Origin of the sequence: Flavobacterium aquaticum (assembly GCF_003259835.1) — a bacterium.
Taxonomy (GTDB): Bacteria; Bacteroidota; Bacteroidia; order Flavobacteriales; family Flavobacteriaceae; genus Flavobacterium; species Flavobacterium aquaticum.
In genome coordinates this window covers 1-57671 of record NZ_QLMI01000003.1, presented here as the reverse complement: position 1 = coordinate 57671, position 57671 = coordinate 1, and the positions used below count along the sequence as shown (strand labels likewise).

Annotated in this window: 58 protein-coding genes (1 of these 58 running past the window's edge); 29 read left to right on the top strand and 29 right to left on the bottom strand. The window is 32.9% G+C overall.

Annotated elements, in window-relative coordinates; translation table 11 throughout:
- Nucleotides 1-839: the 3' portion of a helix-turn-helix transcriptional regulator gene (locus B0I03_RS05335; RefSeq protein WP_111566433.1), read on the top strand. The gene continues 34 nt to the left of window position 1, outside the view; only the last 839 of its 873 coding nucleotides appear in the window; the start codon falls outside the window, past its left edge; its stop codon occupies nucleotides 837-839.
- Nucleotides 840-863: 24 nt separating this feature from the next.
- Here B0I03_RS05335 and B0I03_RS05330 read toward each other — a convergent pair whose 3' ends face one another.
- From B0I03_RS05330 to B0I03_RS05305, 6 genes are all read right to left on the bottom strand, one after another.
- A complete protein-coding gene (locus tag B0I03_RS05330; RefSeq protein WP_111566432.1) occupies nucleotides 864-1685 on the bottom strand; it encodes a hypothetical protein in 822 nt (273 codons plus the stop codon).
- 10 nt (nucleotides 1686-1695) lie between these two features.
- Entirely contained in the window at nucleotides 1696-2466 is a 771-nt protein-coding gene (locus tag B0I03_RS05325; RefSeq protein ID WP_111566431.1) for a hypothetical protein, read from the bottom strand.
- Between the two features lie 15 nt (nucleotides 2467-2481).
- Nucleotides 2482-3237 (bottom strand): hypothetical protein, encoded by a 756-nt coding sequence (locus B0I03_RS05320; RefSeq protein ID WP_111566430.1) that lies wholly within the window; start codon nucleotides 3235-3237, stop codon nucleotides 2482-2484.
- Nucleotides 3238-3348: 111 nt separating this feature from the next.
- The gene (locus B0I03_RS05315) at nucleotides 3349-4173 is read right to left on the bottom strand and encodes a hypothetical protein (RefSeq protein ID WP_111566429.1); all 825 of its coding nucleotides are present in this window, start codon (nucleotides 4171-4173) and stop codon (nucleotides 3349-3351) included.
- 12 nt (nucleotides 4174-4185) lie between these two features.
- A complete protein-coding gene (locus tag B0I03_RS05310; RefSeq protein ID WP_111566428.1) occupies nucleotides 4186-4968 on the bottom strand; it encodes a hypothetical protein in 783 nt (260 codons plus the stop codon).
- Nucleotides 4969-5009: 41 nt separating this feature from the next.
- Nucleotides 5010-5738: a hypothetical protein gene (locus B0I03_RS05305; protein WP_111566427.1), complete on the bottom strand. Its 729-nt coding sequence runs from the start codon at nucleotides 5736-5738 to the stop codon at nucleotides 5010-5012.
- A 216-nt stretch (nucleotides 5739-5954) separates the two neighbouring features.
- Here B0I03_RS05305 and hemH point away from each other — a divergent pair, with 216 nt between their 5' ends.
- Genes hemH through B0I03_RS05285 form a run of 4 tightly spaced genes read left to right on the top strand, consistent with a single transcriptional unit; the run spans nucleotide 5955 to nucleotide 9802 of the window.
- Nucleotides 5955-6980 carry a ferrochelatase gene (gene hemH / locus B0I03_RS05300; RefSeq protein WP_111566426.1) on the top strand — a complete coding sequence of 342 codons (1026 nt, stop codon included), beginning with the start codon at nucleotides 5955-5957 and terminating at the stop codon, nucleotides 6978-6980.
- Between the two features lie 3 nt (nucleotides 6981-6983).
- Complete coding sequence (locus B0I03_RS05295; RefSeq protein WP_111566425.1) at nucleotides 6984-7541, top strand: CopD family protein; 558 nt, start codon at nucleotides 6984-6986, stop codon at nucleotides 7539-7541.
- A 56-nt stretch (nucleotides 7542-7597) separates the two neighbouring features.
- Entirely contained in the window at nucleotides 7598-9010 is a 1413-nt protein-coding gene (locus tag B0I03_RS05290; protein ID WP_111566424.1) for a sensor histidine kinase, read from the top strand.
- Between the two features lie 15 nt (nucleotides 9011-9025).
- A complete protein-coding gene (locus B0I03_RS05285; protein ID WP_111566423.1) occupies nucleotides 9026-9802 on the top strand; it encodes an enoyl-CoA hydratase/isomerase family protein in 777 nt (258 codons plus the stop codon).
- A gap of 64 nt (nucleotides 9803-9866) precedes the next feature.
- Here B0I03_RS05285 and B0I03_RS05280 read toward each other — a convergent pair whose 3' ends face one another.
- The 8 genes from B0I03_RS05280 to B0I03_RS05245 all read right to left on the bottom strand — a co-directional run bounded on the left by B0I03_RS05280 (nucleotide 9867) and on the right by B0I03_RS05245 (nucleotide 17663).
- On the bottom strand, nucleotides 9867-10511 hold the full coding sequence (locus B0I03_RS05280; RefSeq protein WP_111566422.1) for an HD domain-containing protein: 645 nt from the start codon (nucleotides 10509-10511) through the stop codon (nucleotides 9867-9869).
- A gap of 70 nt (nucleotides 10512-10581) precedes the next feature.
- On the bottom strand, nucleotides 10582-11580 hold the full coding sequence (locus B0I03_RS05275) for an acyl-ACP desaturase (protein ID WP_111566421.1): 999 nt from the start codon (nucleotides 11578-11580) through the stop codon (nucleotides 10582-10584).
- A gap of 22 nt (nucleotides 11581-11602) precedes the next feature.
- Nucleotides 11603-12337 (bottom strand): lysophospholipid acyltransferase family protein, encoded by a 735-nt coding sequence (locus B0I03_RS05270; protein ID WP_181452348.1) that lies wholly within the window; start codon nucleotides 12335-12337, stop codon nucleotides 11603-11605.
- 99 nt (nucleotides 12338-12436) lie between these two features.
- Nucleotides 12437-12823 (bottom strand): hypothetical protein, encoded by a 387-nt coding sequence (locus tag B0I03_RS05265; protein ID WP_111566419.1) that lies wholly within the window; start codon nucleotides 12821-12823, stop codon nucleotides 12437-12439.
- A 52-nt stretch (nucleotides 12824-12875) separates the two neighbouring features.
- On the bottom strand, nucleotides 12876-13286 hold the full coding sequence (locus B0I03_RS05260; protein WP_111566418.1) for a BrxA/BrxB family bacilliredoxin: 411 nt from the start codon (nucleotides 13284-13286) through the stop codon (nucleotides 12876-12878).
- Between the two features lie 119 nt (nucleotides 13287-13405).
- Nucleotides 13406-14308: a hypothetical protein gene (locus B0I03_RS05255; protein ID WP_111566417.1), complete on the bottom strand. Its 903-nt coding sequence runs from the start codon at nucleotides 14306-14308 to the stop codon at nucleotides 13406-13408.
- Complete coding sequence (locus B0I03_RS05250; RefSeq protein WP_111566416.1) at nucleotides 14305-15468, bottom strand: lycopene cyclase family protein; 1164 nt, start codon at nucleotides 15466-15468, stop codon at nucleotides 14305-14307. The genes B0I03_RS05255 and B0I03_RS05250 overlap by 4 nt, the downstream gene beginning before the upstream one ends.
- Nucleotides 15468-17663 (bottom strand): TonB-dependent receptor, encoded by a 2196-nt coding sequence (locus tag B0I03_RS05245; RefSeq protein ID WP_111566415.1) that lies wholly within the window; start codon nucleotides 17661-17663, stop codon nucleotides 15468-15470. The genes B0I03_RS05250 and B0I03_RS05245 overlap by 1 nt, the downstream gene beginning before the upstream one ends.
- 84 nt (nucleotides 17664-17747) lie before the next feature.
- On the opposite strand from B0I03_RS05245, the gene B0I03_RS05240 reads away from it, so the two are divergent.
- From B0I03_RS05240 to B0I03_RS05225, 4 genes are all read left to right on the top strand, one after another.
- Entirely contained in the window at nucleotides 17748-18395 is a 648-nt protein-coding gene (locus tag B0I03_RS05240; protein WP_026725513.1) for a metal-dependent transcriptional regulator, read from the top strand.
- Nucleotides 18396-18397: 2 nt separating this feature from the next.
- On the top strand, nucleotides 18398-19216 hold the full coding sequence (locus tag B0I03_RS05235; protein WP_111566414.1) for a ZIP family metal transporter: 819 nt from the start codon (nucleotides 18398-18400) through the stop codon (nucleotides 19214-19216).
- 57 nt (nucleotides 19217-19273) lie between these two features.
- Complete coding sequence (locus B0I03_RS05230; RefSeq protein WP_111566413.1) at nucleotides 19274-19663, top strand: hypothetical protein; 390 nt, start codon at nucleotides 19274-19276, stop codon at nucleotides 19661-19663.
- A gap of 107 nt (nucleotides 19664-19770) precedes the next feature.
- On the top strand, nucleotides 19771-20604 hold the full coding sequence (locus tag B0I03_RS05225; RefSeq protein ID WP_220084601.1) for an HAEPLYID family protein: 834 nt from the start codon (nucleotides 19771-19773) through the stop codon (nucleotides 20602-20604).
- Between the two features lie 203 nt (nucleotides 20605-20807).
- Here B0I03_RS05225 and B0I03_RS05215 read toward each other — a convergent pair whose 3' ends face one another.
- The 5 genes from B0I03_RS05215 to B0I03_RS05195 all read right to left on the bottom strand — a co-directional run bounded on the left by B0I03_RS05215 (nucleotide 20808) and on the right by B0I03_RS05195 (nucleotide 27207).
- Nucleotides 20808-23027, bottom strand: a complete 2220-nt coding sequence (locus B0I03_RS05215; RefSeq protein ID WP_111566410.1) for a TonB-dependent receptor family protein — start codon at nucleotides 23025-23027, stop codon at nucleotides 20808-20810.
- Between the two features lie 182 nt (nucleotides 23028-23209).
- On the bottom strand, nucleotides 23210-24040 hold the full coding sequence (locus B0I03_RS05210; protein WP_111566409.1) for a hypothetical protein: 831 nt from the start codon (nucleotides 24038-24040) through the stop codon (nucleotides 23210-23212).
- Between the two features lie 38 nt (nucleotides 24041-24078).
- A complete protein-coding gene (gene feoB / locus B0I03_RS05205; RefSeq protein WP_111566408.1) occupies nucleotides 24079-26181 on the bottom strand; it encodes a ferrous iron transport protein B in 2103 nt (700 codons plus the stop codon).
- A 5-nt stretch (nucleotides 26182-26186) separates the two neighbouring features.
- Nucleotides 26187-26414 (bottom strand): FeoA family protein, encoded by a 228-nt coding sequence (locus B0I03_RS05200; protein ID WP_111566407.1) that lies wholly within the window; start codon nucleotides 26412-26414, stop codon nucleotides 26187-26189.
- 97 nt (nucleotides 26415-26511) lie between these two features.
- Nucleotides 26512-27207, bottom strand: a complete 696-nt coding sequence (locus B0I03_RS05195; protein WP_111566406.1) for an SCO family protein — start codon at nucleotides 27205-27207, stop codon at nucleotides 26512-26514.
- Nucleotides 27208-27336: 129 nt separating this feature from the next.
- Between B0I03_RS05195 and B0I03_RS05190 the strand changes: the two genes are divergently transcribed.
- On the top strand, nucleotides 27337-28950 hold the full coding sequence (locus B0I03_RS05190; protein ID WP_181452347.1) for a S8/S53 family peptidase: 1614 nt from the start codon (nucleotides 27337-27339) through the stop codon (nucleotides 28948-28950).
- Between the two features lie 3 nt (nucleotides 28951-28953).
- A complete protein-coding gene (locus B0I03_RS05185; protein WP_111566404.1) occupies nucleotides 28954-31023 on the top strand; it encodes a M13 family metallopeptidase in 2070 nt (689 codons plus the stop codon).
- A 209-nt stretch (nucleotides 31024-31232) separates the two neighbouring features.
- On the opposite strand, the gene B0I03_RS05180 is transcribed toward B0I03_RS05185, so the two are convergent.
- The 5 genes from B0I03_RS05180 to B0I03_RS05160 all read right to left on the bottom strand — a co-directional run bounded on the left by B0I03_RS05180 (nucleotide 31233) and on the right by B0I03_RS05160 (nucleotide 34392).
- Nucleotides 31233-32156 (bottom strand): DMT family transporter, encoded by a 924-nt coding sequence (locus B0I03_RS05180; protein ID WP_111566403.1) that lies wholly within the window; start codon nucleotides 32154-32156, stop codon nucleotides 31233-31235.
- Nucleotides 32157-32158: 2 nt separating this feature from the next.
- Nucleotides 32159-32995: an SDR family oxidoreductase gene (locus B0I03_RS05175; protein WP_111566402.1), complete on the bottom strand. Its 837-nt coding sequence runs from the start codon at nucleotides 32993-32995 to the stop codon at nucleotides 32159-32161.
- The gene (locus B0I03_RS05170) at nucleotides 32986-33447 is read right to left on the bottom strand and encodes a hypothetical protein (RefSeq protein WP_111566401.1); all 462 of its coding nucleotides are present in this window, start codon (nucleotides 33445-33447) and stop codon (nucleotides 32986-32988) included. Before B0I03_RS05170 ends, B0I03_RS05175 begins: the two co-directional genes overlap by 10 nt.
- Before the next feature lie 8 nt (nucleotides 33448-33455).
- Nucleotides 33456-33806, bottom strand: coding sequence for a hypothetical protein (locus B0I03_RS05165; protein ID WP_111566400.1), 351 nt, complete (start codon nucleotides 33804-33806; stop codon nucleotides 33456-33458).
- Nucleotides 33807-33894: 88 nt separating this feature from the next.
- A complete protein-coding gene (locus B0I03_RS05160) occupies nucleotides 33895-34392 on the bottom strand; it encodes a DUF6265 family protein (RefSeq protein WP_245902951.1) in 498 nt (165 codons plus the stop codon).
- A 211-nt stretch (nucleotides 34393-34603) separates the two neighbouring features.
- Between B0I03_RS05160 and B0I03_RS05155 the strand changes: the two genes are divergently transcribed.
- The 3 genes from B0I03_RS05155 (at nucleotide 34604) to B0I03_RS05145 (ending at nucleotide 35826) form a co-directional block, all read left to right on the top strand.
- Complete coding sequence (locus B0I03_RS05155; protein WP_111566399.1) at nucleotides 34604-34924, top strand: single-stranded DNA-binding protein; 321 nt, start codon at nucleotides 34604-34606, stop codon at nucleotides 34922-34924.
- 133 nt (nucleotides 34925-35057) lie between these two features.
- On the top strand, nucleotides 35058-35381 hold the full coding sequence (locus tag B0I03_RS05150) for a single-stranded DNA-binding protein (protein ID WP_111566398.1): 324 nt from the start codon (nucleotides 35058-35060) through the stop codon (nucleotides 35379-35381).
- 7 nt (nucleotides 35382-35388) lie between these two features.
- Nucleotides 35389-35826: an HRDC domain-containing protein gene (locus B0I03_RS05145; RefSeq protein WP_111566397.1), complete on the top strand. Its 438-nt coding sequence runs from the start codon at nucleotides 35389-35391 to the stop codon at nucleotides 35824-35826.
- 28 nt (nucleotides 35827-35854) lie between these two features.
- Here the strand turns inward: B0I03_RS05145 and B0I03_RS05140 are convergent, their stop codons facing one another.
- Genes B0I03_RS05140 through metG form a run of 5 tightly spaced genes read right to left on the bottom strand, consistent with a single transcriptional unit; the run spans nucleotide 35855 to nucleotide 40096 of the window.
- A complete protein-coding gene (locus B0I03_RS05140) occupies nucleotides 35855-36478 on the bottom strand; it encodes a chloramphenicol acetyltransferase (RefSeq protein ID WP_111566396.1) in 624 nt (207 codons plus the stop codon).
- A 49-nt stretch (nucleotides 36479-36527) separates the two neighbouring features.
- On the bottom strand, nucleotides 36528-36710 hold the full coding sequence (locus B0I03_RS05135; protein WP_111566395.1) for a hypothetical protein: 183 nt from the start codon (nucleotides 36708-36710) through the stop codon (nucleotides 36528-36530).
- Between the two features lie 57 nt (nucleotides 36711-36767).
- Nucleotides 36768-37286: a ferritin gene (locus B0I03_RS05130; RefSeq protein WP_111566394.1), complete on the bottom strand. Its 519-nt coding sequence runs from the start codon at nucleotides 37284-37286 to the stop codon at nucleotides 36768-36770.
- A gap of 59 nt (nucleotides 37287-37345) precedes the next feature.
- Nucleotides 37346-38029, bottom strand: coding sequence for an HAD family hydrolase (locus B0I03_RS05125; RefSeq protein ID WP_111566393.1), 684 nt, complete (start codon nucleotides 38027-38029; stop codon nucleotides 37346-37348).
- 9 nt (nucleotides 38030-38038) lie between these two features.
- A complete protein-coding gene (gene metG / locus B0I03_RS05120) occupies nucleotides 38039-40096 on the bottom strand; it encodes a methionine--tRNA ligase (protein WP_111566392.1) in 2058 nt (685 codons plus the stop codon).
- A gap of 155 nt (nucleotides 40097-40251) precedes the next feature.
- On the opposite strand from metG, the gene B0I03_RS05115 reads away from it, so the two are divergent.
- The 15 genes from B0I03_RS05115 to B0I03_RS05045 all read left to right on the top strand — a co-directional run.
- On the top strand, nucleotides 40252-41148 hold the full coding sequence (locus B0I03_RS05115; protein ID WP_245902948.1) for a S66 peptidase family protein: 897 nt from the start codon (nucleotides 40252-40254) through the stop codon (nucleotides 41146-41148).
- Nucleotides 41149-41165: 17 nt separating this feature from the next.
- Nucleotides 41166-41525 carry a YraN family protein gene (locus B0I03_RS05110; RefSeq protein ID WP_111566390.1) on the top strand — a complete coding sequence of 120 codons (360 nt, stop codon included), beginning with the start codon at nucleotides 41166-41168 and terminating at the stop codon, nucleotides 41523-41525.
- 62 nt (nucleotides 41526-41587) lie between these two features.
- Entirely contained in the window at nucleotides 41588-42253 is a 666-nt protein-coding gene (locus tag B0I03_RS05105) for an aspartate kinase (protein WP_111566389.1), read from the top strand.
- 107 nt (nucleotides 42254-42360) lie between these two features.
- The gene (porW, locus tag B0I03_RS05100; protein ID WP_111566388.1) at nucleotides 42361-44985 is read left to right on the top strand and encodes a type IX secretion system periplasmic lipoprotein PorW/SprE; all 2625 of its coding nucleotides are present in this window, start codon (nucleotides 42361-42363) and stop codon (nucleotides 44983-44985) included.
- Between the two features lie 20 nt (nucleotides 44986-45005).
- Entirely contained in the window at nucleotides 45006-45365 is a 360-nt protein-coding gene (locus B0I03_RS05095; protein ID WP_111566387.1) for a bactofilin family protein, read from the top strand.
- Nucleotides 45365-45586, top strand: a complete 222-nt coding sequence (locus B0I03_RS05090) for an AtpZ/AtpI family protein (protein WP_111566386.1) — start codon at nucleotides 45365-45367, stop codon at nucleotides 45584-45586. The genes B0I03_RS05095 and B0I03_RS05090 overlap by 1 nt, the downstream gene beginning before the upstream one ends.
- 2 nt (nucleotides 45587-45588) lie before the next feature.
- On the top strand, nucleotides 45589-45966 hold the full coding sequence (locus B0I03_RS05085; protein WP_111566385.1) for a hypothetical protein: 378 nt from the start codon (nucleotides 45589-45591) through the stop codon (nucleotides 45964-45966).
- Nucleotides 45967-46083: 117 nt separating this feature from the next.
- Nucleotides 46084-47226 (top strand): F0F1 ATP synthase subunit A, encoded by a 1143-nt coding sequence (atpB, locus tag B0I03_RS05080; protein ID WP_111566384.1) that lies wholly within the window; start codon nucleotides 46084-46086, stop codon nucleotides 47224-47226.
- 36 nt (nucleotides 47227-47262) lie between these two features.
- Complete coding sequence (gene atpE / locus B0I03_RS05075) at nucleotides 47263-47451, top strand: ATP synthase F0 subunit C (RefSeq protein WP_111566383.1); 189 nt, start codon at nucleotides 47263-47265, stop codon at nucleotides 47449-47451.
- 90 nt (nucleotides 47452-47541) lie between these two features.
- Nucleotides 47542-48042 (top strand): F0F1 ATP synthase subunit B, encoded by a 501-nt coding sequence (locus B0I03_RS05070; protein WP_111566382.1) that lies wholly within the window; start codon nucleotides 47542-47544, stop codon nucleotides 48040-48042.
- 4 nt (nucleotides 48043-48046) lie between these two features.
- Complete coding sequence (gene atpH / locus B0I03_RS05065) at nucleotides 48047-48580, top strand: ATP synthase F1 subunit delta (protein WP_111566381.1); 534 nt, start codon at nucleotides 48047-48049, stop codon at nucleotides 48578-48580.
- Nucleotides 48581-48603: 23 nt separating this feature from the next.
- Complete coding sequence (atpA, locus tag B0I03_RS05060; RefSeq protein ID WP_111566380.1) at nucleotides 48604-50181, top strand: F0F1 ATP synthase subunit alpha; 1578 nt, start codon at nucleotides 48604-48606, stop codon at nucleotides 50179-50181.
- A 73-nt stretch (nucleotides 50182-50254) separates the two neighbouring features.
- On the top strand, nucleotides 50255-51112 hold the full coding sequence (gene atpG, locus B0I03_RS05055; protein WP_026725480.1) for an ATP synthase F1 subunit gamma: 858 nt from the start codon (nucleotides 50255-50257) through the stop codon (nucleotides 51110-51112).
- Nucleotides 51113-51493: 381 nt separating this feature from the next.
- Nucleotides 51494-56395: a PKD domain-containing protein gene (locus B0I03_RS05050; protein WP_181452346.1), complete on the top strand. Its 4902-nt coding sequence runs from the start codon at nucleotides 51494-51496 to the stop codon at nucleotides 56393-56395.
- Between the two features lie 53 nt (nucleotides 56396-56448).
- On the top strand, nucleotides 56449-57671 hold a 1223-nt coding region (locus tag B0I03_RS05045), incomplete at its 3' end, for an RCC1 domain-containing protein (RefSeq protein ID WP_394338062.1).

Here is a 57671-nt window from a genome sequence, read left to right as displayed (position 1 = left end):
AGTTTATTTTATTGCGTTTTCAAAATGATAGTAACGAAACAATTAAAATAGAACGACCAGTAAGCCAAGGTCTTATTCAGTTTCATTTTGGTATTAAAGGAAAGGGAAAATTTATTTTTAATCAAGGGAGTTACGCTTTGGATTTAAAAGAAGAAAAATCGCTTTTGTTTTACAATCCACAAAAAGAATTGCCAATACATTTAGAATTAGCACCTAATACTTGGATAATTTCTGTAATTGTATCCATAAAAAAATTTCATGGACTATTTTCTTCAGAGGCAGAAAATATCCCTTTTTTAAGCGATGAGAATAAGGATAAGAAATACTATAAAGAGAACGACATTAGTCCATCTATGTCAATTGTTTTAAGTCAAATTTTCCATTATAATTTAAACTCGTTTATTAAAAATTTATACTATAAAGGTAAGGGTTACGAATTGTTGAGTTTATATTTCAATCGTTCTGAAGATCCAAATGCAGAACAATGTCCGTTTTTAATTGATGAAGAAAACGTTTTAAAAATAAAAAAGGCAAAGGAAATCATCATTGCTAATATGGCTGAACCTCCAACATTAGAAGTTTTATCAGATCAAGTAGGATTGAGTCTAAAAAAATTAAAAATAGGTTTTAAACAAATTTATGGTGATACCGTTTATGGATTTTTGTTTGATTATAAAATGGATTATGCACGTCAGTTACTAGATAGTGGTTCCTATAATGTAAATGAAGTTGGATTAAAAATTGGATATAGTACAGGAAGTCATTTTATAGCTGCTTTTAAAAAGAAATTTGGAACAACGCCAAAAAAATATTTGATGTCGATTAATTCTAACGTATAAAAAAAGAGCCCTAAGGCTCTTTTTTTAATTATAATAGTGTGCGATAATCACAACTTCATCATCTCCACCACCCATTTGCATTTTAACAGCTCCAGTTCCTCCTGTGTCGGCAACAAACAATATCCCTGCAAACATTGGGCAATAAGTTCCTGGGCCTAATTTTATGTAATCATGTCCAGTTGCGTAGAACTTTTTATCAAATCCTTCGCCTCCACCAGCTCCTAAGGTACTTCCGTTAGTATAAAAGTTACCGCTATATCCCATGGCTCCTGGGTTTCCTGCAAAATCAATTGGATTTCCATCATAATCTGTTGTAACTATAGCTCCTGCAGGGCCAGTTTGTCTTAAATAAACATAAAATTGAGCAGTACGTGCATGGTAATCATCTATAGGATTTCCAGATTTATATATTTCGTATGAAATGGCATAATTAATTTCTACAATTGCAGGCCTTGTTAATGTAAAAGTTGATAAACCTGCACCTGTTTGGCGTGGCCACCCTGCTTGTGAATATCCAGAACCAACTCCAGTTTGATTTACTTGGTTTGAATCTGCTCCTCCTGTATCTAAAGGATCATTTAGGTAATTTGCGGGATTAAATAGTACTTCAATATTTGTTGGAGCATTGTTTAAAACCAAGTCTCCATTTGAGTTGGCGTAAACACGAGTATTTTCTTTATCGCCTAAATTTAATGGATTATTAGTTGAATTTAAGCCTTCGATACGAATAGTTGAATTAGTGCCCGAGATGTGTAATTCTTCTTGTGGGTTTGTATTGTTTACGCCTACTTGAGCCAATCCAAGTAGTGAAGAAAATGTAAATAAGAATAAAAATATTTTTTTCATAACTAATTCTTTAGTTGTAAATACGAATTTTTAAATAATCTGATGAACCTCCAAAACCTACGTAGGTGTCTCTGTTGTTACCGTCTGCAGTTTCTCCATAAAAAACTAATGAATGATTGCCAGCAGGGATGTTTCCATATCCAACACCGTGAATAAAAGCGTATCCAACAGAGCCTTGTGCATAAGAAGTATAGGCTTCTCCGTGTAAACCATATCTTTTAGAGAGTTCTGTAGCATCTAAACCATCACTATTTAAATCGATATAGAAATAACAACGTACAGTTCTTGCAGAAACATCACTGAAAGTAGAAGCAGCTGCAGCGGGTAAAAACTGGTCAGAAAGGTCAATTGTCATAGCATAGCGAACTTCTATTAATGCTTCTTGAGGACTTGAAAAAGGTACTGAAACTATTTGATTTACGGCAGTAGTTACACCAACTGGGTTCGCAACAACAGTTCCATCTCCAAAAGGGCCATTTGGAACAAAATTTGGGATACTAATTAAAAAATTTAAAGGTTCGTTTGTGCCAACACCACCTCCAGTTGTAAAGCCAGGAGGGTTTAAGGTTAAGTCTCCATCGCCAGTTACATAAACAGGGGCTAATTTTGGAGCTACATTTAAAACGGGTTCATTTGTAGAATTTAAACTTTCTATACGAATAGTAGAATTTGTACCTGCAACATGTAAATCTTTTTGTGGATTATCTGTTCCAATTCCTACTTGAGAAAAAGAAAAATTACAAGACAAAATGAATGCTATATAAAATATTGTTTTCTTCATAATTACAGTAGGGGATTAGTATAAACGAATAAAAATAGAGTCTGGTCCACCAGCAAATCTAACAAATGTATTTCTGTTAGCTGACCCCGAACATACTGTTCCGTAAAATCTTACGGTGTGTGTGCCTGGAGTTAAATACATGTAAGTTGTTCCGCTATTATAAATGTATCCCGTAGCAGCATCTGGAGCAGCTGCAGGGTTTGTTGCAATATCATTTCTGTTAAAATAGCATTTTGAACTTGGAGCGTATCTTCTTGTTGTTGAGGTTAATGTAGGTGTGTTTAGTGTAAAAAAATTAGTTATGTTTCTGGCGTATGGGTCTTTAACAATAGTTAGTAGATTGTCTTGAAAAACTTCCACACTCAAAGAGTATTTTATTTCTAGTGTAGTGTTTCTGGCAACTGTAAAAGTGTAAGAAGTTATTTCAACAGTTTCATAACCATCATTTGGTAATTGAGCTGTAGTAATAGACACTGTTCCATTGACAGCGGCAGTTGTGTAGGCATCTGAACCATCACTGTTTTGATAAGCAGAAACTTTTAACGTTAAATCGCCATTGTGGTCTACATATAAAGGATATGTTTTATCAACACCTCCACCGTTAAATGAATTGTTTGTAGAATTCAATCCGTCAACTCGAATTGTACCTGTTTGTGAGCCTAAATGAAGTGTTTGCTGAGGATTGTCTTTGTTGATTCCTACACCGCTAACTTGTGCGTTTGAGGTTATTCCAATAAAAAAAAATATCAGAAAAATAATTTTTGATTTCATGCTCTACCTTTTCCTCAAAAATCTAAATATTTTTCTGATATTCAATATTTTGCATTAAATAATCGACAAAACACATTATTTACCGATAAAAAGCAAATTATTTTTAAAAATTTAGTTAAAATAGTACGCAATTATTTGAACCTCATCCATTCCTACTCCTAAATATAATTTTACAGCACCTGTTCCACCAGTATCTCCAACGGCAAGTTGTGCAGCAAACATAGGAGTGTAAGTACCTGGTCCTAAAACCACATAATCAGATGCTGTATTTCTGTAGTTTCTCCATTCACCTTGATTTCCTGCAATATTATTGTAAAATTGACCATTAATAGCTAATAAACCTCCAAGTTCCATACAGTTACTTGTAATACACCAAGGTCCGCCATTTATAGGATTACCATAATAATCGTTAATTACAGCTGGTCCTAAATAATTATTTTGTCTAAAATACATTGCTGTTTGAACAATTCTAGCTCTAAAATCATCAATACGAGAGGTTGCAGTAACATTTTTTCCAACATTCCAGCTTACTGAGTAATTAACTTCAACAATAGCGGGTTTAGTTAATGTGAATGATATTGCAGCACCTCCAATTGGTATTCCGCCTTGACTAAAACCAGCACCGCTACCTACTTGGTTTATTAATGAAGTTGGGTCTTGAACGTCAACTAAATAATTTTCTGAGTCAAACAGAATTTCAACATTGTCGGTTAAAGTTCCTAAAACTAAATCTCCATCTGCATCAACATAAACGGGTGTTGAAGAAGCTATTCCTAAATTATTAATATTGTTAGGGGTGTTTAATCCATCAATTCTAATAGTAGAATTTGAACCTCCTACGTGTAATTCTTCTTGTGGATTTGTCGTATTTACACCTACTTGTCCATTAACTGAAATGCAAAATGTAAAAATAATTGGGGTAAAATATTTTCTCATGATTGTAGGGGTTTAATTATATACACGTAGTTTTAAATAATCTGTTGCACCACCAAATCCAACACTTGTAAATGTGCTTGGTGGGTCTTGAACTTTTCCGAAGAAATGGATTGAATGCGTTCCGGGTGGTAATGTAGCATATCCTTGGCTATTCATATAAGGATAACCTAAAGAGCCTCCTGCAACTGAGCAATAAAATTGTCCTTTATTTCCATATTCAATAGCTTTTTCTGCAGGACTTAAACCGTCGTTGTTGATGTCAAAACAAAAGAATGTTTCAATGGTTCTAGTCTTGCTATCATTGATGTAAGCTAAACTTGGTGTCAGCATATTTGAGCCAGAAATAACTAAAGTAACTCCATGCTTAACTTCTACAGTACAAGCAGCAGGAACTGTAAATGTTACACTGTAAATAAATCCTTCAACGCCTTCTTGTGTTAAGTCGCTATTAATTATTCTTCCCAAACTGTTATAAGGTGCTGGTAACCCATCAATATTATCAGGAATAAAATTAGGAACATCAATTAAAAAGTTAATGGGTAAATTGCCATTACCACTTCCTCCCGCTGTGTAATTTGGAGGGGTTAATGTTAAATTTCCATTAGAATTTACATAAACACGAGCATTTTTTATTCCATCATTTAACACATTGTTTGTGCTACTTAATCCTTCTATTCTAATAGTTGATGTATTTCCGGAAACGTGAAGTTCTTCTTGTGGGTTTGTAGTTCCTATACCAACTTGACTAAAGCTTATAGAAGTACAAAACAATAAACATAAGTATTGATTTTTCATAATTTTGGGGATTAAAGAATTATAATACTGTTATAAAGTATTTAGTGAAGCCTGAATAGTAATGAGTCGTTACCTCTTGCAAATTTTACGCAAGTAGCCAAACCTGTATTTGCAGTGGAGTTTGTAATTCCAGATGAAACCTCACCATAAAAACGAATTACATAAGATCCTGCAGCGGGTAATGAAATGTAAGAAGTACTAGTGTTAAACAGTTTTCCTGTTTCTCCATCGGTGCTTCCACCTGTGTAACATTTTCCAGATTGTCCATATTTTCTGCCTGCTCCATTCACCTGAAAATAGGTGTTTACTCGTCTAGCTCTTCTGTCTGAAATAGCTGTTTCGGCAGGATTTAAAAAAACATCCATACTAACATTGTATTTTACTTCAAGAATGGATGCTCTATTAACAGCAATGGTAAAATTAAAAAGTTCACCCACAATTAAACCGTCATTATCACCTGCGGGAAGTGTTACAACAGACCCTGGTAAAATAGCATGATCTAAAGCATCAGAGCCATCGCTATTATATAAAGGCTTGAATTCTAATGTTAAATTTCCATTTCCATCTACATAAAGAGGGTATGTAGCTGTTCCGCCACCATTATATGTAGAATTTGTTGCGTTTAATCCATCAACACGTATAGTTCCGTTTGTAGAACCTAAATGAAGAGCTTGTTGTGGGTTGTCTTCGTTGATGCCTACTCCTTGCACTTGAGAAAATGCTGAAGTTGAAACAAACCAAATTAGTAATTTAATGTAATGTTTCTCCATAATTCAACGATTTTAATTATTAATAATGCAATAATTCTTCCACTAAATTAAATATTATTTAATTTAAAAAAAATTTTATTGTTAATAATATTGTAATTTTAACAAAAATTCGATAAAATGTATATTTTTTCCGATAAGTAGTTGAATTTGCTTTAAGATTAATCCTACGGCATTATTTTTTTGATAATTAAATAGTATTTTTGAAAAAAAAAGAAAATGAAAAAAGGAGTACTATTAATTAACTTAGGTTCGCCAGATAGTCCTGAACCAAAAGATGTTAGAAAATATTTAGATGAATTTTTAATGGATGAACGCGTTATAGATGTTCCTTATTTACTTAGAGCGCTTTTGGTAAAAGGAATTATTTTGAATACTCGTCCAAAAAAATCGGCTAAAGCGTATAAAAAAATTTGGTGGGAAGAAGGTTCTCCATTAATTGTTTTATCAAAACGTTTACAAGATAAAGTTAAAGAGCAAGTTAGTATTCCTGTTTCTTTAGCTATGCGTTACGGAAATCCAAGTATTGAATTTGGTTTAAAAGAATTACACAATCAAGGTGTAGATGAGGTTTTATTAATTCCATTATATCCTCAGTTTGCTATGGCAACTACTGAAACTATTTTGGTGTTAGCCGAAGAAATTCGAAAAAAACAATTTCCAAATATGGAATTTACGGTTCTTCCTGCTTTTTACAACCAACCTGATTATGTTCGTGATTTGTCTAATTCTATTAAATCGGCTTTAGATAATTTTAAATCAGATTATTTATTGTTTTCTTATCATGGAGTTCCAGAGCGACACATTAAAAAATCGGATGTAACAAAATCGCATTGTAAAATAGATGGAAGTTGTTGCAATACGCCATCAAAAGCACACGAGTTTTGCTACCGTCATCAATGTTATGAAACAACTAAGCAAGTAGCCGAATTTTTAGGTTTGGAAGAAGGAAAATACAGTACCTCTTTTCAATCTCGTTTAGGTCGCGATCCTTGGTTACAACCTTATACCGATGCTACCATTGATGGATTAGCTCAAAAAGGCATTAAAAATTTAGCTGTTGTAACTCCTGCGTTCGTTTCGGATTGTTTAGAAACTTTAGAAGAAATTGGAATGGAGGCTGCTCATAGTTTTAAAGAAAATGGAGGAGAAAATTTTTTATCAGTGCCTTGTTTGAACGATAGTGAAGATTGGGTTAAAACCATGAGCCGATGGATTGACCAATGGGCTTTTCAAAATCAATAAAAAATGGAACTTTACAACTACATAAAATCACTACATTTAATCTTTGTAATCACTTGGTTTGCTGGGTTGTTTTACATTGTTCGTTTATTTGTATATCATGCAGAAGCCAAACAAAAAGCGCAACCAGAGCAAGATATTTTAATAAAACAATACCAATTAATGCAATACCGTTTGTGGTACATTATTACTTGGCCAAGTGCTGTTTTAGCTAGTGTTTTCGCTTTTTGGATGTTGTTTTTTACCGAAGTTGGAAATGTTTGGTTAACCCAACCATGGATGCATGTAAAATTGGCATTTGTGTTTTTATTGTATTTGTATCATTTAAAGTGTCATCAAATTTTTAAACAATTACAAAATAACGAAGTAAAACATTCGGGTAATTTTTTTAGAATTTGGAATGAAGGCGCCACGATAATATTATTTGCAGTTGTTTTTTTAGTAATTTTAAAGAATGCAATCAACTGGATTTATGGGGTTATTGGAATTTTTGTTTTTTCGATTTTAATAATGATGGGATTCAAATTGTATAAAAAAATAAGAGAGAAGAACCAAAATAGGTAATGGATAGAATTTTTAACATCAAAAATCTTTCACTACGAATAAGAATATTTCTATCCATGATATTCTTAACACTTATTGCGTCTATACTTATTGCTACAGTTTCCATTTATCAATTTAGAAAAGAGGCTCGTGAATACCATCAAGACCGTTTAGAACGAAAAGAAACTGCAATTGCTGAACACATAAATTATGTTTTACAAACAACCACTTATCCACTAAACACAAAGAATATTCCGCTAATTTTTAAAGATAAAATTTTCGAGTTAGCAGATATTCATAGTATGGAAATTAATTTTTTCGATTTAAAAGGAAACTTGTTAATTTCATCAAAAGCCATTTTTAAATTAGACAAAGACAAACCAAAAATAAATCCTTCGACTTTAAAAATTATTCAATCTTCTTTAGATAAAAGATATATAGAATTTTCAAAAATTGAGGATAGGACCTTTAGGTCATCCTATTCTTATTTAAAAGATAATAAATTTAAGCCTCTCGCTATTTTAAATTTACCTTATGAAGAAGATGCGGAATTTTACGATAATGAAGTTCAAAATTTCTTAATTCGTTTTGGACAGGTTTATACTTTTATGTTTTTCATTGCCATTGTTCTTTCTTATTTTTTATCGAGCTACATTACAAAATCATTAAAAATTATTAGTGATAAAATTCAGGAAACTCAATTAAATCAACGTAACGAAAAAATTGTAATCGAAGATGGAAGTAAAGAAATTAATCTTTTAATTGACTCTTACAATAACATGGTGGATAAATTAGAAGAAAGTGCTACCATTTTAGCTCAAAGCGAAAGAGAACAAGCTTGGCGCGAAATGGCAAAGCAAGTAGCACATGAAATTAAAAATCCGCTTACGCCAATGCGATTAACCGTGCAAAGTTTTCAACGAAAATTTGACCCAAGCGACCCAAATATTACAAAAAAACTAGACGATTACACTAAAACTATTTTACAGCAAATTGATACGATGACAGCTGTTGCGGGTGCTTTTTCAAACTTTGCAACCATGCCAGCACAGCAAAACGAAACTTTAAATGTAGTTCGAATTGTAAAAATGGCTTTGGAAATTTTTAATGAAGATTTTATTCAGTTTTCAGCATTAGAAGACGAAATTATTGCCAAGTTAGATAGAACACAATTAATCCGTGTGATTACAAATTTGGTTAAAAATGCAATTCAAGCAATTCCCGAAGAACAGGAAAACAAGTTGGTTTTTGTGACGGTTTTTAGACAAGATAACGAAGTTAAAATCGCAGTAAAAGATAACGGAAAAGGAATTTCAACAGAAAATCAGGAACGTGTTTTTGAACCAAAATTCACCACAAAATCAAGCGGAATGGGACTTGGTTTAGCTATTATTAAAAATATCATAGAAAATTATAACGGAACGATTACCTTTGAAACAGAACCAAATGTAGGAACCGAATTTTTGGTTTCTTTCCCAATAAATAAATAATCAAAACAAACAAAAATGGAAAATATTCTTATTGAAAAACAAGATGCTATTGCAATTGTAACGATTAACAGACCTACTAAATTAAATGCTTTAAATAAGGCAACTATTCAAGAATTACACGATGGATTTAAATCGTTAAACGAAGATAAATCAGTAAAAGCAATTATTGTAACGGGTAGTGGTGAAAAAGCTTTTGTAGCTGGAGCCGATATTTCAGAATTCGCCAATTTTTCAGTAGAAGAAGGTGGAAAATTAGCCGCTGAAGGTCAAGCCCTATTGTTTGATTTTGTGCAAAATTTAAGCACTCCAGTAATTGCAGCAGTTAATGGTTTTGCTCTTGGTGGCGGATTAGAATTGGCAATGGCTTGTCATTTTAGAGCAGCTTCAACAAATGCAAAAATGGGATTACCAGAAGTGACTTTAGGAGTTATTCCAGGTTATGGAGGAACACAACGTTTAGCGCAATTAGTAGGAAAAGGTCGTGCTATGGAAATGATTATGACAGCAGGAATGATTGACGCTGAAACCGCTAAAAACTACGGATTAGTAAACCATGTTGTAGCTCAAGAGGAATTATTAGATTTCACAAAAGGAATCGCAACTAAAATCACTAAAAATTCAAGTGTAGCTATCGCAAAAGCTATCGAAGCAATAAATTCTAATTTTGAAGATGGAACAAACGGTTATGAAGTAGAAATTAAAAACTTTGGTCTTTCTTTTGGAACTGAAGATTTTAAAGAAGGAACAACGGCATTTTTAGAGAAACGTAAAGCGGAATTTCCTGGGAGATAATTAAGTATTCAGTGTTCAGTTTTAAGTTATCTGATTTTAGCAACTTGTAACTGAACACTGTTTTCTATTCTTGCCCATCCCATTCAGCATAAAACTGACTTAAAAATGTCACCATAAAATCGTGGCGTTTTTGAGCAATTTTTTTACCTGTTTCGGTGTTCATTTTGTCTTTAAGAAGTAGAAGTTTTTCGTAAAAATGATTTAATGTTGGCGATTCACTATTCTTATACTCTTCCTTACTCATGTTCAAGTTTGGTTGAATATTCGGATTGTACAACGGACGATTTTTAAAACCTCCATAATTAAAAGTACGAGCAATTCCAATCGCGCCAAGCGCATCTAATCTATCAGCATCTTGAACAATTTCTAATTCTTTGGAATTGAATTTCTTTTCGAAATTTCCGCCTTTAAACGAAATATTTTCAATAATAGCAATTACGTGTAAAATGATGTCTTCTGAAACATTTTGCGATTCTAAAAAAGTTCTTGCTGTTTTTGGGCCAACCGTTTCATCACCACCATGAAATTTAGAATCGGCAATATCGTGTAAAAGCGCTCCAAGTTTTACTACGGTTACATCACATTCCTCTTCTTCGGCAATTAATAAAGCATTTTTATAAACACGTTCAATGTGAAACCAATCGTGACCGCCCTCAGCATGAGCTAGTTGATTCTTTACAAAAAGGATAGTATTATTGATAATTTGCATGGTTCTAATTTACAAAAAAAATTCCAAACTCATAATTGAATTTGGAATCTGAAATTTTATTTTTCGAATGTTATTTTATCAAAGCAGGTTGTACCCATTTAAAAAGTTCTCCTTCAGCAGGAACGACTAATCGTTCTGAAATTTTTGTCATTCTAGCAGGTAATTTCATTAAATAGTCACGTGCTTTTTCAGCTTCATCGGTAAGATTACAAATTTTATCAATCTCCCATTTTTCATTTAATTTTTGAAGAATATCTACATAATCCATTGCAGTATAAACTCCTAAACGTTGCGCTGATTCTGAGAATTTTTCGAATGCAGTTCCAATACTTTCACCTGATTCTCTAATTAAATGCGCTGGCATGGTAATTTTTTTCTTCATCATGTATTGAAACGATAACATCATTTCGCTTGGGTCAATTTCAAAAATACGTTTCACAAATTCGCTATACGCTAAGTGATGACGCATTTCGTCTCCAGCAATTAAATTACACATTTTGTGTAGTTTTTTATCGCCAAATTTCTTTGCCATTTGTGCTACACGATTGTGCGAAACATACGTAGCTAATTCTTGAAAACTGGTAAAAACAAAGTTTTTGTATGGGTCTCTATCAGTTCCTGGGTCAAAACCATCGTTGATTAAATGCTGTGTTGTAATTTCAACCTCACGCATATTGACTCTTCCCGAAAGGTATAAGTATTTGTTTAAAACATCACCATGACGGTTTTCTTCTCCTGTCCATTGGCGTAACCATTTAGCCCAACCGTTATCGCCCTTTTCTCCTTTTTGCGAAACGCCTTCAACATCCATTAACCAAGTTTCGTATGTAGGTAAAGCCTCTTCAGTAATAGTGTCTCCAACTAAAACTACCCAAAAATCATAAGGTAAATCTTTAGCAATTTCGCGTAGTTCTTTTACTTCCTCTAAAAAATTTTCTTTAGAAGAATCAGGTAATAAATCAGTTGGTTGCCAAATTTTTTCGACAGGGATTAAGAATTCTTCCATGAAATGATCCACTTTTTTTTCTAAAAATTGCATCACTTCTAAACGGACGTTTTGTATAGACATGGGGGTTGTATTTTAAATGGGGTTATTTTTTAATATGTTTTGTAATTATGGTTTCGGTTTTTTCAAAAATTTCTTCGAAAGGATGTTCGGATATTTTTAATGGCTCATGAATAGTAAATTCTAAACGAGTTCCTAGTCCGAGAGGAAAAGTACCAAATTTAGTCATTTTCCATGAGTTATTTATAGTTATTGGTAAAAAGTAGGCATCTGGTGCAAATTTGTATAACATTTTTAATCCATTAACCGCGAAAGGTTTAGGTGTTCCAGTTTTGCTTCTTGTTCCTTCTGGGAATATGACAACCGAGTAGTTATTATTGTTAATTAATTCGGCTACTTTTTTAATTTCTGGTAAAGCTTGTTTTGGATCTTTTCTGTCAATTAAAGCCGAACCGCCATGTTTTAAATTATAAGAAACACTAGGAATCCCTTTTCCTAATTCAATTTTACTGATGAATTTTGGATGTACTTTTCTTAAAAACCAAATAATAGTTGTGATATCGTGTAAACTTTGGTGATTGGCAACAATAATTAAAGGTTTGTTTTCAGGAACATTTTCCATGCCTTTAATATGATATGTTGTACCAAGTAAATGCGCGGTTCTAACTAAGCAAAGATTCAAATATGCAACACTAATGCGATGTGCATTGTATCCAAATAAATTAAAACAAACCCATTGAATTGGATGAAAGATCAACAACCAAATAAAAAAAACTATTGTATATAGAATTGAAAGTGGGTATGAAAGAATTTTTTCCATGTAAAAAACCAATTTAGGCAAAAGTAAGCTATAAAATAAAAATCCACCAATGTTTTGATGGATTTTATTGTATGCCAGCATAGTATAATGCTTGTATTTTTATTCTATAATTACACAAGAACCATTTACACAATCAGTATTATTAGGAGGACTTACTACCATACAATCTGAAACAGCTCCTGTTTGTATATTGTATTGATAATCCATTTCATAATATTCATTTACCAAGTTTTCCAATGTAGTTTGATTAACAGTACTAGGAAAAACTAAAAACTCTCTTGGTCCACCACAAGGTTTAGCGCCAAATGCGATGTAGTTACAATTTGATGTGTTAGTACACGAAAAACTGTTTATATAATCAAGAATCTCTTGTTTTTTCTCAATCAATTGTTCAGGTGTTATTTCTGAAACATTTGGCTCATTTTCATCACATTGAAAACTTTGCAAAAGTATTGATAAGAGCAAAATTCGAATGATAGTTTTCATAATCTTTTTCTAATAAGATTCAAAAATCATGAAAAGGTTGCGCTAAAAAATATTAGCAAAATTCGTTGTAAGCGTCTTTTAAATTTTCAGCAATTAATTCTGCCGGACGACCTTCGATATGATGACGTTCTAACATGTGAACTAACTCACCATTTTTAAATAAAGCCATACAAGGCGAAGACGGAGGAAAAGGAAACATGTGTTGGCGTGCTGCATCAACTGCATCTTTATCAACTCCTGCAAAAACAGTTACTAATTGTGAAGGTTTTTTTGCGCCATCTAAACTCATTTTTGCTCCTGGACGTGCATTTCTTGCTGCACAACCACAAACAGAGTTGATTACTACTAACGTAGTTCCTTCATTTTTTAAAGCATTTTCTACTGCTTCAGCGCTATATAATTCTTGAAAACCAGCTTCTGTTAATTCAGCGCGCATTGGTTTTACCATTTCTTCTGGATACATAATGTATATTGTTATAAGTTAACGAATGGCAAAGTTACAAAGTTTTTTGCTTGTTATAGAAAACCAATTCATAAAGATTTGTTATGATTTGATAGTTTGGAGTAATTAAATTGTAAAGATTATTTTAAGTCAGGGAATGTTTTTTTAAACGACCATTCTTCATAACCATATGAAGGCAATCCAATAGTTTTTCGTGTTGAATCTATTTTTTTTGGATTTATTAATAGTTCCTTTCCAATAAATGTTCCATAATATAATTTGCTATTGTCAAGATAAATTTTGTCAATTATACTGCCATATTCAAAGGGAGATATATTTCCTTTTACTAGATTTTCATAAAGAAGAGAAACATATTTTTTTTTGTTTTCGGTAGTTTGATGAAAGAGAATAACGTCAAAATTTATGGGTTCATTTTTATCATTTAAAATATAACCAACTAAGTTTTGGTGTGGATAACCATATTTTTTTATAATTTCTTCAATTTCTTTTTCATGTTTTTTTTGAAATTCATTCATTTTTTCATGATTAAGAGATGGAGTTCTTGCACTCAGATCTTCATCATGCATTCTAATTATTCTATTTCTTAATTCTTTATTAAACCTTTTGTCATATTTTTCACCTAACAATTTCATTTCTTCTCTTGAAAATTTTGTAATATTAAATAGTCTATTATATATTGAATCACCATCAGGATGACTTTTAATTATGCTCCCATACTTTAAAATTCCGTCTCTTATTTTTGTGTCTAAGTTATCAGTATTCCCCGTCATCACACAGCAAGCAATATAAGTAGAATATTCATTAACATTTTTCATGTTTGCTGGCTCAAATTTTTTAAATAAGCTGTCTAAAATTTCATATGATCGTTGATAATTTCCAACTAAACATAGACTGTCAGCTTCGTATGCTTTTAAATAGTAAGGTATATAATTTGCATTCTTGTCATCAATTTTTGTAAAAGTACTTTTGCAAGAAACAATTGTTAAAGTAATAATAGAAATAAGGAATAAGCTTTTTTTCATAATTTGAGCAATCTTTTAATTAACGCTTTCACAAACATCATTTTTGGGCATCTCCAAATCACTTGTAAATCTTCCCAAATAGGAGTTTCTTCATCTAAAAATTTAAAAATCACTGTCGAATTTCCACTTTTAAACATCGAAGAAAATATTTTGGAACCTAATTCATTTTTTGAGCTCAAAATATCCAACAACAACAAATCATAGAACCAAAATTTATCTTTCTTATGAAACTTTCTAAAATCTGTCATATCGAGCGAAGTCGAGATACTTTTTTCTAAAAACTGAACTAAAGCTTTCGATTTTTTGGATGCATTTTTAAAAGTATATCCTGTACTTGCTTTTGTCCAACCGCCAGCCGACCCAATATTGATAACGTTTTTAGTATTGTGTTTCCAAAAAGGATAACACGTCATTGGAATATTTCCTTGTTCTTTTTCGATGATTTCGTATTCTGTTATTCCTAGATTTTTAATGTATTTCTGAATTTCAGATTCATATTCCTCTTTTGAAAGTAAATCTTTTGAAAACAACGTATATTCTAACAAAGCTTCATTTTCTGATGTTGGTAAAACATACATAAAACGCGTATTGCCTTTTTGTTCCACCGAAAAATCCATGAAAGTAGCACAATTTGGAGTAAAAACCGCTTCTTTACTTTTGATAAACCAACCGATAAAATGTTGATGAATTAATGGGAATTTGGTTTGCGCTGTAACAACTTCTGGATTATAAATGGAATTAAAAATCTTGTTACAAGTAAAGGTTTCTTGTTCCGTTTTTACAACGCAATGATTTCCTAATTCGGTAAAATCGACTACTTTTTGGTTCAGAAAATGGATGTTTTTATGTTCGGAAATCTTCTTGAAAACCAATTCATAAAAATCTAAACCATTAATTTTCTTGTATTGATAAGGCGTTAATTCTAAAACTCGATTAAATTTTTCATTCGCAAAAACAGCTTGATTCCATTTTTTTGAGACGATTTCATCAAATAAATTGTTTTCATCCCAAAAACACCAAGTTCTATCGTTTACTTTTTTAGTATTCTCATCAATTAGTAAAATAGATTTGTCGTCAAATTTTCCAGATAAAAGCAATTCGTAAACGGTCATTAAAGCCGATAATCCTGAACCTGTGAAAATGTAATGATAATGTTGCATTAAAAAATAGTATATCGAATTCCTAAAAAACCTCTAATTCCTTGATTGGGCGCATACACATAAGTTGCGTCAAAATTTTCGCCAAAAGGATCTTCTGCTCCAGCTATTAAATATGGAGTTCCTTTATTTGGTGTCCAATTCAACATATTTTTTACCCCACCATAAAGTTCAAAACTACGAAATTTTTTATAAGTAAACTGAATGTTTTGCAAACTCCAAATAGGAGAATACTCAGGTCTTGGATCTAAATCACCTAAAATGGGTAATCGCATCGGTCCATATAAATTTCCAGTATAATCAATAGATAAAAACCATTTTGGAATATCGTACGTTATTGCCCAATTAGCACTATATTTTTCAGTTAAAACAGGTGTTGAACTCACTCCGTTTTGCACGTTTTTTGGTTCCATAATGGTAAAACCAAGAATTGCTTTTATTCCGAAAGGTGTAACCAAATCGATATTGCCACTTATCCCTAAGGTTTGTGCATATCCGTTTAAGTTCGAATAAATGATTTGGTCAGGATTTGTGTCATAATCTGGAATAATTTGATTGTTAAAATACGTATACCAAGCCGAAGTTTCAAATCCTAAAAAAGTACCGTTTTCAAATCTAATTTTCTTCAAATAATTCAAATTGATGTTGTACGAAGTTTCAGGTTTTAAATCTTCGGTAATTACAACTTCTCTTGAACCCGTTAAAGCAGCATGTTCTTCGGTAAATAAATTTACAATTCGAAATCCAGTTCCCGCATTAATTCGAAATACATCGTTTTCTGTTGGATTCCATTTGTAAGCAATTCTAGGTGTAAAAATGTTTCCGTGATTGTTGTTGTAATCGTATCGAGCACCTAATAAAATATGATGTTTTTCAGCCAATTTTATTTCATCTTGAAGAAAAACACTATAAATTTTTGTCTGTTCTGCCGAAAGAGTTGCTGTTGTATTATCGTCATAGTATTGATAACGAAAAGCTGCGCCCAATAGTAAATTATGGTTTTCTAACTTTTTATCCCAAGTATATTGTCCGAAAGCAATTTTTTGATTCGCCAAGTAAATCGTGTTTCCATACACCGAATTTTGGTCATGTGCCGTCATTGAAAACGACAAATACATGTTTTCTATAGTTGGTAATTGATATTTGCTTAAAAGTTCCATACGTTTTGTATAAATACTTTCACCATACACTTCTGCACCACCACGATAGGATTTATTCCATTGCATTTCGCCACCCCAGCGGTCTTCGTAAAATAATCTTCCTGCGATGGTGAACTCTTTGTTATTTTTTCGCTCAAAGTTCCATTTGTTGAAGATGGAAATGCGTTCTTGCAAGGTAACATCGGTAAAATTATCGTTGTTATTGTCAATTGGCTGGTTGTAGTTGTAATAATTGATACCAACTAAAGTTGTTGCTTTCTTTCCAACAGTACTTTTCCAACCTAAATCGACATTGGTTTCTAACCAAGAAGTCGAAAAAATATCGGCTGAAAATAAGGGAGCAGTTGTTGGTTTTTTGGTAATTATGTTTATTAGTCCGCCAACCGCTTCACTTCCATACAAACTTGAAGCTGGACCTTTTACTACTTCAACTCTATCAATCAAAGAATTCGGAATTCCAGACAAACCATAAACCGTAGAAAGTGCACTCACAATCGGCATTCCATCAATCGTAACCATCGTGTACGGACCTTCTAATCCGTTAATATGAATGTCGCCAGTGTTGCAAATGTTACAATTGAGTTGTGGTCGAACACCATTTACATTTTGTAAAGCTTCAAAAATATTGGAGGTTGGGTTTTTCTTTAAAAAGGCTGTTGTATACACTTCAACAGGAACTGGTGTTTCCATTCTTGAAACAGGTTTTAGTGTTCCAGAAATCACCACATCCTCTAATGTGTTTGCATCTTCAATTAAGTTAAAATTAAGGGCTGTTTCGGTGTTTTCTGTTAGCGTTATTTTCTTTTTTTCGGGCTTAAACCCAATGTATGAAGCGGTAATTGTATAAGAACCATTAGGAATATCTTTGAATTCATACAAACCATTTTCATTGGTTTCCACTCCTTTGTTTAGTTCTTTTATATAAATGTTGGTAAATGCCAAAGCTTCATTTTTAGCGGTTACTTTACCCTTTATAGTGTTTTGTGAAAAGGTAAAAATCGAAAAAAATAGAGTGGTATAAATAAATATTTTAAACATTGTAAAATTAAATTTAGACAAAACTAAAAATAAAACATTTACAAAACTAAAAAAACTTTATATATTTGTCAAAATGAATTGTTTATGACCATTTCGGAAGAAAATTATATAAAAGTTATTTATCATTTGTCTTTGGTGTCTCCAAAAGGCGTTAATACGAATGCTATAGCAGGTATGCTCGATACCAAAGCGTCATCGGTTACCGACATGATGAAGAAACTTTCGGATAAAGATTTGGTAAGTTATCAGAAATACCAAGGCGTTACGCTTACTGATAAAGGTTTGCATTCAGCAAAAATGATTGTAAGAAAACACCGTTTATGGGAAGTTTTTCTAGTAGATAAATTAGGTTTTTCTTGGGATGAAGTACACGAAATAGCAGAAGAATTAGAACACATCAAATCGGAACAATTGATTAATAAATTGGATGCTTTTTTAGGGTTTCCAGTCGCTGATCCACATGGAGATCCTATTCCCGATGCGAAAGGCGTGATTAAGAAAATTGAAAAACAATTATTATCCGAAGTTGAAATTAACGCTTCGTTTCATTGCGTTGGCGTGAAAGATTCTTCTACCGATTTTTTAAAATATTTAGATAAGCAAAAAATTGCATTAGGTTCGGTTGTAAAAGTAATCGACAAAGAAGATTTTGATGATACCTTAACCGTTGAAATCGATGGAAAACGCTTAACGATTTCGAATAAAATTGCTAATAATTTATATGTACAATAATTATGTTTGATGCGATTATAGATTTTTTTGAAAGTATTGACCCGATTCTGGCTGCTTTTTTAGCTACCACATTTACGTGGGGATTAACGGCATTTGGTGCTTCGTTTGTGTTCTTTTTTAAGACGATGAATCGAGTTGTTTTAGATGGAATGCTTGGTTTTACTGGCGGCGTAATGGTTGCGGCAAGTTTTTGGAGTTTGTTAGCACCCGCTATCGAAATGAGTGATGGAGATGGTTTTGTAAAAGTAATTCCGGCAGCGTTTGGATTTGCTTTAGGAGCTTTATTTATTTTCGGCTTGGATAAAGTCTTGCCACACATGCACATTAATTTCAAAGAAACAGAAGGCATAAAATCACCTTGGCAAAGAACTACACTATTAGTTTTAGCCATAACTTTACACAATATTCCTGAAGGATTAGCGGTGGGTGTTTTGTTTGGTGGTGTTGCAGCGGGAATTCCAGAAGCATCAATCGCTGGAGCGGTTACTTTGGCTATCGGAATTGGAATTCAAAATTTCCCTGAAGGAATTGCGGTTTCTATGCCGTTACGAAGAATGGGAATGAGCAGAAGAAAAAGTTTCATGTACGGACAATCGTCTGCGATTGTAGAACCTATTTTTGGAGTTTTAGGAGCAGTTGCGGTTACTTTTTTCACTCCAATATTACCTTATGCTTTAGCTTTTGCAGCCGGAGCCATGATTTTTGTAGTAGTTGAAGAAGTAATTCCTGAAACGCAACAAGATAAAAATACTGATATCGCAACTTTAGGTTTTATCGGCGGATTTATCGTGATGATGACTTTAGATGTAGCTCTAGGTTAAGCTAAAAATCTTTGTTAAAACGTTTTACATTGTATTTTCGATGTTTATTTTTGCGTCATGATACGATTGATAAATAGAACTAGTTTTGGAAAATTTCTTTGGATTTTCATGGCGTTTTATTTCTTGAATTGTAGTGTAGATGCACCTGATGTCCAAATTTTTTCTCAACAAGAAAATCTAAAATTTAACGATCAAGAAAGTATTGTAGAACTTTTGGTTGAAAAAGTATTGGGTTTTGAAAATGCTATTTCTGAGCAAGATGATGTTGAGAATACTTCTCAAAAATCAATGAAAAAATCAATTTCTTTAGATTTTTTTGTTTTCAATCTAAATGATGGTTTTAAGAGTAATAACTTTAATTGGAATTCCAATGAAAAGTCGATTTTACAATTACCATTTTTTGATAGTATTTCCTTGGAAATTACTTCGCCACCACCACTTATTTAATTTGATTTTTTATAACTGATTTTAACTCCAAAAACGGAGTAATTTTTACATGTTTATTATTATCAAATTAGAATATGAAAACACACTATTATGTTTTAGTAGGGTTAATGGTTGCCCTTTTTACAATTCCATCACAAGCACAAACTGAAAATGAAATAAAAGACAGTTTGTATATTCAAGAAGTTGAAAATCCAAAACTACGACCTAAAATCTTACATGCCGAACCACTTTATATAGATTTAATTCGAGATTTAGGAGCTCGAAAAGGAGAGAAAGAATGGAATGTAGGTTTTGGTTTAACCGATGCAAATTCTCATGATGAATATACTACTTTAGTAGAATATGAATGGGCGCCAATAGACCGTTTGGGGTTAGAAATCGAATTGCCTTTTTCTTTTTATTATCCTTTAGCAAACGATGTTCAAGCACCAAATAGTAAGCTTAACGGGTTAAAATTAGCAGCTCAATATTCCTTTTTGGTTTCGGAAAAGTATAAAACTTCGTTGGCAATTGGCTACATTCATGAATTTGAAATGACGGAATTTAAAAATTACGACAACGATCGATTTTTCAAAGGAAATCTATACAATCCGTTTTTTGTAGTAGCTAAAAGATGGGGTGATAATTTTCACACTTTGTTGTACACCGGACCCATTTTTGAACATAATTTTAGTGAGAATTCTTGGCATACGAATTATCAAATCAATTCAAACTTTCATTATATGATTCCTGGAACTCGTAATTTTATTGGAATAGAATTCAACAAAGAAATTAATCATAATAACGATTTTGATATGACGATTCGTCCACAAATGCGAGTAGGTATTGCTGAAAATTTAATGGTAGGCATTGTAACTGGAATTCCCGTAAATAGAGAAAATGAACGTTTTAGTTCGTTCTTACGATTGATATACGAACTTAGTCATAACAAGAAACATTAATTAATGACAAGCACAATCGTCGTTACAAGGTTTTGATTTCTTTTTGCGTTTTTTCCAAAAGAATTTTTTTACCAAAAAACCTACGGCAATGGCAAGAGAAAGGTAAACTAAGATTTGTTGTATATCCATAGTACAAAAGTAGAAAAAGCAATCTCAAAATTCATGAGATTGCTTTTTTATTAACTTAAAACGAACTAAAATTATTAAAATTGAGCGGCAATTCCGATAGATGCACTAAAAGGCATTCCTGGTCGTAATCCTGATGGAACTCTTGAAACTAAATAAGTAGTATCAAAAAGGTTGTTGATGTTTCCAGTTAGGCTAAAATGTTTGTTAAATTTATATTTTGAACCAAAATCTACAACCGTATTGTTTGGCACAGAAAATTCATTTGGAATAGAACCTTGACCGGCAACTGTTCTAAATTCACCATTAAATCTTGCGCCTAAAATCAATTCAAATTTTGCGTGTTCTAATGCAATTGAAGCATTAAATTGGTGTTTTGAAATGTATGGAATTTCATCTCCTTTTGTGATTGTTCCCCAAGCTCCGTCAGTACTTGCAAATTCGTTAACAAATTCGGTATCTGTTAAAGTATATCCAAAAGTAATTGGCAATTTGAATTTCCCGTCTTCTTTTAAAACTTGATAGTTTAATAACAACTCAATTCCTTTCACATGTGCTTCACCAGCGTTAAATTGATCTAATGTTCCAGAACCACCACTTGCAGCTAAATCGCTACCTAATAAATTAGAATAGTCATTAAAATACGCTACAATTTCTCCTGATAATTTGTTGATTTTAAAACGAGAACCTAATTCGTAATTCACACTTTTCTCGGCTTCAGTTCCTTCTTTGTTTGTTGGAGGTGCAAAACCTTTATGAACGCCACCAAAAAATGATAAATTATTATTGATTCTAAAATTAGCACCAACTCCTGGCAACCAAACTTTTACATGATTGTCGTTTTCAACTAAGTTTGCCCCTGTTCTTGTTACGTCATTTGTGCCATAGTTTTTGTTTAACAAGTCGATGGTTTCAAAGCGAATTCCTGGTGTAACAGTTAAATTGTTGTATTTAATTTTGTAAAGAGCGTGTGCAGCAAGTGCTTCTGCATAAGCAATTCTATTGTCTTGTGTTCCTGGAGTTCCAGCAGTAGTTAATATCATTGAACCATCAATCATAGCATAGCTATCATTCCATTGAAAACGGTCTTCGCTGTCTTTGTGATAACGAACGCCTACTTCTAAATCATGATAAACATCGCCAGTTAAGAAATGAAAATCTAATTTAGTTTGAACACCTTGTGCTAAATAACCTCTGTTGTTAGCGCGAACTCGTAAAGCGTTATTTGGTGAGTTTTGTGCACCTGTTACATAATCAAAAGCTAATGCATTTGTTGTTGGGTCTTCTAAAATTGCATCAATATTGTAGGTTGTTCCGCCAAATCGCACATCGTTTAATTTGTACCAATTTCTTGAAAACTTATTGCGGTAGGCCGTTGTAGTTACACTAAAATAGTTGCTTGTTTTTAAAGTATGTGTAACAGAAAACTGATTGTTTTTTGTAGTAATATTGTCTTTTTCCGAACCTGCATATCGCATGAAAGGAGAATTGTTGAAATCTTCTTCGGTTAAACCTAAATACGTTTCATTTGCGTCTTCATCAGCATACACCATTTTAAATTCAATAGCATTGTAAATTTTACTGGTTGGTTTCGATTGTACTCTGAATTTAGCCATTACATCTTTTTTATCAAAACCTGTATTGGCACCACTTGGTAAATCTTTAAAACCATCAGAATTGTAGTTTAAAAATTGAACTACTGCGCCTACTGTTTCATTAGCGATTCCTACGTTTGCAACTGTGCGACTTGTGTTAAAACTTCCATAATCTGTTAAAAAACCTGCACTAAATTTTGTTGGAATTGGCGCCGAAACAAAGTTAATAGTTCCTCCAGTAGTAAAAGGACCGTATTGAATTTGGCTACTTCCTTTTAAAATTTCAACAGCACTCATACGAGCAACCGATGGAAAATAGTAAGCTGCTGGAGCTGAATAAGGAGCTGGCGCAATTAAAACGTTATCTTCCATTAGAGTGATTTTCGCACTTCTATCTGGAGAAGTTCCTCTTAAACTGATATTAGGTCTTAACCCAAATCCATCTTCTTCATAAACATTAACTCCGGTTACAGTTCTTAAAACACGATTGATGTCGGTGTAATTAAATTTTTGTAAATCTTCAGCTGAGATATAAGCAGCCGAACCTGTTTTGTTCGCGGCTTCAAATTTACTTCCGATGATTTGATTAGCAGAAACAACAACTTCTTTTAATGTTTTTACAGAATCATTTTTGGTTTCGCTTTCTTGTGAAAATGCTATTCCTGAGATTAATAAGGCAATTGGGACAATGATATATTTCATCTTTATTTAGATTAATTCTACAGAGCAAAAATAATCACTAAAATTTATTTAGACAAATTATAAATAGGGTTTTTTAAAGGATTTGGTCGAATTATTCACAATGTGAAGTTTTAAGAAAAAACAATTACTTTTTTTATTAAAAACGAAGAATGTTTTAATATTATATGATAAAAACGCCTTTTTTAGAAGTAAATTCCAGTACCAATTGTTGTGAAATTGTAATTTGGAGAAGCAATTTTTAAGTGTTCATATCCTAAAGAGAAAAAATAATTCTTTTTATGATATTTTCCTCTGATTTCAAAAGAGTTTACGGGTAAGCCATTTATTTTACTCCAAATCATAGCGCTATTAAAACTTATGTTTTTTATTGCAAAAACATCCGTATGTAAACCATAGGAAAAACCTGCTTTTTGTACATCATTGCCAACATAAGTTGCGCCAAGTGTCCAGCCTAAATTGAATTTTTTGAATCGAATTCTATCGTAAGCCACGTTAAATTGAAATAATGATAGGTTTGAAAAACGATTTGTTAACATGTTTTTTTCCAATAATTCACGATAATTGGCTTGCACATAAAAATATTGAAAAGGTCTAAATTTTGCTTTTAGATGATTTCCGAATAAATTATTGTTGCTATACAGAAAATGATTCTCAACATCAAATCGCATCAAGTTTTCATATTGAATACTGTCATTTTCTTTTTGAAAATTTCCTGATTCACCATCAAAATAAGGATATTTAGATAATGGGTTGTATAAATGATTTTCACTTCTGTAATCTCCAATAGTGGAATAAAAACTTACATACAATAAGCCTTCAACAAATAAGCTAGCTAATCCAAAATCATTTGAAGAAGAACTTCTGGAAGACCCTGAACTCGAGGAACTGTTATTTGAGCTTGAAGAATGCGAAGAATTTCCCGATTTTAATTCATTTTTAGACTTGTCGATTTTCTGAGAAAAAGAACTATTTAAAGTTAAAATAGTAAACAGTACAAATAATGTATTTTTCATCAATTTTGTTTTTTGAAGACAATCAAAAAGTATGCCTTTTATTTCAAAAATTGATAGGCAATTAACGAAGTTACATACGCAAATCCACTCATAAAAACCAACTGAATTATCGGCCATTTCCATGAATTGGTCTCTTTTTTCACAATGGCTAAAGTAGAAATACATTGCATTGCGAAAGCATAAAATAGTAGCAAAGAAATTCCAGTAGCAAAATTGAATATTTTTTTACCGGTTTCTGGTTGTACTTCTGCAGCCATTCGGTTTTTAATGGTAGTTTCTTCTTCGCTATGACTTCCAACGCTGTAAATGGTAGCTAATGTTCCAACGAAAACTTCACGAGCCGCAAATGAACTTACTACTGCAATTCCTATTTTCCAATCATAACCTAAAGGTCGAATAACGGGTTCAATGGCTTTTCCCATATAACCGATGTAAGAATTCTCTAGTTTGAAAGAATTCACTTGATCTTCAAATGCTTCGGCAGTAATGGTTTTGTTTTTATTTTGCTCGGTTATTATTTTTTCAGCATTGTTAAAATCATCACTTAATCCGTGAGAACCTAAAAACCATAAAATTACTGATAACGCCAAAATGATTTTTCCGGCACCAAAAACAAAGGCTTTGGTTTTTTCTAAAACGTTAATTCCAACATTTTTAAACATCGGAATTTTATAACTTGGCATTTCAACTACGAAATACGATTTGCAGTTTAATTTTAAAAATTTATTCAGTAAGTACGCTGAAAAAATCGCCATTCCAAATCCTAATAAATACAATCCCATTAAGGTTAAACCTTGTAAACTTAAAAACCCTAACACTCTTTTTTCGGGAATAATTAAGGAAATTAAAATCGCATAAACTGGTAATCTTGCCGAACAAGTAGTGAATGGCGTAACTAAAATCGTAATCAATCTTTCTTTCCAATTTTCAATATTTCTTGCACTCATTATCGCCGGAATCGCACAAGCAGTTCCTGAGATTAAAGGCACAATACTTTTTCCAGACAACCCAAATTTTCGCATGATTTTATCCATCAAAAATACCACGCGACTCATGTAGCCACTTTCTTCTAAGACGGAAATAAACAAGAATAAGAAGGCAATTTGCGGAATGAAAATCACAATTCCACCAATCCCAGGTATCAATCCTTCGCTTATTAAATTGGTAAATTCTCCCGCTGGAAGATGTTGTTTAGCAAGCGAACTTAAATTGGCAAAGGTTTCATCAATGAAATCCATCGGAATACTGCTCCAATCAAATAAAAATTGGAAGATCAACATTAAAATTCCAAAGAAAATAACGTAACCGAAAATTTTGTGTGTCAGAATTCGGTCGATTTTTGCACGAATATCTGTTGCTTTTGAAACATCTATTTTTTGACCTAATTTTAGCGTGTCATTGATAAATTGATAACGCTTTATAGTTTCTTTTTGTTGTAATTTTTTTAAATCGGAATGCGATTTGGTAAACGAGCTTTTGATTTCGTTTCGGTCAAGATTCAAGAAATTGACATCCTGAGTAATCACTAACCAAAGTTTGTACAACAGCTGATTTGGAAACGCTCTTCTTAAATTATTAAAATATTCTGGATCAATTGACGAAGCATTCAAACATGGTTCGGTTGAAAGGTTTTCATAATTGAGAATTAGTTTTTTTAGGTTGTCAATTCCAGTTTTTTTGCGTGAACTAATTAAAGCAATCTTCGTTTTTAGTTCTTTTTCTAAAACAGGAATATCTAACTCAATTCCTTTTAATTCCATTCTATCCGCCATGTTAATGACTAAAATGGTAGGAATTTCTAAATCTTTAATTTGGGTAAAAAGGAGTAAATTTCGTTTTAAGTTTTCCACTTCGGTCACCACTACGGCAACATCTGGAAAATCTTCGTCATTCTTATTTAGTAATAATTCAATCACCACATTTTCATCAATTGAACTTGCATTTAAGCTGTAAGTTCCGGGTAAATCGATGATTTTAGCTTTAGTGGTTTCGTTTAATTTGCAAACGCCTTGTTTTTTTTCAACGGTGATTCCAGGATAATTTCCCACTTGTTGATTCAATCCTGTTAATTCATTAAAAACCGATGTTTTGCCCACATTTGGGTTTCCAATTAAAGCAACTTTGATAGGATTTTTACTCATGAGAATTACAATTTGGTAACCGTGATTTCTTTAGCCGTTTCTAATCGAATAGCTACATGCGAATCATTTACGTTAAAATACAAAGGATCGCCCAAAGGCGCAATTTGAATTAAAGTAATGGAATTTCCAGGTAAACATCCCATTTCTAAAAGTTTTAGTGGGATTTCATCTAGATTGATGGAGGTTATTTCGGCAACTTCTCCAATTTTAAGTTCAGAAGAACAAATTTCCATTTCCTTATTTAGATTGAATTAAAATACAAAAGTAAAAATTATAATCGGACTAAAACTGATAATTGTCAACTTTAGCAAATTATTTATGAAAATTAACTTATTGGTTTTCGCTAAGCCACAAAATATCTTCTAAAAGTTGTTTCATGTTTTTTGTTTTTGGATCATCGGTAGGCTTATCTAAATTAGTGCCATCATAAAAACCACGAATTCGTTTATTCTTGTCAACCAAGATGAAATTTTCAGTATGCACCATGTCATACATTTCTTCAGGCTTTCCTGTTTTTACAGCTAAATAGGATTTTCTGGCTAGATAATAAATATCCTTTTTATCTCCGGTAACTAAATTCCAACGCGAATCATCAACACCTTTTTCTTGAGCATATTTTTTTAAAACTTCAGGCGTATCGATATCAGGTGTAACAGAGAAAGACAATAGTTTTACTTCTGGGTTGTTCTTCAATTGATTTTGTAACCAAACCATGTTATCGGTCATTTTTGGGCAAATTGTTGGACAAGTGGTAAAAAAGAAATCGGCTACATAAATCGTATTTTCATAGTTTTTTTGGGTGATTACTTTCCCATTTTGATTTGTAAAAGCAAAATCAGCAATTTTATGATCGTTGCCAATATGTTGCACTGTAGAATCTACTAATTCAGGATTAATATCTCTTGGCGAATAAATCGGAAGCATTTTTTCTGGAGAAAGTAAGTTATAAATACCAAAATATATAAGGATAGAAAGTACTCCAAAAATGATTAAAAACTTTTTATAAGGGGCAATAATAGCGAACATAATTTTTTTGCAAAAATAATCATAAATCAAATGAGTTTTGTTAAAACACGAATAGACATTTGTTAAAATTCTAATTTGTTGATTATGTTCATTATATTTGTGAAATTGTAATTAGAGGCGATGCGATGTATGATTAAAAATTACCTTTTCTCTATTTTTTTATTTTTTACTATTCATCTCGTTAAGAGTCAGAATAGTTTAGTTATTAATTTAGAGGGGGAAAACAAGGAAATCATCGATTATATTACTGCCAAAGGATTTACAACAAAGCCATTCTACAACATCTCAGAAGATAAATTTCTTGAATTAGAGCGAGATGCAATTAAAATTACAGGAACCAATTCAAATGTAAAAAAGTTAAAGAATTATTTTACAGTTTCAAATTTTAATCAAGAGTTATTAACTTTTTTAAGTTCTAGAAAAGTCCCGTATTTATTTACAGAAAACAGAATAATTCCTCCTCCAGGAGATATTTTGCCTGTTACACCTAGTTATGTTTCACAACAAACTTATTTACAAGCAAATCCTGGATTAAACGCTGAAGCAGTATGGAATTTAGGTTATTCGGGTCAAAATGTTACCATTCATAATATTGAGTATGGATTTAATAAAAACCATGAAGAGTTTAATGATGCTAATTGCAATATAGCACCTGGAATGGATGTGAATACGGGTGCTTCAATTAGTTATACAGAGCACGGAACAGCTACAATGGGGGTTTTATTTGGTAATAATGGTTCTTATGGAATTACTGGAATTGCTCATGGAGCACAACAAGTTTGGTTATATCCCGAATGGCAGCAGAGCGGTTATAGTAGAACAAATGCAATAACTCAAGCTTTAAATAATTCGGTAATTGGTGATGTAATTGTTTTTGAAATGCAAGCTTACGGATTTAACGGTGCAGTCTCAGACCCTCGTTTTGTTCCAGCTGAGTATGATATTTTGGTTTGGAATTTAACAAAAGCACTAACTGATGCTGGAAGAATTGTTGTTGCAGCTGCAGGGAATGGTTTTCAAAATTTGGACAGTTTAGATTATCAAAACTATTTGAATTATGGAGATAGTGGTGCCATCATCGTTGGTGCCGGAACAGCTAATTTAAGTCATAGTATTTATTCATATGTTTCAGGTGGAATAACTTATGGAAGCTCATACGGAGCAAGAGTTGATGTACAAGGATGGTTTTTAAATGTAAGAACTACAGGGGCAATTCCAGGTTATGGAGCTCTTTTGTTTAATAACGATTTCAATCAGTCTTATATGTCTTTTATTGGTACAAGCGCGGCAACAGCTCAAATAGGAGGCGTTGTTAGCGTTTTACAATCTTATTATAAAAGTCAAACAAATAATACTTTAACATCTCAACAAATGAGAACCATTCTCAAAAGCACTGGAGTTGCTCAAGGAGGAGATTTAACTAAAAATATTGGTCCAATTCCAAATATGTTAGCCGCTCTCAATAATATAGAACAAAATTTAAGTAGTGAATCTTTTGAAGAAAATAACATTGTGGTTTACCCAAATCCTTCAAAAGAAATTTTTAACTTAATAACAGGTAAAAATGAAATTTCAGAAATTAAAGTGTATGATGTTTTAGGTAAGGTGGTTTGGTCTAAAAAAGATTTTGAAGTTTCAAATTCCGAAATACAACTTAATTTGTCTTCTGTTTCATCAGGAGTATATTTTCTTCGAATAACATCGCATAATAAATCAGTAGTAAGACGTATAATAAAAGAGTAATTTATGAATAGAGTAATTTTAAAAGGAAGTCTAGGATTTCTTTTTTTGTCAACGGTACTAATATCTTGTAAATCGTCACAAGAAGTAGCTACAAAAAAAGAATCAGTAGGAATTAATGTAGGATATATGGATAAATCCGTAAATCCAGCAAACGATTTCAATCGTTATGTAAACGGAACTTGGTTAGATAAAACCGAAATCCCAGCTGACAGAACACGTTGGGGAAGTTTTGACGAGCTTCGTAAAAATACCGATGACGATGTAATGGCTATCTTGAAAGAAGCTATCAACGACAAAACTATCGATCCAAATTCAGACCAAGCAAAAGCAATTAGCTTGTATAAAACTGTTTTAGATACCGTAAGCAGAAATAAAGCCGGAATTGATCCGTTAAAACCATATTTAGCTAAAATTAATAGTGTTCAGAATGCGGACCAATTAGTTGCTTTATTAGCCGAAATGGAACCAGAAATGGGATTAGGTTTCTTCGGAAGTTACATTGGTGCCGATGCTAAAAACAGCAACAAAAACGTAATTTATGTAGGAACAGGAAGCCTTGGTTTACCCGATAGAGATTACTACGTTTCCGATGCGCCAGACAACAAAGAAAAGCGCGAAAAATACATAGCTCACGTAACCAGAATGTTGCAATATTTAGGTGAATCTGAAGCTACAGCCAATACGAATGCTAAGAAAATTTTAGCATTAGAAACTAAAATGTCAACTGCAACTTTAGATAGAGTTGAGCGTAGAGATAGAAGAAAAACATACAATCCAATGAGTTTTGCTGATTTGCAAAAATTAGTTCCAACAGTAAAATGGGATACTTATTTTCAATCTGTAGGAATTGGTAAAGTAGATTCGTTAGTAGTTTCGCAACCAAAATATTTACAAACAGTTGAAACCATTTTAAAAGACAATCAAGTTGAAGATTGGAAAGCGTACATGCGTTGGACAGCTTTAAGAGGTTCTTCGGGATTACTTTCAACTGAAATAGAAAATGCTAATTTTGACTTCTACGGAAAAACATTAACTGGAGCAGTAAAACAACGTCCAGCGGAAGAAAGAGCTTTAGCAACAGTTAACGGAAGATTAGGTGAAGCATTAGGAAAACTATACGTAGCTAAAAAATTCCCGCCAGAAGCAAAAGCAAAAGCGCAAGCAATGATTGCAAATGTGATGTTGGCTTTTGATAACCGAATCAACAATTTGCCTTGGATGACAAAAGCAACTAAGGAAAATGCGAAAATCAAATTGAATAAATTCCGAGTGAAAATCGGATATCCTGATAAATGGAAAGATTATTCAGCTCTTGAAGTAAAATCTCCAGAACAAGGAGGAACCTATTTTGATAATTCAAAAATGTACGCAAAATGGAGTCACAAGAAAAACATTGAAAAATTAGGCAAACCAGTTGACAAAGAAGAATGGGGAATGTCGCCACAAACGGTAAATGCATATTTCAGTCCAACAAACAACGAAATTGTATTCCCAGCGGCTATTTTACAACCACCTTTTTATGATTACAAAGCAGACGAAGCCGTAAATTATGGTGGAATTGGAGCCGTAATTGGTCACGAAATTTCACACGGATTTGACGATTCAGGTTCAAGATACAATGCTGATGGAAATTTAGTTAATTGGTGGAGTGATGAAGATTTAAAGCAATTCACCACTTTAGGAAGTGCTTTAGCTGACCAATATTCAGCTTTAGAACCATTACCTGGAATTTTTGTTGATGGAAAATTCACTTTAGGTGAAAATATTGGAGATTTAGGAGGTGTTAACGCAGCTTACGACGGTTTACAAATTTATTTGAAAGCAAACGGAAACCCAGGTTTAATCGATGGTTTCACACCAGAACAACGTTTCTTTATTTCTTGGGCAACCATTTGGAGAAGTAAAATGCGTGACGAAGCGATTAAAAACCAAGTAAAAACGGATCCACATTCACCAGGAATGTATCGTGCTTATGTGCCGTTACAAAATGTGGAAGCGTTCTACAAAGCGTTCAATATTTTACCACACAACGGTATGTATTTACCTTTTGAGAAACGTGTGAAAATTTGGTAATATTATTTAACCACATAGAATCATAGAATTTTTTTAGGAGTTCGTTATAGTTCACAAGAGCTATCTTTTCTCAAAAAAGTGAAACGCCTAAAGATTTAAACCTATGTTTCTATGTGGTTTTTTGTTTGAAGAAATAGAAAATGTTTTGTCACAAATTAAAAGGTTAGAAGGAACTCAATCTGTGAAAATCCTTTAATCTGTGGTAAAAACTATTTCTTCTTAATCGCTCGATTCACTAAATAAAGTCCAATAATTGTTATTGTTCCACCAATGATAATAGCAGTCGTTAAAGGTTCATTAAACAATAAATAGCCAAAAAACAACGCCACCATCGGATTGATGTAAGCATATAAACTGCTGATTTCTGTTGGTAAATTTTCTAACGCATAAATAAACGCAATAAACGTCAACACCGAACCAAAAACCACCAAATAACCAATCGACCACCAAGAAATTGCTGGAATTTCACTCATTGGAACCGAAGTGCCATTGAATCCAATTACACTCGAAATCACAACGCTCGAAATCAACATTTGTAATCCCAAACTAAAATACGGATTGAAATTCGTCTTGTTTTCTTTGATATAAATCGAAGATAATGCCCAAGTAAACGTAGCAATTACCGAAAGTAAAATTCCAAATCGGAATTCAGGTTCTAAGAAATCGTTAAGGTAATCGTAGAAAATAACGCAAATACCACCAAAAGCAACAATTAAACCTACAACGGCTTTCCAAGATGTTTTTTGTCCGCGAAACAAACTGATGATTACAATCCAAAGTGGAAAAATAGAACCAATAATCGCACCCAAACCACTAGAAATATATTTCACGCCCCAAGTACTCAAACCGTTACTCAGCATGAAGTTCAAAACGCTCAAAACCAAAATTGTACGCCATTGTCGTTTGTTTGGCCAAGGATGTTTTTTGATTAAGAAATAGATTAAATATAACAATCCGCCAAAAAGTTGACGCAGCGCTACCAATTGCATCGGCGGCATGTGTTTGACGCCTTCTTTGGAAGCAATCCAAGTAGTTCCCCAGAAAAAGCTAATCCAAATTAATGCTAAAATGGGTAAACCAATTGCATTTTTCTTTTGCTTGATGTAATTGTGAAATACGCTAAAATACGCCATTACTAAATTTCTTTTTGGAACGAATAGCCTAAAATCGTTTCCACTTTTTCACTAGAAATAATTTTGCCTTTCGATTCCGAATCTTCCGTAAAGGTAGGCAATGGCAAATTGAATATTTCAGCTTTTTTGTGATAATATGCTTTACGTGTTGGATGCTGAGGTGCGGCAGCATTGAAGGTTTGATTCCATTCCCAATTGTCATGCTGAACTTGTTTCAGTATCTCTTCAATAATTCCAATACAATCTTCTCTTTGAATCATATTCACAGGCGCATCAGGATTTTCCACGTTCGTTCTTCCTGCTAGAAATTTCATGGGATGACGATCATCGCCAAGCAAACCACCAAAACGAATTACGGTAGTTTTAAAATGCGGATTTGATTGTAAAAGTGATTCGGAAATTACTAATTGTTTGCCACTTTCGGTATCGGGATTGGGTTGTGTTTCTTCCGTAATTTCAACAATTGGGAAACCATCACCATAAACCGAAGTCGAACTCACAAAAATAACTTTCTGAATGCCTGATTTTTCGATAAACGGAATCAATGTTTTTACTTTATTTACGAATGTCATTTCGTTAGAAGTCGAAGTTTCTCTTCTCAATCCTGGTGGAATATCAATCACTAAAACATTGGTTTCTTTCAGAAAATCTTCAATTGTTCCAATGATTTGATGTTCCTCCAATTGAATTTGGAAAGGCAAAATTCCAGCATTTTTCAACACTTCTAATTTACTTTCCGAAGTTGTAGAACCTTTTACTTCGTAACCTTTTGCAAGCAATGATTTGGCTAAAGGTAAACCCAGCCAACCGCAGCCGAGTATGGAGATTTTTATTCCCATTTGTGTTTTTTTATGTAGGTATTTGTTGGAATATCGTAATCGTAATAAATAACATATTTAAAGCCAGCTTTAGTTAATGCGATTGAATCTGGTTTAATTTCTTTGTTTAAATATATGTGGTTTTCACTTGGATTTTTCTCATTAAAAATCACACGATAATATTTTCCAAAATTGTCAAATGTATATTCTGAATATCTTGCTTCTGAATAATATTTTTTGTCATTATCATGAAAATAGTATTTTAAATAACTACTCTTTCCAAGTCTTATACTGTAAACTTTTCCAACGGTTTTACCTTGAAAATCATTAATCTTTTTATAATATTCTTTTTCGTTAATATTTGAATAAATCATAATTAGGGAAATAAAGATAATTGTTATTGCTAACATAATCTTCCCTTCATTTTCTTTCAAAAAAGTGGAATAACTTTTCTTTTCTCTTTCTTCTTTCATCTATTTTCTTAACTATCTTTCCTCACCAACATATAAAAATCATCTTCCAAAGCGCGATAACCTTGGTCGTACAAAAAGAAATAGGTGTTACCCGTTTTGGTTTGTAACATACTTGTGAAAAATTCAAAATCGAAACCTTTACTAAGTAATTTAGTTTTCGTAGTTTTTCCTTTGTCTTCTGGGTTGAGTTCACACAAAATACGGTAATTCTTACGCAATTTGTTGTTAATGTTGCGCATCAGATTGTTCTGATCTTTGTTCATTTTGTTGTTGTACGCATTGCGACAGCCATCCGAACAAAACTTTTTGTCCTCACGACCGATTATTTTATCGCCACATTCTAAACAGGTTTTACTCATAACTTATTTTGTTTTCCTGCAAGGTCTTTTTGACCTTGTAGGTATTTATGTTAATTTTAAACCTACAAGGTTTTGAAAACCTCTCAGGTTACTTCTTAAAATTAAACTTCATTTCTTTTCCACTATCTTCGAAAACTACGTAAAGATTAATCTCGTTATCCGAAATTTTCTCAAACGTAAATTTGTCAAAATACACATGTGTTGGGGTGACTTTTACCAATCTAAAATTTTCGCTTACTTCTGCTTTTTCCCAGCCTTTTAATTCACCATCGAAGTGTTTTAGTTGTAATAAAAGTGTTTTCTCTTTTTCAATAATGTGTCCCAATTCATAAAAAACAACTTTTCCGTCAACGACTAATTTAAAACTAAACATCATCGAATTTCCAATGGGTTCACTCCATGTTTCTTGACAAATGCCACCTAATGCTTCGCCTGTCCAATTACCTACAATCCATTTTACATCTTGTAAAGTGGCTTTTGGAGAACCTTTTTCATCGTTATAATTCAAGGTGTTTTGTGCAAATACACTAAACGAACAAATAAAAAGTAAAAAATAAATACTTTTTTTGAAGCGTGATTTTTTCATCTGTAAAGTCTTATAGTTTAAGCGAATATACAAAAATAATTTCCATTTACAAACGCTTACAAATATTTACAACCGATATTAAATAGCTAATTACCGAATAACGTTTTTTTCTTGCCACATCTTTGCACTGTCGAAATGAACGAAAGCAAAATTCAATAGCAAGTTCAATTTCAAAAATCAATTTTATTAATTATTTAAATTTTTACACGCCATGAAAAACAGAGTACAATTAATCGGACACGTAGGACAAGAACCAGAAATTAAAAACTTAGAATCTGGAAGAGTAGCAAACTTCACTATCGCTACGAATGAAAATTACACCAACGCCAAAGGCGAAAAAGTAGAACAAACCGAATGGCATAGAGTTTCCCCTTGGGGAAAAACTGTTGACATTGTAGAAAAATTGTTAACCAAAGGAAGTCATGTAGCCATCGAAGGTAAATTAACTCACAGAAGTTACGACGACAAAGACGGAAACAAACGTTATATTACAGAAGTGGTTGCGAATGAATTGCTTCTATTGAGTAAATAATCAAGTTCAATCCCTAAGCTTCGGGACAAATTCAAAAATCAAGTTCAACACATAGATTTTTTAAATTATTCCAATTTCATAAATCTGTGTTCCAAAAAATTAAATAAACACAAACATTAAATATTTATACGCCATGAAAAACTCAGTACAATTAATCGGACACGTTGGTCAAGAACCAGAAATCAAAAACCTTGAAGGAGGAAAAAAATTAGCAAACATCAGCATCGCTACAAACGAAGTGTATTATCGCGAAAACGGTGACAAAGTAGAACAAACGCAATGGCACCGAGTAACGGCTTGGGGCAAAACAGCCGACATTATCGAAAGATTTGTAACCAAAGGCAAAGAAATCGGTATTGAAGGTAAGTTAACCCATAGAAGTTACGACGACAAAGACGGAAATAAACGCTATGTTACAGAAGTAATTGCAAACGAAATTTTGTTAATTGGTAAATAAGGATGTTATGCAAGTTAGAGTATTTTCAATCCGTTTGGATAACGCATTTTTGGAGTACGACCAACAACAATTGAATGCTTTTTTGAATACGGTTACGTTTAAAAAATCGAGTACGCAATTTATGGAAAGTAATGATGCGCATTGGTCGGTTATTGTTCATTTTGAATCAGAAGAACAAGAAAAACCACAACGATTAGAACGAAAATCTTATGAAGATTTGAATTCGAAAGACAAACAAGTTTACGGGTATTTGAATCAATGGAGAAACGAAAAAGCGGAAGCTTTGAAATTGAAAAAGTTTATGATTTGTCACAATTCAGAATTAATCGATTTAGCCATGTATAAGCCTAGCAACTTAGATGAATTACAACAAATCAAAGGTTTCGGGAAACAAAAAGCAGAGAAGTTCGGAGAAGATGTTTTAGCAATTTTGAATGCAGTTTGAGAAAATACCACCAGCGAAAGTTGGTGGTTTATTTATTTAATTCGGTTTGTAATGCTTCGATAAACAAGCCTATGTGATAACCATCAATTAACCCATGATGCGCTGTAACTGAAAGCGCCATCGATTTCTTTCCATTTTCTTCAACTAGTTTTCCATAAGAAATTTTCGGACAACTATCGGCAACACCAAAGTTTCTTGAATGTGTCAAACCTGTGAAATTTATCCATGGAACAGCCGAAAAATGAATAATATTTTCAGGATATTCTCTCGTTAAAATCCCTGATGTCGTTTGGATTCTTTCAATTTCTTTTTGGACAATTTTATTAAATTCGTGAATGTCTTCATGAAATTTCATAAATGAAAATCCAAACGTTTTATCATCTCTCATAATAGTAGCAGAAGCGTCAATTTCATTGTATAGAAACACATCTTCACCTTCGATTCTGTATCTAAAATTTTCAATTTGATTTACCGCTGCAAGAGTCTTATGAAGATAATATACAAAAAATGAAATTTGCATTGTTTTCGCTTTTTCATAAGCAATCGTACAATCAATGGTTGTTGTAATTCCGAAAAAAGGTTCTTGGAAAGCTGAGAAAAATTCCAAATGTCCTTTTCGGTTCCAGTTGTTTAAATCAATTTTTGTTTTCAAGATAATGTATGGTTATAAAACACTAAACCTTCTCGGTTAAGGAGAAGGTTTAGGATGCTTTTTTAATTAAATCAAACATTGGGCAACGTTTACAGCGTTTGTGTTCGCCTTTTTCAAATTTGCCACAACATTTTGATTTGCAGTTTTCTGCAATTTTTATATCGGCTAAAAGAAGTTGTTGTTTTTGCTTCTTCTTTTTCTTTTTGTCCTTCTTTTTCTCTTCTTTGCTCATCAGAAATTCATTTGACTCTGCAAAGATAATATTATTTTTAAATATTCTAAATAAAAATTACTGCGGATTTATTGAAATCGAACTAGTTACTGCTAATTGTTGAATATCACGGTCAAATAAGTACAATCCGCCACGGTCTTCTCCAATTAAATTAATTTTATCTAAAATAGTTTTAGCTTGTGCTTCTTCTTCAATTTGTTCCGCTACATACCATTGTAAGAAATTGTGAGTAGCGTAATCTTTTTCGGTTAGCGTTGTATGAACTAATTCGTTGATAGAATTTGAAACAAAACATTCGTGCTCGTATAATTCTTCAAACATTTCTTTGAAAGTTCCAAATTTGGTTTTTGGAGCTTTTAAATCGGTGATTTCGGCATGACCACCTCTTTCGTTTACATATTTTACCAATTTTAGCATGTGCGAACGCTCTTCGTCAGACTGATTGTACATGAATTGTGCAACGCCTTCTAAGCCTTGAATTTCAGCCCAACAAGCCATTGATAAATAGATTTGTGAAGATTCGGCTTCTATTCTAATTTGCTTGTTTAAAGCATTTGCGATATTATTTGTCAACATATTTCTTTGAATTTTCGTAAAGTTAAGAAAATAAAATGAGTTCCAACAAATGAAAAATCTTATACAATTGTTAAGATTTCTTCGATGGAGGCGAATGATTTGAAATTTTCGTGTTTGATCTCAAAATCAATTTTCTCGTATTCCCAAGTAGTGTGATACGGAATGTGAATTGCATGTCCGCCAATGTTCAAAACAGGTAATACATCCGATTTTAATGAATTTCCAATCATTAGAAAATCTTCAGGTTTGCAATCCAAACGACCTAACATTTTTTCGTAGTCTAATTCGGCTTTGTCACTCAATACTTCAATATGGTGAAAATATGGTCCAATTCCAGAATCGTGTAATTTTCTGTGTTGGTCTTTTAAATCGCCTTTTGTGGCAACGACCAATTTATATTTTCCTTTCAACTGTTCCAAAACGGATTCTACGTTTGGTAATAATTCGACCGGTTTTTGCAATAAATCTTTTCCAATAGCTAAAATTTGCTCAATTCCCTTTCCGGATATTTGATGATTGGTTAATTGTAAAGCGGTTTCAATCATCGACAAGGTAAATGCTTTGATTCCGAAACCATACAAAGGCAAGTTTTTCACCTGATGATTCAAAATCAATCCCAAAATTTCCTGACTCGAAGCATAATCTTGAAACAACACACAAAAACGTTCTTGCGCCTCATCGAAATAAGGTTCGTTGTGCCATAAAGTGTCGTCAGCGTCGAAAGCGATTATTTTTGGACTCATATTTTTGTATTAAGATATCATCGCGCCATTAATCACACCTTCCGTATCTGGGTTTATGAAAACCAATTTACCTTCTGCGTTATTCGTTAACAATAACATGCCTTCACTTTCTACACCGCGTAAAGCTCTTGGTGCTAAATTTACTAAAACCGTTACGCGTTTTCCAATTACTTCTTCAGGTGTAAAATGCTCAGCAATTCCAGAAACGATAGTTCTTACATCAATTCCAGTATCTACTTTTAATACTAACAATTTATTAGCTTTTGGCATTTTTTCTGCTTCGATGATGGTTCCAATTCGTAAATCTATTTTGGCAAAATCTTCAAACGAAGCTGTTTCTTTTTGTGGTTCAGCTTTTGCGTTTTCGACTTTATTTGCGGTTTTAGTTGCTTCTAATTTGTCTAATTGTTTTTGGATTTCGGCATCTTCAATTTGGGCAAACAAAATTTCGGCTTGACCAATTTGATGTCCAGCTGGTAACAAATCCGTTTTAGTAGTTACATCGTTCCAACCTAACGCATCTATTTTTAAAATATTCGATAACTTTTTAGCCGTGAAAGGTAAAAATGGTTCTGATAAAACCGCTAATGCAGAAGCAATTTGCAACGCCACATACATTTGTGTTTGTACTCTTGCCGGATTTTCTTTTACCATTTTCCATGGTTCTTCATCCGCTAAATATTTGTTTCCTAATCGAGCCACATTCATTAATTCTCCTAACGCTTCTCTAAATCTATAACGTTCAATCGAACTTGAAATTACGGCTGGATACGCTTTTAATTCGGCTAATGTTTGTTCGTCAACTTCTGTAAATTCGTTTGGAGCTGGAACAATTCCGGTGTAATATTTATTGGTTAACACCACAACACGATTGATGAAATTTCCAAAAATCGCCGCTAATTCATTATTATTTCTTGCTTGAAAATCTTTCCAAGTAAAGTCGTTATCTTTAGTTTCTGGTGCATTTGCTGTTAAAGCATAACGCAACGAGTCTTGTTTTTCTGGGAAATCTTGTAAATATTCGTGTAACCAAACTGCCCAGTTTTTAGAAGTCGATAATTTATTTCCTTCTAAATTTAAAAATTCATTTGCTGGAACATTATCTGGTAAAATATAACTTCCTTCTGCTTTTAACATCGCTGGAAAAATAATACAATGGAAAACGATATTATCTTTTCCGATGAAGTGAACCAATTTTGTATCTGCATCTTTCCAATACGGTTCCCAATCTTTTCCTTCGCGAGCCGCCCATTCTTTGGTAGACGAAATGTAGCCAATTGGCGCATCAAACCAAACGTATAATTTTTTTCCTTCGGCACCTTCAACTGGAACATCAATTCCCCAATCTAAATCACGTGTTACGGCTCTTGGTTCTAAACCACCATCAACCCATGATTTTACTTGTCCGTAAACATTTGGTTTCCAATCGTTTTTGTGACCTTCTAAAATCCATTCTCTTAAGAACGATTCGTAGCGATTTAAAGGTAAAAACCAGTGTTTCGTTGATTTTAAAATTGGAGTTTCGCCAGTAATTGTCGATTTTGGATTAATTAAATCGGTAGCATTTAAAGTCGAACCACATTTTTCACATTGATCGCCGTAAGCTTCAGGATTGTCGCACTTTGGACAAGTTCCGGTTACAAAACGGTCAGCTAAAAATTGGTCAGCTTTTGCATCGTATAATTGTTCGGTAGTTTCTTCGATGAAATCACCGTTATCGTATAATTTTTTAAAAAATTCCGAAGCCGTTTTATGATGAATTTCGGCAGAAGTTCTAGAATAATTATCAAAAGAAATTCCGAAATCTAAAAACGATTGACGAATAATTCCGTCATATTTATCAATTACTTGTTGTGGTGTGATACCTTCTTTTTTCGCTTTCATTGAAATCGCCACACCATGCTCGTCACTTCCGCAAATGAAAGCCACATCTTTTCCTTGCAAACGCAAATATCTTGCATAAATATCAGAAGGAACATAAACACCTGCTAAATGTCCAATGTGAATTGGGCCATTTGTATAAGGTAAAGCCGCAGTAATCGTATATCTTTTCGGATTTTCTAACATATTATCATAAAATTTGATGCAAAAATAATCGATTAGTGACGAAATCCCGAATTTTAATTGGATTTTGTTTACTTTTGAGTTAATAAAATCTGACGATGTATAGATTTATTTTGATACTTATTTTAATTTCAAACTTTTCTCATTCGCAAAAGAAAATGAAAATTCCACCTTATCTAAAAAAAGGCGACACAGTTGCTATTGTTTGTACAGCCCGTAAATTTTTTCCAGAAGATGCAAAACCCGCTATTGAATTATTAGAATCTTGGGGATTAAAAGCCAAATTAGGCAGAACCATAGGTTTAGATAGTTGTCAATTGGGCGGAACCGATGCCGAAAGAATTGCCGATTTTCAAGAAATGATGGACGACGATAATATCAAAGCGATTTGGTGCGCGCGTGGTGGATATGGAACGGTTAGAATTATCGATTCGTTAGATTTTATCAAATTCAAAAAGCATCCAAAATGGATTATGGGATTTTCTGATGTTACGGTTTTGCACAGTCAGTTGAACGTGGAACGAGTTGCTACATTACATTCAATTATGCCATTTACGGTTCCAAAAGCACCAGAAGAAGTGAAAGAAACGTTACGAAAAGCGCTTTTTGGAGAAGTTATTTCCTATACAATTCCATCAAAATCATATGATGTAAAAGGAAAAGCTTCGGGTGAATTAGTAGGAGGAAATATATCGATTTTATATAGTTTATTAGGTTCAAAATCATCGATTGATACGAAAGGAAAAGTTCTTTTCATTGAAGATTTGGATGAATATTTGTATCACATCGATAGAATGATGTACAATTTAAAACGCAACGGTTATTTCGAAAATGTAAAAGGAATTATTGTAGGAAGTATGGCTGATATGCACGATAACGAAATTCCGTTCGGGCAAAACGAAGTACAAATTATTACTGCGATTGCCAAAGAATACAACATTCCAATTGCTTTTGAATTTCCAGCGGGACATCAAAAAGACAATCGAACATTGATTCTTGGAAAGCAAGTTGATTTTGAAGTGAACGACAAAGAAATTAAACTTCAATTTCATTAAAATTGACACATTGAAAAATGGCAGAACATAACGATTTAGGAAAATTTGGAGAAGAATTAGCGGTTGATTTCTTAGAAAAAAACGGCTACGAAATCTTGGAAACGAATTGGGTTTTTGATAAAGCCGAAATCGACATTATTGCCCAAAAAAATGGAATACTAGCTGTTGTAGAAGTAAAAACGCGTTCGAGTATTGAATTTGGTCTGCCTCAAGATTTTGTAAAACCTAAGAAAATTCAATTATTAGTAAAAGCTGTTAATGAATACGTTATCCAAAATGATTTAGATGTAGAAGTTCGATTTGATATCGTTGCAATTCATAAAGAAAAATCTGATTTTGTTATAGAACATATTGAAGAAGCATTTTATTATTTTTAATGTTAAATTTATAACAATTTGTTTTTTGTTTTTATCTTTGCGCCAAACAAACAACTAAAAGCATGAAAACTATATCCTCTGTAGTAGAACAATACATCAAATCTAAGCCTTTTTTATTGAGTTCACTTTCGCAAGGCATTATCAATTTAACATCTTTAGCTCGCATTATGATGCCAGAATTGGAAATGCATCTAGGAAAAGATGTAAAACAAGGTGCCGTTGTAATGTCGTTAAAAAGACTTTCTGAAGAATTAGATTTCAAAATCAACTATAAAATTTCAAAAGTTTTAAAGAATATTGGCGAAATCACAGTTCGTTCTTCGTTAACAGATTTTACTTACGTAATTTCGGATACACTTTTAGATAATCAAGCTAAACTAATTTCTGAAATTAATAAGCAACAAGATATTTTTTACACTTCGTCTCGTGGTGTAAATGAAACCAATATTGTTACGAGTACTTCGATTGAACCAATGGTGGAAGCTATTTTTAAAAACGAGAAGTTAACTCATAAAATTGAAAATTTATCTTCAATAACAGTTAAATTACCGCAAGAAAACATTTCAACTCCAGGGGTTTATTACTATATTTTTCAAAGATTGGCTTGGGAAGGAATTATCATTCATGAAGTAATTTCAACTACAAATGAATTTACAATTATAGTTAGTGATGATCAAATTGATGTAGCATTTAAGGTAATAAAAGACCTAAAAAATGTATTTGATTAATAAAAAATCTCCTATTTTTTTTCACATCAAAAAAAGAAACGTATTTTTACCATTCTATACATACTAAAAAGTGATTTTAGTAGTTTAAGTACAAAAACGTTTTTACATTGAAAAGCACTATATTTAAATACTCTCTTGTCGTAGGTTTTTTGTTTTTTTTAATAGCCTGTTCTGTTAAAAAAGATAAGTTTATTAACCGAAATTTTCACGCTGTCACTACAGAATACAACGTTTTATATAACGGAAATATTGCATTAGATAAAGGGTTAGAGGAATTAAAAACCACTTATCAAGATAATTTTTGGGAGATTTTACCTGTTGAGCGAATGCCAAATAATGAAGACGCTTTACTGCCAGGTCAAACAAAAAATCAAAATTTTGAGCGTGCCGAAGAAAAAGCAGTAAAAGCCATTCAAAAACACTCTATGAATATTGCGGGTACTGAGAAAAATCCACAAATGGATGAAGCTTATTTGTTACTTGCCAAAGCGCGTTACTATGACAATCGATTTATTCCTTCACTAGAGTCGTTAAATTATATTTTGTATAAATATCCATTAAGTGATCGCATTTATCATGCTAAAGTATGGCGTGAAAAAGTAAACATTCGATTGGATAATGAAGATGTTGCTATCAAAAATCTTAAATTACTTTTAAAAGATAAAAAAATTGAAGGACAAGATTTAGCTGATGCAAACGCTATGTTGGCGCAAGCTTACATGAATGTTCAGGTTAAAGATACCGCAATTGCTTCATTAAAAGTAGCAAAAGAAGCTACAAAAAATAATGAAGAAAAAGCACGTTATACTTTTATTTTAGGACAATTATATGAAAGCCTAAATTATCAAGATAGTGCTTATGCTGCATTTCAGGAAGTAATAGAGATGAATAGAAAATCGCCAAGACGATACGTTATTCAATCCCATGCAAAACAAGCGCTTCAATTTGATTATAAAAAAGGCGATACGTTAGCTTTTGTTGAAAAGTTCAATAAACTTTTAGAAGATAGAGAAAATCGTCCTTATTTAGATATTTTACATCATCAAATGGGAATTTTTTATGACAAACAAGGTTTAAATGAAAAAGCAAAATTTTACTATAATAAATCGATAAAATCAGTTTCTCAAGACAGTTATTTGATTTCATCAAACTATAGAAATATTGGAGAAATTTATTTTAAAGAAGCCCAATACAAAACAGCTGGTAAATATTACGATAGTACTTTATTACGATTAAACGATAAAACTAGAGAATATCGTAAGATTAAGAAAAAAAGAGATAATTTAGAAGATGTTATTAAGTATGAAACCATTGCACAACAAAATGACAGTATATTAAATGTTGTTGCAATGAATGATTTAGATAGAAAAACATACTACGAAAACTATATAGCTAAATTAAAAATTGAAGACGAGAAAAAGGCTAAAATAGCGGCTGAAAAAGCAGAAAAAGAAGCAAATATTCAGGCCAGTCTTAACACTCCAGGAACTAACGATAAAAATGTAAATATATCTGGTAAAAAAGATGTTCAAAGCATGGATATTGCGGGCCCATCAATATTACCTCCAGGAATGGGAGCAGATAATAGCAACTTCTATTTTTATAATCCAGTAGCGGTAGAGTTTGGAAAAAAAGAGTTTCAATCCAGATGGGGGAAACGTCCATTAAGTGATAATTGGAGATTGTCTTCTAGTGGATTAAAAAATACTGATAATGAAAATACTGATAGTCTTTCACTTGACCAAAAAGATATTTTAGATAAAGAAGAATTAAATCCAAAATACGATCCGCAATTTTATTTGGCTCAAATTCCAACAGACCAAAAATTAATTGATAGTTTGGCAAAAGATAGAAACTTTGCGTATTATCAGTTAGGATTAATTTATAAGGAAAAATTCAAAGAATACGAATTAGCGGCTTCTCGCTTAGAGCAATTATTGAAGAACAAACCCGAAGAACGTTTGGTGCTTCCGGCGATGTACAATTTGTACAAAATATATCAGCAAATTTCGCCTTCAAAAGCAACTGATATGAAGCAACAAATTTTAGCAAAATATCCTGATAGTCGTTATGCCCAAATATTAAACAATCCAGAAGTTGAAGTTACCGATAGCGATAACCCAGAAATTGTATTCAATACATTATACAAGAAGTTTGAAAACAATCAGCTGAGAGAAGTTTTTGTAGAAGTAGATGAAGCTATTTTTAAATTTGCCGGAGAAGAATCGCTTCCTAAATTTGAAATGCTAAAAGCTAAAGTTGCAGGAAGATTAAAAGGGGTTGAAGAATATAAAAAAGCTCTAAATTTTGTAGCCTTAACTTATCCAAATGCCGAAGAAGGAAAACAAGCCGAAAAAATGGTACAAACCGAAATGCCGTTAATTGAAGCGCTTGATTTTGGATTAGCACAGCCAACGAGTTACAAAATTATCTTCCCTAAAACGTATCCTTACGGAAAAGAGGTTAAAAATCTAACAGATAAAGTAGCGAAATACATTAAAGATACTAATGCAGTGGCATTGAAATCATCTGAAGATATTTATACTTTAACTGATAATTTTATTGTCATTCATGGTTTTGACAATAAAGATGCTGCGATATCAGTATTATCGGTATTACAATTGCATAAAAATTACAAACTAACAGACAAAGTTTACATTATTTCAACTGAGGATTACAAGATTGTACAAATGAAAAAGAAGTTGGAAGAATGGATTTTGTTAAATAAATAAGAACCCAAATCCCTATTAATATGTTTGAAAAAGTTAAGAATCAAGATCATTTATTAGGCAAAACAAATAGAATAGTAGAAGGAACTACTATTACAGGAGACATCACTACTTTAGCAGACTTTCGTTTAGATGGAAAACTGAAAGGAAATTTCACTTCCGAAGGAAAAATTGTAATTGGACCAATAGGAGAGGTCATTGGTGATATTGTTTGTAAAAGTATCGATATCGAAGGTGTTTTTTCAGGAAAGCTACAAGCTGAAGGAATGCTAAATGTAAAATCAAAAGCACATATAACAGGAGAAGTAATTGTTGGAAAACTTGCTGTAGAACCTGGAGCCAGATTTGAAGCTAGTTGCGAAATGAGAACTCAAGTCAAATAATGGAATCCAATAAAAAACAATCCAATAAGTGGTTAGCACTAATTAATATCCCATTTCAAATGGGATTGATTATTTTTGGTTTTTCGTATCTTGGTGGTTGGCTCGATGAAAAATATCCAAATCCTGAAGGTTATTTTCTAAAAGGAATTACGCTTCTTGGAGTTTTTGTAGCGCTATATAATGTAATCAAACAAGTAAATCAATTAAATAATAATAAGTAAAGATGTTAAAAAAATTACCCGTAACTGTTCAAGCTTTATTAATTTCAATCGTTTTTTTTCTAATTCAGTTTGGAATAGCTACTTTTTTAAATAAGATTGACACAACGCCTTTTTTAATGTCATATGCTTTACAGTTTATAATGACATTGGCTATTTTATTAGCAATGATTAAAATTTATGAAACCGCTAAAGAGCAATTAGGTTTTGCTTTTTTAGGATTATCAACTTTAAAAGTAGGGATTAGTTATTTTTTTGCTACCGAATATTTATTTCAAAATAAGGTAATGCTTGAAACAAACAAAATTAATTTTTTCATTACTTTTCTGTTTTTTTTAAGTCTAGATGTCTATTTTACAATAAGATTGCTAAACAAAAAGTAATTTGAGGCAAAAAAATCATTAAATATTCAAAAAAAAATATTTTTGAAACTTGGAATATTAATTAAAGTTGTACTTTTGCAAAAATTTTTAGGACCAAAATTTTAGAATATAATCAATATGGTGATTTCAAGAAAACCACTTCATGTAATAGCAACAATCGCAATCGCGATATTGCCTTTATTTAGTTTTGCTAATGTTTCTAATGATTCAGTTAAAAAAGAAGCTCATGAAGTTCATGTTGCGACTGATGCTAATCACGGAGAAGCTGCTGAACCTCAGGACAAGAAAGCTAAAGTAGATGCGTACATTCAACATCACTTACAGGATTCTCACGATTTTACTTTTTTCTCAGATGAAAAAGAAGGTAAACATTATGGGTTTTCATTGCCAGTTATTTTAATTGATAATGGTTTAAAAGTATTTTCATCTTCTAAATTTCACCACGGAGAAACTGTAGCTGAAGTTGATGGAAATTTCTACAAATTATACCACGGAAAAATTTATAAAACAGATACTGCTGGAACTATTAGTTATGACGAGCACCATCATCCAACAAATGCAAAACCATTAGATTTTTCAATTACGAAAAATGTAGTATCAATGTTGTTTACTTCTGCTTTGTTGTTGTTTATGTTTATTGGTTTAGCTAAATCATACAAAAAAGGACCAATCCCAACAGGATTCGGTAGAGTGTTAGAGCCACTTATTTTATTCATCAGAGACGAAATTGCTATCCCAAATATTGGGGAGAAAAAATACAGAAAATTCATGGGTTATTTATTAACTGTGTTTTTCTTAATTTGGTTATTAAACTTACTTGGAATGACTCCACTAGGAATCAACGTTACAGGTAATATTGCGGTAACTATTTGTTTGGCGTTATTCACTTATTTTATTACACAGTTTAGTGCTAATAAAGATTATTGGATGCACATTTTCTGGATGCCAGGTGTTCCGGTTCCAATGAAGATTATCTTAATGCCAATTGAAATTTTAGGAACATTAACAAAACCATTTGCATTATTAATTCGTTTGTTCGCAAACATTACAGCGGGTCACGTTGTAATCATGAGTTTAATTGCAATGATTTTCGTTGGAAAAAATTTAGCAGCTGACTTACCTATATCATTAGGATTAACATTGTTCATTTCAATTATCGAAGTTTTAGTAGCATTCCTACAAGCTTTTATCTTTACAATGTTGTCGTCATTATTTATTGGTATGGCAGTTCAAGATCATCATCACGATGATCATCATTAAAATTTGAGTATTGTTTAATTTTATAAATCAATTATTATGTACAATTTAATTGGAGCTGGTTTAGTAGTAATCGGTGCAGGTTTAGGTTTAGGAAAAATTGGTGGTTCTGCAATGGACGCTATCGCGCGTCAGCCAGAAGCTGCTGGTAAAATTCAAACAGCGATGATTATTATCGCTGCTTTATTAGAAGGTTTAGCATTCGCTGCTTTAATCTTAGGAAAATAATAAAGAAAGAAAAAAACAGTATCTGTAACGGTTGGTTACAGGTACTGCTTTTAAAAAGAAAGTACTATTTAAACATATATTTTTCAAAACATGGAGAAATTAATTAACGATTTTTCATTCGGACTATTTTTCTGGCAAGCTATTATCTTATTAATATTAATCGTATTAATGGTTAAATTTGCATGGAAACCTATCATGAATTCAATTGTAGCTCGTGAGGAAGGAATTTCTAACGCTTTATTAGCGGCTGAAAACGCTAAAAAAGATATGTTAAACTTGAAGTCTGATAATGAAAAATTATTAGCTGAAGCTAGAGCTGAAAGAGACTTGATGATTAAAGAAGCAAGAGAAATCAAAGAAAAAATGATTGCTGATGCTAAATCTGAAGCACAAGTTCAAGGAGCAGCAATGATTGAATCTGCGAAAGCAACAATCGAAAGTGAGAAAAATGCAGCTATGGCAGAATTGAAAAATCAAGTTTCTTCTTTGTCATTAGAAATTGCTGAGACATTATTAAAAGGAGAATTATCTAACAAAGAAGCTCAAACTAAATTAGTTGAGAAAATGTTAGGTGACGCTAAATTAAACTAATATCATGGCAGGAACTAGAGCAGCAATTCGATACGCTAAAGCCATTTTGGACATTGCCCAAGTGAACAACAGCACACAAGCTGTAAATTCAGACATGACTGCTATTGCTAATGCAATTAAAGAAAGTGCTGAGTTAAAAGACTTTTTGCAAAGCCCAGTTGTTAAAGGTGAAATTAAATTTTCGTCTTTAAACGAAATTTTTGCTTCTGCTCAAAAAGAGACAAAAGGATTATTTCAATTGCTTTTAGTAAACAAAAGATTTGAATTATTAAATGATGTTGCTTTACAGTTCAATGCTTTATACGATGAACTTAACGGAATTGAGATTGCAAAGGTAACTACCGCTTTCCCAATTACGCCTGAGTTAGAAGCTAAAGTATTGGCAAAAATTGCATCGTTTTCAAATAAAAATATTACCATTCAAAATATTGTAGATCCAGCTATCATTGGAGGATTTATTTTAAGGATGGGTGACAAACAATACAATGCATCTGTGTCAAGCAGATTGCAAAATTTAAAAAGAGAGTTTAGTAATTAATATACCATTAAAGATATATCAAAATGGCGGAAATTAAACCTGCTGAAATTTCAGCAATATTAAAACAACAATTATCAGGTTTTGAATCTGGTGCATCGTTAGAAGAAGTTGGAACAGTACTTCAAGTTGGAGACGGTATCGCTCGTGTTTACGGATTATCAAACGCTCAATACGGAGAGTTAGTACAATTCGAAAACGGATTAGAAGCTATCGTATTGAACTTAGAAGAAGACAATGTTGGGGTGGTACTTTTAGGACCATCAACAGGAATCAAAGAAGGTTCTACAGTAAAAAGAACACAACGTATTGCTTCTCTTAAAGTAGGAGAGCAAATGGTAGGTCGTGTTGTAGATACTTTAGGTAACCCAATTGATGGTAAAGGTCCAATCGGTGGTGAGTTATACGAGATGCCATTAGAAAGAAAAGCTCCTGGAGTTATCTTCCGTCAACCCGTAACTGAACCATTACAAACAGGAGTAAAAGCAGTTGATGCTATGATTCCAGTTGGTAGAGGTCAACGTGAGTTGGTTATTGGTGACCGTCAAACTGGTAAATCAACAGTTTGTATTGATACCATCTTAAATCAAAAAGAATTTTACGATGCAGGAAAACCTGTATTCTGTATATATGTTGCAATTGGGCAAAAAGCTTCAACTGTAGCAGGAATCGCAAAAATGTTAGAAGAAAAAGGTGCAATGGCTTATACGGTTATTGTTGCTGCAAATGCTTCTGATCCAGCTCCAATGCAAGTATATGCTCCTATGGCAGGTGCTGCAATTGGTGAGTATTTTAGAGATTCTGGTCGTCCAGCTTTAATTGTTTATGATGATTTATCTAAACAAGCTGTAGCTTACCGTGAGGTATCTTTATTATTAAGAAGACCACCAGGACGTGAGGCTTATCCTGGAGACGTTTTCTACTTACACTCTCGTTTATTAGAAAGAGCTTGTAAAGTAATTAACAACGACGAAATCGCTAAAAACATGAACGATTTACCAGATTCTATCAAAGGAATTGTTAAAGGTGGTGGTTCGTTAACAGCGTTACCAATTATCGAAACGCAAGCAGGTGACGTATCTGCATATATCCCAACAAACGTAATTTCGATTACTGACGGACAGATCTTCTTAGATGGTGATTTATTCAACTCTGGAGTTCGTCCTGCAATTAACGTAGGTATTTCGGTATCTCGTGTTGGAGGTAATGCACAAATCAAATCAATGAAAAAAGTTGCTGGTACATTAAAATTAGACCAAGCTCAATTCCGTGAGTTAGAAGCTTTCGCGAAATTCGGTTCTGACTTAGATGCGGTTACTTTAAACGTAATTGAAAAAGGTAAGAGAAACGTTGAAATCTTAAAACAAGGTTTAAACTCTCCTTTTACAGTAGAAGATCAGGTGGCTATCATTTATGCAGGTTCTAAAAACTTGTTAAGAAATGTACCAGTTGATAAAGTAAAAGAATTCGAAAAAGATTACTTAGAGTTCTTAAATGCAAAACACAGAGATACATTAGACGCACTTAAAGCAGGTAAGTTTGATGACGCTATCACTGACGTTTTAGAAAAAGTAGCGAAAGAAATTTCAGCAAAATATAATTAATTTTCAGTGAAAAGTGAATAGTAATTAGTGAAGAGCTAATTACTATTCACTAATTACTAATTACTATAAAAACATGGCAAACTTAAAGGAAATACGTAATAGGATTACTTCTGTTTCATCTACGATGCAAATTACATCGGCGATGAAAATGGTTTCTGCTGCAAAATTAAAAAAAGCGCAAGATGCTATTACAGCTATGCGTCCGTATGCAGAAAAACTTACTGAGCTATTACAAAACTTAAGTGCAACCCTTGAAGGAGAAGTTGGTGGTGCTTTTACAGCTCAAAGAGAAGTAAATAAAGTACTTATCGTTGCAATTACTTCAAACAGAGGTTTGTGTGGTGCGTTTAATACCAATGTAATTAAACAAGCAAAAGCAGTTGCTGATACGTATGCAGGAAAACAAGTAGATATTTTTGCTATTGGTAAAAAAGGAAACGACGTTTTGCGTAAAACAAACAACGTAATCGAAGTTAACAATGTTATTTTTGACAAATTAACTTTCGAAAATGCTTCTGATATTGCACAACAATTAATGGATAAATTTGTGAAAGGTGATTACGATAAAATCGAAATCGTTTATAACGAATTTAAAAATGCTGCGACTCAAATTGTAAGAACACAGCAGTTTTTACCTTTAGCTCCAATTGTTGGTGGTGAAGTAGTAGCTTCTGATTATATTTTTGAACCATCTAAAGAAGAAATTGTGTTGACATTGATTCCAAAATCATTAAAAACACAATTATACAAATCAATTAGAGATTCATTTGCAGCAGAACACGGAGCACGTATGACAGCAATGCATAAAGCAACCGATAACGCTACAGAATTAAGAGACCAATTAAAATTAACATACAACAAAGCACGTCAAGCAGCTATTACAAATGAAATCCTTGAGATCGTTGGTGGAGCAGAAGCTTTGAACAACTAATTTTAATTTAGATATTATAAAAAGTCCCGATTTATTCGGGACTTTTTTGTTTTATATTTTGGAGAATGAATAATTATTGATTTAAATTTATTTATCAAGTATAAAATAGCTCAAATACATTGAATATTTTTATTAAGAAAATCCAAATTATAGTTAACATATATAAAAGAAGTCCCAATTTACTGGGGCTTTTTTTGTTTTAAAGGATTTTCTACAATACTGTTTTGCTTTATAAATAACTTTAATTATAGGTTAAATATGCAGAAAAACTACAGCAACTCACCTATGGTATTTCTTTAAATTTGAAGAAATATCTTACGTATGAAAACACAACTATTTAGTTATTTGGCATTTAGGTGTCAATTGAAATCCAAGAATTGGATGTTCATTTTTTTTATTTACTTTCTATCATTCTTTAGTTATGGACAATCTTCCTCAGCAATTTCTATTTCGTGGGACAAAGAAGTAGGTTGCCAAACTTATGATTATGATGATAGAAAAAAAGTTTATATCGAAGATATAGGCGATTCGGAATGTATTCGGATGTGTGAAAAAAGTGTTGTTCACTATACTTTAACCAATTTACCTGCAGGTGCTACTACAACATGGAATGCAGGGGGAGGAGTTGTTTCAAGTGCTAACAACACTTCTTGTACTGTTAGTTGGGGTGCTGTAGGTACAGGTTCTGTTTCATTTACAATAGTATCGGGAAGTACGATCATTTCTAAAACACTATGTATAGAAAAAATTATTATTCCTACTGCATTATTTGAAATTGCCCCTTTAGGGCAATATTCGCCAAATGAAAACATATTCGTATGTAGAGATCAAGCGATTAATTTTATTAATTTATCTTCTGCAAATAATGGTTCTAGTCTAATAAGTTATTCATGGGTAATTGAAAATGGAACAACAGGTACAGTAACCACTTCATCGGCTTTTCAGCCTTCCTTAGTTTTTACTGAAGATGGAGAATATAAAGCTGTTTTAACTGTAACTAATGAATGTAATTGTACGAGTGACTATATATTAAAATTTATAGTAAAAGGTAGAGGATTCGAAATTTCGTGTCCTACTGTTATTTGTGAGGGACAATCTTCAATTTATTCTTTGCCTTTTGATGGGATGGAAATTTGTCACGAACATTTTAATTGGTCGGTAATTGGAGGGCAAGTATTGTCTGAAGGAGGAGGAAATATTGAGGTTTTATGGAATGCAGTTGACGAGCATGGTTTTGGTTATGTAACTTTTAATCCTAGTGAATGTAACTTAGATTGTCTTGAACCTACTACTATTAAGATACCCGTAATTCAAACAAATGGAACCATACAAGGGCCAACAGACATTTGTTATAAAGGACAAGGAAGATACAAATTACCACAATGGCCTACAACAGACATTCAGTGGGAAATTGTTGGAAATGTTAATAATAATTTAGGCGAAATCATCCTAACAGATCAACGAAATGAAGTAATTGTTACTCCTTATACATCAGGTGCTATTACTTTACGTGCTACTTACATGAACACTCTTTTGCATTGTGGAGGTCAAGCAGAATTTGAAATATTTATTTCAAAACCTTTAGAAATTACTGGAGAAGATAATGTATGTCAGTACATTTCGCCTGTTTACACTACTACTGATGGTCTTCAAGTTAATTGGACATTAACCACTAATTCAGGCACTCCTGTTTATACTTTAGCTAATAGTATAAATTTTACTTATAATTTTAACCAAAGTGGCAGTTATATTTTAAATGCAGAACGTGCGGGATATTGTGCTGGAGAGCAGAAAATAATTACCGTAATTGCTAAGCCTTCTGTGCCACAAGGAATAAATGGATCAACTGTAATATGTCCAAATAGTCCCTACACTTACAGTGTTCAAAATCCAGATCCTCAAGCTACTTATGTTTGGAGTATAACAAATGGAACATTTTTAGGTTCCAATGTTGGTAATCAAGTTAATGTAACCTTTACGGGTTCATTGCCTCCTAGTATTGAAGTTAGAAGTGAAGTCTATGCACCTGTTGCTTGTTATTCAGACCCATTAGTTTTACCAGTTACTATTCAAGAAATTAATGCAGAAATTGTAGGAGCCTTAACCTCGGTTTGTGCCAATTCGGTAAGTACGTTTCAGTTGAATAATTTAGGTATTTCTACTTTATATACTGATTATGACAACGTAGTTTGGAGTATATCTGATCCATCGTTAGGGAGTGTTTCTGTTGGACAAAATACCAATCAAATTAGTGTGAATTGGAATCACACTAACACTACCACTATAGTGAATTTGATTGCTACTATTACTAAATGTACTCTAACGGAAACCGTTTCTATACCTATTACTATTTTAGGTATTCCTGAGATTAGCATTTCGGGAGATACCACCATTTGTAGTGGTCAAGGTGCCTCTTTTTCAATAACTTCTTTAGGATATACTTTTAATCCAACAACTTCCGTTATTTGGAATTTTGGGTATGGAGATGTTGTGGGGACATTAAATCAAATTTTTACATTCAGCAATACCGGGACAACCAATCTTTTAATGCCTGTAACTGCCTACATAGTAAATCCTAATGGCTGTACTGGTACTACAAATATTGCTAATTTTTCTATTTTAGTATTACCTAGTCCAGTGGCTACTGCTTCGTTATCTAGTGCTAATGGGAATGTGTTTTGTAGTAAATATGATATCAATGCTACATTAACTGCTGCTACAGGTGCAGCAGCAACCATTCAATGGTATTTGAATAGTACATCTAATCCTATTCCAGCTTCAAACGGAGGGAATAGCACTACACTTCTAATTGGGATGAGTAATAATTTAGGTTTTGGTACTTATTTCTTTATTGCTACTTATGCCAATGGATGTACTTATACTTCAAATTACCAATATATCATCCAAAAGTGTGGACCACCTGATGTCTGTGAATTAAGTCCTGAACCAATCGTTCAAAATAATTCAAATAATCAATGTGGACTTTTAAATCTAACTGGAACTGCAAACCCATTACCTGTATCAGAAGATTTTACAGTAATAGGCCCTATTTCATTTCCAGTTGTATCACAAGGTTCTACATTAATAGTAACACCTGGAATTTACCATACGTTTTATAACACTTTTTATATGTGCGATGGTGAACTTTCTAAATTACAAACCTATAAAAAAATTACGGTGCCTTATGTAGCTAATCTTTCTTATTCTTCTGCATGTGGTAATGATAATACTTTTAACGTAACTTTATTTGACCAAACAAGCTATTATGCAGCTGCAACAGGAGTTTCCCATTCTTTTGAATACAGCTATAATGGAGGTGCTTGGCAATCTACTTCTGCTACTTTAACAAATATACCTGCAGGTAATTACCAATTTAAAATTAAGGTAAATGGATTTGTAGATGGTGTGGCACAACCAGAATGTGAAAAAATTGTAACTGTTAGTTTACAACCTATTCCTGATTTGAATATTGTTTTGCTATCTAGTTTAGATTGCCATGATTCGCCTGTAAGATTTGGATTTGCTGGATTACCCTTAACTGGATATACTTTTTTATGGGATTTTGACGATGATGAAGCACAAAACACTATGCAGCAACCTACCCGTGTATTTACAAGTTCGGGAGTACATCATATTCAAGTTACAGTTAAAAATGCCTCGGGTTGCGAGCGAACCTTTCCACTAGATATTACTGTCCCTGAGCCTTGTTTTGGAGGTGATATTACTACTACTAATGCTACCGTTTGTATGGGTAATGAGGTTACTATGCATTATGTGCCAAGTAGCTCGTTAAGTGAATGTACCGCTACGCAATATCAATGGATGAATGGCAATACGGTTGTTGCAACCACTGCGGTTCCTACTTGGAGCACTGATGTAAACGGTGCTTATTGGGTACGTGTACTTAATGTCGATGAATGTAAATACAATACTCCTTCACGTGTATCTCCAATGTTTATTACTCCTCCTAGCATTAAGGTTGTTGGCACTACTACTATGTGTGCAGGAGACGATTTTTCTTTGCAAGCAATTACTAGTGCTACTACTCTTACATGGAAATTAGACGGTGTAGTACAAACCGCTTGGAGTAATCAATTGACTCCTGTATTCTCTGGTTTAACTGTAGGCAATCACACCTTAGAAGTTACCGCTACTGCTCAAGGTTGTAGTCAAACCACGAGTATTGTATTGACTGTGGTACAACCACCACAGAATGTAACTATTACCCCTCAACTTATTAGTTGTAATCCTTATCTTATAAAACTTACAGCAACTGCTGTTGGAAGTTCTACTTTTAATTGGTCTAATGGAGCTACAGGATCTACAATAACTGTAACCGAAGGAGGTCCTTATAAAGTAACTGCTACAGCTGGTGGTTGTAGTGCATCGACTCAAATTGATGTACCTAAAAATCCAGAGAATTATATTTGGATTTTTCCTACGGGATGTTATACAGACTGTTCTACTGAGACCAATTATTTGATAGGCCCTAGTTTGCCATTAAAAACTTGGAGTTGGAATATGGATGCGCAATCTGATGCTCATGGTTCCAATTCATATGCTAATCCATATACTTTGATAAAAGATGCCGATTACACCTTAACTATAAATACAGGGTTATGTTCTTTGGAATCGGAACCTTTACATTATTCTACTACAAAATGTGATCAATGTAAAATTGAACGTGTTGAAATTAAGGATGTAGAGAAAAACGACACCCCTTATTGTTCTTACACGTATACCCTTGTTATTTATAGTGGTATGACAATTCCTTATCAAGTAACATTGAGTGAAGAGACGAATCAAGTAGTACTCCTCCCTTCTTCGTTTACCTTACAACCAGGACAAAACGTAATTCAGGTAACGGTAATACCACAAAGTCCTTTTAACGGAGGTGTATTGACTTGGATTTTGCAAGGAACAGTACCTTATAAAGAAGGTTATGAATTGTGTATCACTAAATTTGATGTTGATGTTGCAGGTTGTGATTCTACTGGAAAAATAGCTAGTGTAGATAAGAATGAAGTTAATTCTAACCCAACTAGTTTTAGTCTTTATCCTAATCCTGCCGTTACAGCCGTAACCCTTTCTTACTCTCTAGAATTAGAGGGTGCCACCTTAGAAATTTATGATTTGACAGGAAGAAATATTGCTAAAAAAGCCTTATCTTCGGCTGATAAGGAAGTTACTTTATCGATTGACTCTTATCCTGCAGGTATGTATATGTTAGTTGTAAAACAAGCAGATACTATCTTATGGCAAAACAAGTTAATTATTAAATAGAATAACCTTAAACAGGTACGCTTTTAGCGTACCTGTTTTTAAACTAAGAAATTATGCTTAAAAAATTTACATTATTCTTTTTATGGGTAACAGTTCCGGGTTTTAGTCAATGTTTTGATGAATTTAGTTTGAGAAGTTCTGGTTATCATGTTGTATCTATCAAATCAGATGGAACTTTATGGGGTTGGGGATATAGTTCCTTTGGTCAATTAGGCAATACAAATATGACTAATCCAATACCCTTTCAGTTATCAACAGACACTGATTGGCATAAAACATTTGCAGGTGTTGCCAACGCATTTTTCATCAAAACTAATGGTACGCTTTGGGGAATCGGAAATAGTGAATTTGGACTATTAGGTAATGGTTCAACAACTCAGGTAAACCCCACCTTACAACAAATAGGTACCGCTACTAATTGGCAAAAAATTTCGGCATCGACTGATATGACCATTGGTTTAAAAACAGATGGTACCATTTGGGGCTGGGGGCAAAATGATCAATATGAAATGGGGAATAATACGTGTTGTGCCAATCAACTTACCCCCATTCAAATTGGTTCAGCCAATCATTGGGTGGATATTGAAACTAGTTTGGCCGCCTCTGCCTTTGCCTTAAAAAATGATGGCACTATTTGGGGTTGGGGATTGAATCTTGCAGGTTTGTTAGCCGATAATACCGTTATGGCAAGAAGTGTCCCTACACAATTAAATTCTGATACTGATTGGGCGAGTATTCATGTTGGCGCTGCCCATATTTTAGCTTTAAAGACAAACGGCACCTTGTGGTCTTGGGGGGGGGGTGAATATGGACAAACTGGTGATGGTTTGTCTCCTTCATTATATCGTTCGTATCCAAGACAAGTTGGTACTGACACTTGGTCTAAAGTATTTGCTGGTTGGAAAGTATCCTTTGGAATTAAACCTGATGGTACTCTTTGGGCTTGGGGACTTAATGATGTAGGACAATTAGGAATAGGTAACACCACTAATCAATTTAGCCCTGTTCAAGTGGGTACTGATACCGACTGGGTTGATGTGGTTTCTGGAGGTTCTGGCGATGATCAATTTACCATTGCTACCAAATCAGATGGTACGGTTTGGGCGTGGGGAGATAACCAAGTGGGGCAATATGGTAATGGTACTGTTGGAAATCCTGTTTATGTTCCTACCCTAATGACAGGGCTTTGTGCTACCTTAAGTACTGATGAATTTCAACAAGAAAATGTTTTTACGATGTATCCTAATCCTGCTAAGGATTTAGTAACATTAGATTA

Bases quoted from the DNA above. Each gene is read 5' to 3' on its own strand.
- B0I03_RS05330 (WP_111566432.1), bottom strand. From the start codon at position 1,685: ATGAAAAAAATATTTTTATTCTTATTTACATTTTCTTCACTACTTGGA.
- B0I03_RS05325 (WP_111566431.1), bottom strand. From the start codon at position 2,466: ATGAAGAAAACAATATTTTATATAGCATTCATTTTGTCTTGTAATTTT.
- B0I03_RS05320 (WP_111566430.1), bottom strand. From the start codon at position 3,237: ATGAAATCAAAAATTATTTTTCTGATATTTTTTTTTATTGGAATAACC.
- B0I03_RS05315 (WP_111566429.1), bottom strand. From the start codon at position 4,173: ATGAGAAAATATTTTACCCCAATTATTTTTACATTTTGCATTTCAGTT.
- B0I03_RS05310 (WP_111566428.1), bottom strand. From the start codon at position 4,968: ATGAAAAATCAATACTTATGTTTATTGTTTTGTACTTCTATAAGCTTT.
- B0I03_RS05305 (WP_111566427.1), bottom strand. From the start codon at position 5,738: ATGGAGAAACATTACATTAAATTACTAATTTGGTTTGTTTCAACTTCA.
- hemH (WP_111566426.1), top strand. From the start codon at position 5,955: ATGAAAAAAGGAGTACTATTAATTAACTTAGGTTCGCCAGATAGTCCT.
- B0I03_RS05295 (WP_111566425.1), top strand. From the start codon at position 6,984: ATGGAACTTTACAACTACATAAAATCACTACATTTAATCTTTGTAATC.
- B0I03_RS05290 (WP_111566424.1), top strand. From the start codon at position 7,598: ATGATATTCTTAACACTTATTGCGTCTATACTTATTGCTACAGTTTCC.
- B0I03_RS05285 (WP_111566423.1), top strand. From the start codon at position 9,026: ATGGAAAATATTCTTATTGAAAAACAAGATGCTATTGCAATTGTAACG.
- B0I03_RS05280 (WP_111566422.1), bottom strand. From the start codon at position 10,511: ATGCAAATTATCAATAATACTATCCTTTTTGTAAAGAATCAACTAGCT.
- B0I03_RS05275 (WP_111566421.1), bottom strand. From the start codon at position 11,580: ATGTCTATACAAAACGTCCGTTTAGAAGTGATGCAATTTTTAGAAAAA.
- B0I03_RS05270 (WP_181452348.1), bottom strand. From the start codon at position 12,337: ATGGAAAAAATTCTTTCATACCCACTTTCAATTCTATATACAATAGTT.
- B0I03_RS05265 (WP_111566419.1), bottom strand. From the start codon at position 12,823: ATGAAAACTATCATTCGAATTTTGCTCTTATCAATACTTTTGCAAAGT.
- B0I03_RS05260 (WP_111566418.1), bottom strand. From the start codon at position 13,286: ATGTATCCAGAAGAAATGGTAAAACCAATGCGCGCTGAATTAACAGAA.
- B0I03_RS05255 (WP_111566417.1), bottom strand. From the start codon at position 14,308: ATGAAAAAAAGCTTATTCCTTATTTCTATTATTACTTTAACAATTGTT.
- B0I03_RS05250 (WP_111566416.1), bottom strand. From the start codon at position 15,468: ATGCAACATTATCATTACATTTTCACAGGTTCAGGATTATCGGCTTTA.
- B0I03_RS05245 (WP_111566415.1), bottom strand. From the start codon at position 17,663: ATGTTTAAAATATTTATTTATACCACTCTATTTTTTTCGATTTTTACC.
- B0I03_RS05240 (WP_026725513.1), top strand. From the start codon at position 17,748: ATGACCATTTCGGAAGAAAATTATATAAAAGTTATTTATCATTTGTCT.
- B0I03_RS05235 (WP_111566414.1), top strand. From the start codon at position 18,398: ATGTTTGATGCGATTATAGATTTTTTTGAAAGTATTGACCCGATTCTG.
- B0I03_RS05230 (WP_111566413.1), top strand. From the start codon at position 19,274: ATGATACGATTGATAAATAGAACTAGTTTTGGAAAATTTCTTTGGATT.
- B0I03_RS05225 (WP_220084601.1), top strand. From the start codon at position 19,771: ATGGTTGCCCTTTTTACAATTCCATCACAAGCACAAACTGAAAATGAA.
- B0I03_RS05215 (WP_111566410.1), bottom strand. From the start codon at position 23,027: ATGAAATATATCATTGTCCCAATTGCCTTATTAATCTCAGGAATAGCA.
- B0I03_RS05210 (WP_111566409.1), bottom strand. From the start codon at position 24,040: ATGAAAAATACATTATTTGTACTGTTTACTATTTTAACTTTAAATAGT.
- feoB (WP_111566408.1), bottom strand. From the start codon at position 26,181: ATGAGTAAAAATCCTATCAAAGTTGCTTTAATTGGAAACCCAAATGTG.
- B0I03_RS05200 (WP_111566407.1), bottom strand. From the start codon at position 26,414: ATGGAAATTTGTTCTTCTGAACTTAAAATTGGAGAAGTTGCCGAAATA.
- B0I03_RS05195 (WP_111566406.1), bottom strand. From the start codon at position 27,207: ATGTTCGCTATTATTGCCCCTTATAAAAAGTTTTTAATCATTTTTGGA.
- B0I03_RS05190 (WP_181452347.1), top strand. From the start codon at position 27,337: ATGATTAAAAATTACCTTTTCTCTATTTTTTTATTTTTTACTATTCAT.
- B0I03_RS05185 (WP_111566404.1), top strand. From the start codon at position 28,954: ATGAATAGAGTAATTTTAAAAGGAAGTCTAGGATTTCTTTTTTTGTCA.
- B0I03_RS05180 (WP_111566403.1), bottom strand. From the start codon at position 32,156: ATGGCGTATTTTAGCGTATTTCACAATTACATCAAGCAAAAGAAAAAT.
- B0I03_RS05175 (WP_111566402.1), bottom strand. From the start codon at position 32,995: ATGGGAATAAAAATCTCCATACTCGGCTGCGGTTGGCTGGGTTTACCT.
- B0I03_RS05170 (WP_111566401.1), bottom strand. From the start codon at position 33,447: ATGAAAGAAGAAAGAGAAAAGAAAAGTTATTCCACTTTTTTGAAAGAA.
- B0I03_RS05165 (WP_111566400.1), bottom strand. From the start codon at position 33,806: ATGAGTAAAACCTGTTTAGAATGTGGCGATAAAATAATCGGTCGTGAG.
- B0I03_RS05160 (WP_245902951.1), bottom strand. From the start codon at position 34,392: ATGAAAAAATCACGCTTCAAAAAAAGTATTTATTTTTTACTTTTTATT.
- B0I03_RS05155 (WP_111566399.1), top strand. From the start codon at position 34,604: ATGAAAAACAGAGTACAATTAATCGGACACGTAGGACAAGAACCAGAA.
- B0I03_RS05150 (WP_111566398.1), top strand. From the start codon at position 35,058: ATGAAAAACTCAGTACAATTAATCGGACACGTTGGTCAAGAACCAGAA.
- B0I03_RS05145 (WP_111566397.1), top strand. From the start codon at position 35,389: ATGCAAGTTAGAGTATTTTCAATCCGTTTGGATAACGCATTTTTGGAG.
- B0I03_RS05135 (WP_111566395.1), bottom strand. From the start codon at position 36,710: ATGAGCAAAGAAGAGAAAAAGAAGGACAAAAAGAAAAAGAAGAAGCAA.
- B0I03_RS05130 (WP_111566394.1), bottom strand. From the start codon at position 37,286: ATGTTGACAAATAATATCGCAAATGCTTTAAACAAGCAAATTAGAATA.
- B0I03_RS05125 (WP_111566393.1), bottom strand. From the start codon at position 38,029: ATGAGTCCAAAAATAATCGCTTTCGACGCTGACGACACTTTATGGCAC.
- metG (WP_111566392.1), bottom strand. From the start codon at position 40,096: ATGTTAGAAAATCCGAAAAGATATACGATTACTGCGGCTTTACCTTAT.
- B0I03_RS05115 (WP_245902948.1), top strand. From the start codon at position 40,252: ATGAAAATTCCACCTTATCTAAAAAAAGGCGACACAGTTGCTATTGTT.
- B0I03_RS05110 (WP_111566390.1), top strand. From the start codon at position 41,166: ATGGCAGAACATAACGATTTAGGAAAATTTGGAGAAGAATTAGCGGTT.
- B0I03_RS05105 (WP_111566389.1), top strand. From the start codon at position 41,588: ATGAAAACTATATCCTCTGTAGTAGAACAATACATCAAATCTAAGCCT.
- B0I03_RS05095 (WP_111566387.1), top strand. From the start codon at position 45,006: ATGTTTGAAAAAGTTAAGAATCAAGATCATTTATTAGGCAAAACAAAT.
- B0I03_RS05090 (WP_111566386.1), top strand. From the start codon at position 45,365: ATGGAATCCAATAAAAAACAATCCAATAAGTGGTTAGCACTAATTAAT.
- B0I03_RS05085 (WP_111566385.1), top strand. From the start codon at position 45,589: ATGTTAAAAAAATTACCCGTAACTGTTCAAGCTTTATTAATTTCAATC.
- atpB (WP_111566384.1), top strand. From the start codon at position 46,084: ATGGTGATTTCAAGAAAACCACTTCATGTAATAGCAACAATCGCAATC.
- atpE (WP_111566383.1), top strand. From the start codon at position 47,263: ATGTACAATTTAATTGGAGCTGGTTTAGTAGTAATCGGTGCAGGTTTA.
- B0I03_RS05070 (WP_111566382.1), top strand. From the start codon at position 47,542: ATGGAGAAATTAATTAACGATTTTTCATTCGGACTATTTTTCTGGCAA.
- atpH (WP_111566381.1), top strand. From the start codon at position 48,047: ATGGCAGGAACTAGAGCAGCAATTCGATACGCTAAAGCCATTTTGGAC.
- atpA (WP_111566380.1), top strand. From the start codon at position 48,604: ATGGCGGAAATTAAACCTGCTGAAATTTCAGCAATATTAAAACAACAA.
- atpG (WP_026725480.1), top strand. From the start codon at position 50,255: ATGGCAAACTTAAAGGAAATACGTAATAGGATTACTTCTGTTTCATCT.
- B0I03_RS05050 (WP_181452346.1), top strand. From the start codon at position 51,494: ATGTTCATTTTTTTTATTTACTTTCTATCATTCTTTAGTTATGGACAA.